Annotated in this window: 50 protein-coding genes, 2 tRNA genes and 1 other RNA gene (2 of these 53 running past the window's edge); 19 read left to right on the top strand and 34 right to left on the bottom strand. The window is 71.9% G+C overall.

The genetic code is table 11. The features are described 5' to 3' along the window. Positions 1–2398 carry the 5' portion of an AfsR/SARP family transcriptional regulator gene (locus ACYVHU_RS17645; protein ID WP_498949039.1) on the bottom strand. It extends 929 nt beyond the left edge of the window, so only the first 2398 of its 3327 coding nucleotides appear in the window; its start codon is at positions 2396–2398; the stop codon falls past the left edge of the window. 235 nt (positions 2399–2633) lie between these two features. Between ACYVHU_RS17645 and ACYVHU_RS17650 the strand changes: the two genes are divergently transcribed. Further along, entirely contained in the window at positions 2634–3221 is a 588-nt protein-coding gene (locus ACYVHU_RS17650) for a YbhB/YbcL family Raf kinase inhibitor-like protein (RefSeq protein WP_078762486.1), read from the top strand. 485 nt (positions 3222–3706) lie between these two features. Next, the gene (locus tag ACYVHU_RS17655) at positions 3707–6085 is read left to right on the top strand and encodes a hypothetical protein (RefSeq protein ID WP_498949041.1); all 2379 of its coding nucleotides are present in this window, start codon (positions 3707–3709) and stop codon (positions 6083–6085) included. Positions 6086–6229: 144 nt separating this feature from the next. Here ACYVHU_RS17655 and ACYVHU_RS17660 read toward each other — a convergent pair whose 3' ends face one another. The 6 genes from ACYVHU_RS17660 to ACYVHU_RS17685 form a co-directional block, all read right to left on the bottom strand. Beyond that, a complete protein-coding gene (locus ACYVHU_RS17660; RefSeq protein WP_200813675.1) occupies positions 6230–6382 on the bottom strand; it encodes a hypothetical protein in 153 nt (50 codons plus the stop codon). 983 nt (positions 6383–7365) lie between these two features. Beyond that, positions 7366–7794, bottom strand: coding sequence for a hypothetical protein (locus ACYVHU_RS17665; RefSeq protein WP_498949042.1), 429 nt, complete (start codon positions 7792–7794; stop codon positions 7366–7368). Between the two features lie 320 nt (positions 7795–8114). Then, an RNA gene (rnpB, locus tag ACYVHU_RS17670) (RNase P RNA component class A) lies at positions 8115–8495 on the bottom strand. A gap of 43 nt (positions 8496–8538) precedes the next feature. Then, positions 8539–9711 (bottom strand): bifunctional RNase H/acid phosphatase, encoded by a 1173-nt coding sequence (locus ACYVHU_RS17675; protein ID WP_432939748.1) that lies wholly within the window; start codon positions 9709–9711, stop codon positions 8539–8541. A 31-nt stretch (positions 9712–9742) separates the two neighbouring features. Beyond that, complete coding sequence (locus tag ACYVHU_RS17680; protein WP_078762484.1) at positions 9743–10486, bottom strand: zinc ribbon domain-containing protein; 744 nt, start codon at positions 10484–10486, stop codon at positions 9743–9745. Between the two features lie 75 nt (positions 10487–10561). After that, entirely contained in the window at positions 10562–11398 is an 837-nt protein-coding gene (locus ACYVHU_RS17685) for a Nif3-like dinuclear metal center hexameric protein (protein ID WP_078762483.1), read from the bottom strand. Positions 11399–11612: 214 nt separating this feature from the next. Here ACYVHU_RS17685 and ACYVHU_RS17690 point away from each other — a divergent pair, with 214 nt between their 5' ends. Together ACYVHU_RS17690 and ACYVHU_RS17695 are read left to right on the top strand one after the other, a co-directional pair. Next, the gene (locus ACYVHU_RS17690) at positions 11613–12575 is read left to right on the top strand and encodes a 2-dehydropantoate 2-reductase (RefSeq protein ID WP_078762482.1); all 963 of its coding nucleotides are present in this window, start codon (positions 11613–11615) and stop codon (positions 12573–12575) included. An 85-nt stretch (positions 12576–12660) separates the two neighbouring features. After that, positions 12661–13170 carry an LURP-one-related/scramblase family protein gene (locus tag ACYVHU_RS17695; RefSeq protein WP_078762481.1) on the top strand — a complete coding sequence of 170 codons (510 nt, stop codon included), beginning with the start codon at positions 12661–12663 and terminating at the stop codon, positions 13168–13170. A gap of 139 nt (positions 13171–13309) precedes the next feature. Here ACYVHU_RS17695 and ACYVHU_RS17700 read toward each other — a convergent pair whose 3' ends face one another. Further along, complete coding sequence (locus ACYVHU_RS17700) at positions 13310–13852, bottom strand: DapH/DapD/GlmU-related protein (RefSeq protein WP_078762480.1); 543 nt, start codon at positions 13850–13852, stop codon at positions 13310–13312. Positions 13853–14913: 1061 nt separating this feature from the next. Next, positions 14914–15318, bottom strand: coding sequence for a hypothetical protein (locus ACYVHU_RS17705; protein WP_432939737.1), 405 nt, complete (start codon positions 15316–15318; stop codon positions 14914–14916). 163 nt (positions 15319–15481) lie between these two features. Here ACYVHU_RS17705 and ACYVHU_RS17710 point away from each other — a divergent pair, with 163 nt between their 5' ends. After that, on the top strand, positions 15482–16381 hold the full coding sequence (locus ACYVHU_RS17710) for a deoxyribonuclease IV (protein WP_498949043.1): 900 nt from the start codon (positions 15482–15484) through the stop codon (positions 16379–16381). A gap of 453 nt (positions 16382–16834) precedes the next feature. Here the strand turns inward: ACYVHU_RS17710 and ACYVHU_RS17715 are convergent, their stop codons facing one another. The 3 genes from ACYVHU_RS17715 to ACYVHU_RS17725 all read right to left on the bottom strand — a co-directional run bounded on the left by ACYVHU_RS17715 (position 16835) and on the right by ACYVHU_RS17725 (position 21175). Then, positions 16835–18652, bottom strand: a complete 1818-nt coding sequence (locus ACYVHU_RS17715) for a phosphoenolpyruvate carboxykinase (GTP) (protein ID WP_432939731.1) — start codon at positions 18650–18652, stop codon at positions 16835–16837. Between the two features lie 824 nt (positions 18653–19476). After that, positions 19477–20679 carry a cytochrome P450 family protein gene (locus ACYVHU_RS17720; RefSeq protein WP_498949044.1) on the bottom strand — a complete coding sequence of 401 codons (1203 nt, stop codon included), beginning with the start codon at positions 20677–20679 and terminating at the stop codon, positions 19477–19479. A 413-nt stretch (positions 20680–21092) separates the two neighbouring features. Next, positions 21093–21175 (bottom strand) — tRNA-Tyr (locus ACYVHU_RS17725). 123 nt (positions 21176–21298) lie between these two features. On the opposite strand from ACYVHU_RS17725, the gene ACYVHU_RS17730 reads away from it, so the two are divergent. Next, positions 21299–22060: a class I SAM-dependent methyltransferase gene (locus ACYVHU_RS17730; protein ID WP_432939725.1), complete on the top strand. Its 762-nt coding sequence runs from the start codon at positions 21299–21301 to the stop codon at positions 22058–22060. Between the two features lie 78 nt (positions 22061–22138). On the opposite strand, the gene ACYVHU_RS17735 is transcribed toward ACYVHU_RS17730, so the two are convergent. After that, positions 22139–22630, bottom strand: a complete 492-nt coding sequence (locus tag ACYVHU_RS17735; RefSeq protein WP_498949045.1) for a helix-turn-helix domain-containing protein — start codon at positions 22628–22630, stop codon at positions 22139–22141. A gap of 120 nt (positions 22631–22750) precedes the next feature. On the opposite strand from ACYVHU_RS17735, the gene ACYVHU_RS17740 reads away from it, so the two are divergent. Then, positions 22751–23314 (top strand): class I SAM-dependent methyltransferase, encoded by a 564-nt coding sequence (locus ACYVHU_RS17740; RefSeq protein WP_078762591.1) that lies wholly within the window; start codon positions 22751–22753, stop codon positions 23312–23314. A 450-nt stretch (positions 23315–23764) separates the two neighbouring features. Here ACYVHU_RS17740 and ACYVHU_RS17745 read toward each other — a convergent pair. The 5 genes from ACYVHU_RS17745 to ACYVHU_RS17765 all read right to left on the bottom strand — a co-directional run bounded on the left by ACYVHU_RS17745 (position 23765) and on the right by ACYVHU_RS17765 (position 25869). Further along, positions 23765–23838 (bottom strand) — tRNA-Val (locus ACYVHU_RS17745). Between the two features lie 64 nt (positions 23839–23902). Then, positions 23903–24247, bottom strand: coding sequence for a hypothetical protein (locus tag ACYVHU_RS17750; protein ID WP_432939719.1), 345 nt, complete (start codon positions 24245–24247; stop codon positions 23903–23905). Between the two features lie 15 nt (positions 24248–24262). Continuing rightward, complete coding sequence (locus ACYVHU_RS17755; RefSeq protein ID WP_078762456.1) at positions 24263–24724, bottom strand: peroxiredoxin; 462 nt, start codon at positions 24722–24724, stop codon at positions 24263–24265. A 135-nt stretch (positions 24725–24859) separates the two neighbouring features. Beyond that, positions 24860–25288, bottom strand: coding sequence for a DUF3052 domain-containing protein (locus tag ACYVHU_RS17760; protein WP_078762455.1), 429 nt, complete (start codon positions 25286–25288; stop codon positions 24860–24862). A gap of 152 nt (positions 25289–25440) precedes the next feature. Next, the gene (locus ACYVHU_RS17765) at positions 25441–25869 is read right to left on the bottom strand and encodes a secondary thiamine-phosphate synthase enzyme YjbQ (protein WP_078762454.1); all 429 of its coding nucleotides are present in this window, start codon (positions 25867–25869) and stop codon (positions 25441–25443) included. Positions 25870–26058: 189 nt separating this feature from the next. On the opposite strand from ACYVHU_RS17765, the gene ACYVHU_RS17770 reads away from it, so the two are divergent. Further along, positions 26059–27819 (top strand): alkaline phosphatase D family protein, encoded by a 1761-nt coding sequence (locus tag ACYVHU_RS17770; protein ID WP_144390151.1) that lies wholly within the window; start codon positions 26059–26061, stop codon positions 27817–27819. 51 nt (positions 27820–27870) lie between these two features. Here ACYVHU_RS17770 and ACYVHU_RS17775 read toward each other — a convergent pair whose 3' ends face one another. From ACYVHU_RS17775 to ACYVHU_RS17795, 5 genes are all read right to left on the bottom strand, one after another. After that, on the bottom strand, positions 27871–28698 hold the full coding sequence (locus tag ACYVHU_RS17775; RefSeq protein WP_078762452.1) for a putative hydro-lyase: 828 nt from the start codon (positions 28696–28698) through the stop codon (positions 27871–27873). Between the two features lie 146 nt (positions 28699–28844). Next, complete coding sequence (locus ACYVHU_RS17780; RefSeq protein ID WP_432939711.1) at positions 28845–29699, bottom strand: 5-oxoprolinase subunit C family protein; 855 nt, start codon at positions 29697–29699, stop codon at positions 28845–28847. A 53-nt stretch (positions 29700–29752) separates the two neighbouring features. After that, positions 29753–30358, bottom strand: a complete 606-nt coding sequence (locus ACYVHU_RS17785; protein WP_498949049.1) for a 5-oxoprolinase subunit B family protein — start codon at positions 30356–30358, stop codon at positions 29753–29755. 57 nt (positions 30359–30415) lie between these two features. Continuing rightward, positions 30416–31177 carry a LamB/YcsF family protein gene (locus tag ACYVHU_RS17790; protein WP_078762449.1) on the bottom strand — a complete coding sequence of 254 codons (762 nt, stop codon included), beginning with the start codon at positions 31175–31177 and terminating at the stop codon, positions 30416–30418. A gap of 66 nt (positions 31178–31243) precedes the next feature. Next, positions 31244–32479, bottom strand: a complete 1236-nt coding sequence (locus ACYVHU_RS17795) for an NRAMP family divalent metal transporter (protein WP_078762448.1) — start codon at positions 32477–32479, stop codon at positions 31244–31246. 254 nt (positions 32480–32733) lie between these two features. On the opposite strand from ACYVHU_RS17795, the gene ACYVHU_RS17800 reads away from it, so the two are divergent. Further along, positions 32734–33459: a GntR family transcriptional regulator gene (locus ACYVHU_RS17800; protein ID WP_235001026.1), complete on the top strand. Its 726-nt coding sequence runs from the start codon at positions 32734–32736 to the stop codon at positions 33457–33459. An 83-nt stretch (positions 33460–33542) separates the two neighbouring features. Here the strand turns inward: ACYVHU_RS17800 and ACYVHU_RS17805 are convergent, their stop codons facing one another. Beyond that, entirely contained in the window at positions 33543–34379 is an 837-nt protein-coding gene (locus tag ACYVHU_RS17805) for a hypothetical protein (protein ID WP_498949050.1), read from the bottom strand. 343 nt (positions 34380–34722) lie between these two features. Next, positions 34723–35979: a PucR family transcriptional regulator gene (locus tag ACYVHU_RS17810; protein WP_235001025.1), complete on the bottom strand. Its 1257-nt coding sequence runs from the start codon at positions 35977–35979 to the stop codon at positions 34723–34725. A 200-nt stretch (positions 35980–36179) separates the two neighbouring features. Here ACYVHU_RS17810 and ACYVHU_RS17815 point away from each other — a divergent pair, with 200 nt between their 5' ends. From ACYVHU_RS17815 to ACYVHU_RS17840, 6 genes are all read left to right on the top strand, one after another. Continuing rightward, positions 36180–37139, top strand: a complete 960-nt coding sequence (locus ACYVHU_RS17815) for an ACP S-malonyltransferase (protein ID WP_078762445.1) — start codon at positions 36180–36182, stop codon at positions 37137–37139. Beyond that, positions 37139–38092, top strand: a complete 954-nt coding sequence (locus ACYVHU_RS17820; protein WP_078762444.1) for a beta-ketoacyl-ACP synthase III — start codon at positions 37139–37141, stop codon at positions 38090–38092. Before ACYVHU_RS17815 ends, ACYVHU_RS17820 begins: the two co-directional genes overlap by 1 nt. Positions 38093–38166: 74 nt before the next feature. Then, entirely contained in the window at positions 38167–38406 is a 240-nt protein-coding gene (locus ACYVHU_RS17825) for an acyl carrier protein (protein ID WP_078762443.1), read from the top strand. A 140-nt stretch (positions 38407–38546) separates the two neighbouring features. Then, positions 38547–39785, top strand: a complete 1239-nt coding sequence (fabF, locus tag ACYVHU_RS17830; protein WP_078762442.1) for a beta-ketoacyl-ACP synthase II — start codon at positions 38547–38549, stop codon at positions 39783–39785. 136 nt (positions 39786–39921) lie between these two features. Further along, positions 39922–41361: an acyl-CoA carboxylase subunit beta gene (locus tag ACYVHU_RS17835; RefSeq protein ID WP_078762441.1), complete on the top strand. Its 1440-nt coding sequence runs from the start codon at positions 39922–39924 to the stop codon at positions 41359–41361. Between the two features lie 150 nt (positions 41362–41511). Further along, complete coding sequence (locus ACYVHU_RS17840; RefSeq protein WP_235001024.1) at positions 41512–42678, top strand: EAL domain-containing protein; 1167 nt, start codon at positions 41512–41514, stop codon at positions 42676–42678. A gap of 25 nt (positions 42679–42703) precedes the next feature. On the opposite strand, the gene ACYVHU_RS17845 is transcribed toward ACYVHU_RS17840, so the two are convergent. Continuing rightward, the gene (locus ACYVHU_RS17845) at positions 42704–43561 is read right to left on the bottom strand and encodes an SGNH/GDSL hydrolase family protein (RefSeq protein ID WP_498949052.1); all 858 of its coding nucleotides are present in this window, start codon (positions 43559–43561) and stop codon (positions 42704–42706) included. Between the two features lie 238 nt (positions 43562–43799). On the opposite strand from ACYVHU_RS17845, the gene ACYVHU_RS17850 reads away from it, so the two are divergent. Next, on the top strand, positions 43800–44231 hold the full coding sequence (locus ACYVHU_RS17850; RefSeq protein WP_078762439.1) for an SseB family protein: 432 nt from the start codon (positions 43800–43802) through the stop codon (positions 44229–44231). A gap of 393 nt (positions 44232–44624) precedes the next feature. Then, positions 44625–46694, top strand: coding sequence for a hypothetical protein (locus ACYVHU_RS17855; RefSeq protein ID WP_498949053.1), 2070 nt, complete (start codon positions 44625–44627; stop codon positions 46692–46694). A 756-nt stretch (positions 46695–47450) separates the two neighbouring features. Here ACYVHU_RS17855 and ACYVHU_RS17860 read toward each other — a convergent pair. Genes ACYVHU_RS17860 through ACYVHU_RS17895 form a run of 8 tightly spaced genes read right to left on the bottom strand, consistent with a single transcriptional unit; the run spans position 47451 to position 54053 of the window. Further along, positions 47451–47804, bottom strand: a complete 354-nt coding sequence (locus ACYVHU_RS17860) for a metal-sulfur cluster assembly factor (protein WP_078762437.1) — start codon at positions 47802–47804, stop codon at positions 47451–47453. After that, positions 47801–48280, bottom strand: a complete 480-nt coding sequence (sufU, locus tag ACYVHU_RS17865; protein WP_078762436.1) for a Fe-S cluster assembly sulfur transfer protein SufU — start codon at positions 48278–48280, stop codon at positions 47801–47803. The genes ACYVHU_RS17860 and sufU overlap by 4 nt, the downstream gene beginning before the upstream one ends. Before the next feature lie 12 nt (positions 48281–48292). Then, the gene (locus ACYVHU_RS17870) at positions 48293–49579 is read right to left on the bottom strand and encodes a cysteine desulfurase (protein WP_078762435.1); all 1287 of its coding nucleotides are present in this window, start codon (positions 49577–49579) and stop codon (positions 48293–48295) included. A 2-nt stretch (positions 49580–49581) separates the two neighbouring features. Beyond that, positions 49582–50343, bottom strand: a complete 762-nt coding sequence (gene sufC, locus ACYVHU_RS17875) for a Fe-S cluster assembly ATPase SufC (protein WP_078762434.1) — start codon at positions 50341–50343, stop codon at positions 49582–49584. A 12-nt stretch (positions 50344–50355) separates the two neighbouring features. After that, positions 50356–50685: a non-heme iron oxygenase ferredoxin subunit gene (locus tag ACYVHU_RS17880; protein WP_078762433.1), complete on the bottom strand. Its 330-nt coding sequence runs from the start codon at positions 50683–50685 to the stop codon at positions 50356–50358. Further along, positions 50678–51838 carry a Fe-S cluster assembly protein SufD gene (gene sufD, locus ACYVHU_RS17885; protein ID WP_432939682.1) on the bottom strand — a complete coding sequence of 387 codons (1161 nt, stop codon included), beginning with the start codon at positions 51836–51838 and terminating at the stop codon, positions 50678–50680. The genes ACYVHU_RS17880 and sufD overlap by 8 nt, the downstream gene beginning before the upstream one ends. 2 nt (positions 51839–51840) lie before the next feature. Beyond that, entirely contained in the window at positions 51841–53253 is a 1413-nt protein-coding gene (gene sufB, locus ACYVHU_RS17890; RefSeq protein ID WP_078762431.1) for a Fe-S cluster assembly protein SufB, read from the bottom strand. Further along, entirely contained in the window at positions 53253–54053 is an 801-nt protein-coding gene (locus ACYVHU_RS17895) for a helix-turn-helix transcriptional regulator (protein ID WP_078762430.1), read from the bottom strand. The genes sufB and ACYVHU_RS17895 overlap by 1 nt, the downstream gene beginning before the upstream one ends. A gap of 342 nt (positions 54054–54395) precedes the next feature. Between ACYVHU_RS17895 and ACYVHU_RS17900 the strand changes: the two genes are divergently transcribed. After that, complete coding sequence (locus ACYVHU_RS17900) at positions 54396–55328, top strand: ABC transporter ATP-binding protein (RefSeq protein WP_078762429.1); 933 nt, start codon at positions 54396–54398, stop codon at positions 55326–55328. After that, positions 55325–56055 carry the 5' portion of an ABC transporter permease gene (locus tag ACYVHU_RS17905; protein WP_078762428.1) on the top strand. It continues 67 nt past the right edge of the window, so 731 of the gene's 798 nt are visible here — the first part of the coding sequence; its start codon is at positions 55325–55327; its stop codon lies beyond the right edge, outside the window. Before ACYVHU_RS17900 ends, ACYVHU_RS17905 begins: the two co-directional genes overlap by 4 nt.

The following is a 56055-nucleotide window of genomic DNA, read 5'->3' on the forward strand; positions in this document are numbered from 1 at the left end:
ACGCCATGATGCGTTCCAGCGCGGACTCCAACGTGGCCACGGTGCCCAGTCCGCTCACCGCCTCCGTTCCCGCGGCCAGCAGGGCGTGGTAGAGCGGCACGAAGACGAGGTTGGGGTGGTCCTGGAGCTCCTCACCGGCCTCCCCCATCAGTTCCTCGACGCGGGAGAGCAGCGCGTCGATCTCCCCCGGGTCCTCGCCGTCGACGGCCATGACGGTCAGGCATTCGGCGTAGGCGACCACGTGTCCCGCGGTCGGCCGCTCCCCGGCCAGCGCGACGAGCGTCGAGGACCATCGGGCCGCGTCCGACCACCTCCCGCTCGTCTGCCAGTACCACTGGGCCGCGTGGGCCAGGTCGAGTCCGAGCTCGACGTCGCGCCGGTCCGAGGCCCAGCGCAACGCGGCGGTGAGGTTGTCGCACTCGGCGTGCAGCCGCGCCATCCAGCGCAGCTGGTCGGGACCGCGCAGTCGTGGATCGGCCCGGGTCCACAACCTCAGCACCTCCCGGGCGTGGACCTCGCCCACCCTCTCCCGCTCTCCCTCCTCGGCCAGCCGCTCCAGTCCGTAGGCGCGCACCGTCTCCAGCATCCGGTAGCGGGGCGTCTGGGGAGTGTCACCCGGCCGTTCCTCGACGGTGACGAGGGACTTGTCGACGAGGGCGAACAGCGTCGACCAGACGTCGCGTCCGCCTACCAGCCCCGGGGCGCCGGGATCGGCGCAGACGCGCTCCACGGCCTCCAGCGTCGCGCCGTTGGCGAACACGGCCAGGCGCCGCAGCAGCGCCCGTTCCGCGTCGTCGAGCAGGTCCCAGCTCCAGTCGACGACCGCCTGGAGCGTCCGGTGCCGAGGCGACGCGAGGCGCTGCGCGCTGGAGAGCAGGCGGAAGCGGTCCGACAGCCGCGCGGCGAGCAGGGCCGGCGGCATGGCCCGCGCGCGGGCGGCCGCCAGCTCCAACGCCAGGGGGATGCCGTCCAGCTCGCGGCAGATCCGCACGACGTGGCCGACCGATTCGTCGTCGACGGCGAAGCCCGGTGACAGGGCCGCGGCGCGTTCGACGAACAACCGCACCGAGGGGGAGGCCAGCGCCTGGGCCGGGGTCGCGTCGGCCGGGGGCAGCGGAAGGGAGCCGACGGTGACCAGGTGCTCGCCCGCCACGCCGAGCGGTTCGCGGCTGGTGGCGAGCACCCGTACCTCCGGGCAGGCCGCCAGAAGGCGCGCGGTGAACTCCGCGACCTCCCGCACCAGGTGCTCGCAGTTGTCCAGCACCAGCAGGACGGGCCGGTCCGTCAGGGCCTCGCGCAGCCGCTCCAACGGGGTGGAGACGGCCATCGCCCCGCCGACGCCCAGTCCCACCACTGCGCGCTCCCGCAGGCCCAACGCCGCGAGGACCGTGTTGGCGACCGCCGCGCCGTCGGTGACCGGGGCCAGCTCGACGAACCACACCCCCACGGCCCGATGTCGACAGCGCCGCGCGTGACGGGCCGCGGCCTCGATGGACAGCCTGGTCTTCCCCGCCCCTCCGGGGCCGGTGAGCGTGACGAGCCGCTCCCGGGCCAGCAGCCCGATCACCGTCTCCACCTCGGTGTCGCGACCGACGAAGCTGGTCATCTGGTGGGGCAGGCAGACCGTTGCCGAGGACTCGGCAACGGGGGGCCGCCTTCCCCCCGCTTCGTCGCGCAACAGGCGTGTGTGCAGGTCGCGCAGGGGCCGGGACGGGTCGGCACCGAGCTCTTCGGCCAGGTCACGGCGTAGCCGCTCATAGGCCGTCAGCGCCTCGGCCTGCCGCCCGTCGCCGGCCAGTGCCCGCATGAGCAGGCCCACCGGCGGCTCGCTCAGGGGGTCGCGCGCGACCTCGGCCTCGATGTCGGGGAGGGCTTCGGCGTACCGACCCAGGTCCACGAGGGCCTCCAACCGTTCGACGACGGCCGCTCGGCGCAGCCGGGACAGCCGGATGGCGATCCCCTCGGCCGCGTCGACTCCGGCGACGTCGGCCAGCGCCGGTCCCCGCCACAGCGCGAGGGCCGCCGCGTACTCCCGCTCCGCGGCCAGCGGGTCACCGGCGTCGCGGGCCGCCCGGGCCCGTCGCACCGACTCCTCGAAACACCACAGATCGACCTGGTCGGCCTGGATCTCCAAACGGTACCCGCCGGCCTCGCCGCGCACCGGCGCCCGCCGGCCGAGGATCCGGCGCAGCCGCGACACGAGGGCCTGCAGCGCGTTGGCCGCACCCGCGGGCGGGGCGTCGGGCCAGATCCCGTCGACGAGCTGGTCGGCGCCGACCGCGCGACCGGGGTGCAGCAGTAACAGCACGAGCAACGCGCGCAACCTGGCGCCGGCGACGGGGACGTCGCGTCCCTCCACGTCGTGGACCGTCAACGGACCCAGGATCGAAAACCGCACGGTTCCATGGTCACCGATCGGATCGCGCGCCCGGTACCGCGCCGACATGGAGGTGACTCCTTGTCACGCCACGGTTGCACTGTGCGCATCCAGGGTCCGCGTGGGCGTAGACCGCAGTAAGGTTCGGAAGGAACTCCGCCGGGGAGCGGGCCGCCGCCCTTTCTGTCGGGCCGGCCGGCGCGCTCCGGCGGGTGTCCGTCCGTCCCGCCCGATCGCCGCGTTTCGCAGGAGCCCCATGATCCCGGTCGCACGTCTCTCTCCGGTCCCCTGGCGCACCCGAGGGCGCCGGCTGCCCGTCGTGACCGGAGGGGTCGCCGTCCTCCTGGCCGCGTCCACCGGCTGCGGCATCCTGACCGGCGGCGCCAACGGCGAAACGACCGACGACATCACCGTGACCAGCCCGATGATCCGAGAGGGCGAGACGATCCCGGCCCGCTACACCTGCGACGGTGACGGCGTCTCCCCACCGCTGCGCTGGTCCGGCCTGCCTTCGGGGACCGAGTCGATCGCGGTGGTGGTCGACGACCCCGAGGCCGACGCGGGGGCCACGGTGTACTGGGTGGTCTACGGCCTGGACCCGGAGAACCCCGAGCTTCCCGAAGGGGGTGTCCCCCAGCCCGGCCGTCAGGGAGTGAACAGCTCCGGCGCGACCGGCTATGAGCCCCCCTGTCCGTCGGACGGCGACGAGCACGAGTTCCGTTTCACCGTCTACGCGCTCGGTTCGGAGATCGACCTGCCCGAGAGCGCCCCACTGGACGAGGCGCTGGGCGCGATCGCGAGCAACACGCTGGCGCGGGGCCGGCTCAGCGCGACCGGTGGGTGATCCCGGTGGCCGCTCAGGGGACGTGGCGGTGAAATCCGCCACGGTCACCGGCTCCGCCTCGGCTCTCCGGCGCGGATTCACGACATCACGCCTCGGACGGTCACAGCACGCGTCTTCAGCCGCCCACTGCACGCACCACACATCTATGCATAAAGTGGGGCCGTGCCCCCCGTTGATTTTCTGATGACCGAATTCTTTCCGTGTACGCAGTCGCGCCGGAGCGGTCGAGCCTCAGAGCGGACCGCGCCCGGTCGGGCGCGCCTCGCCGGCCACGCCGGGGGGTCCATTTCCCAGCCCGCCGGATCCGGCGGGCACGTCCGGGGCTGCCCCGGCTTCCATCGCGTGCCAGAAGGACCGGTCCGGACGGCCGACCGTCCGGCCGCCCATGTCACGGGCGCGGTCCGTTACCGGCCAGTACCATCACCACCGCCGGTGGCACCTGTTGTCCTCTACAAGGCCATGGGGCCTAGGGTGGTGTGTTCACCATGATCATTGCGCTTGTTGCCATCGTCGTCATCATCGTCGTGCTCATCCTCGTCGTGTTGGGCATGCGCGCTCTGGGCCCCAACGCCGCCAGAGACGACGACTACGACGACGACTACGAGACCGAGGAGGGCGGCGAGGAGCCCGAGGAACGGCCGCGTCGTTCCCGCCGGGCCTCCGCCCGCGACGACGATCCCGACGACGAGCCGGCCCCGCGCCAACGCGCCAAACGCCGGTCGCGGGACGAGGACGAGGACGAGCCCCGTCCCGCCCGTCGCTCCCGTGGACGCCGCCCGCGCGACGACGACTGGGGCGACGACTCCGACGGCATGTCGGACAACGCCTTCTGGTCGAGCCTGGCCGACGAGGAGGACACCCCCTTCGGGGAGCGCGACGACCGCGACCGCGACGAACCCCGCGAGTCCGACCGTGCCGCCGGACGGCGCGACACGCGCAACGAGTCCACGCAGGCCATGGAGGCCGTACGGGACAAGGACTACGACGACCTCTACGAGGACGAGCCCGCCCCTCCGTCCCGTGGCCGTCGCTCCCGCGACGACGCGCCCCGTCCAGCGGAGGCGCCCGCCGACGGCGGGGCGACCATCGCGGACCCGAACCTGGCCATGCTCGCCAGCCTCGGCCACAGTGACGACGCTCCGCAGGCCTCTCCTCCCCCGCCGTCCTCGTCGTCCGCCTCCTCCGCCACGGACGCGACGGTCGTGTGGAACCCCCCGGCCGGCTCCTCCTCCCAGCAGCGGCAGTGGGAGGACGCTCCTGCCGAGCGGGACCCGCTCGCGGCCTCCTCGTCGCTGAACGCTCCCTCCTCGGACACGGGTTCCCACAGCCGGTCCGGCTACACCGATCCCCTCGGTGGACCGGCACCCACCTCCTACGACACCGGATCCCACAACCGAGCGGCCTCCGACACCGGATCCCACAACCGCCCCGGCTACGACACCGGATCGTTCACCAACGCGACCCCACGCCCACCCGCCAACGACCCCCTCAGCGGTCCGGCGCCCACCTCCTACGACACCGGATCCCACAACCGATCCGGCTACGACACCGGATCGCACAGCCGGTCCAGTTACGACACCGGGTCCCACAGCCGGTCCGGCTACACCGATCCCCTCGGTGGACCGGCACCCACCTCCTACGACACCGGATCCCACAACCGAGCGGCCTCCGACACCGGATCCCACAACCGCCCCGGCTACGACACCGGATCGTTCACCAACGCGACCCCACGCCCACCCGCCAACGACCCCCTCAGCGGTCCGGCGCCCACCTCCTACGACACCGGATCCCACAGCCGAGCGGCCTCCGACACCGGATCCCACAGCCGGTCCGGCTACACCGACCCCCTCGGCGGTCCGGCGCCCACCTCCTACGACACCGGGTCCCACAGCCGAGCGGCCTCCGACACCGGATCGCACAGCCGGTCCGGCTACACCGACCCCCTCGGTGGACCGGCACCCACCTCCTACGACACCGGATCCCACAACCGCCCCGGCTACGACACCGGATCGTTCACCAACGCGACCCCACGCCCACCCGCCAACGACCCCCTCGGCGGGGCACCGTTCGGCTCCCCGCAGGCGCCTGCCGCCGACACGCCCGCCCCGCTGTGGTCGGCCGGTGACACCGGGTCCCACCAACGCCCCGGTCCGTCCTCTCCCGCGGTTCCGCCGACGCCGGCGCACGGGAACTCCGACTTCGCGCCGCCGCAGCCCTACGACACGGGTTCCTACACCCGCGGATACGACAGCGGCCCCTACGACACCGGCTCCTACACCCGCAACGACCAGGTACCACCCGCCGCACCCACCGGCGAATACCCCAGCATGCGCGGAACCCTCCCGCCCGCCCCGGGCGGGCCCGGTTACGGCGAGGCGCCGGAGCCGTCCCCGGGGTACGGCGGCGGCTACCCCGTGGAGGGGGCGGGGCCGGGATGGCAGTCCCCGGTGACCGAGCCTCCCGCGGTTCCGCCGACGCCGGCGCACGGGAACTCCGACTTCGCGCCGCCGCAGCCCTACGACACGGGTTCCTACACCCGCGGATACGACAGCGGCCCCTACGACACCGGCTCCTACACCCGCAACGACCAGGTACCACCCGCCGCACCCACCGGCGAATACCCCGGCATGCGCGGAACCCTCCCGCCCTATGACTCCGCCTATCCCGACATGCTGGGCGACTACGGTCAGGGCCAGGGGGGAACGCCGGGACAGCCGTCCGGTGGCCACCAGGCCGGCTACGGCCATGACGGGCCGTCCGGCGGGTGGCCGTCACAGCAGAGCGGCCCGCACCCCGGCGGTCGCCACCAGGCCGACGACTACGACGCGGGGGCCTACCGCTACGACGACGGGCCGTTCCGGTAGGGAGCGGTGGTTCACGTGAGACGAGGGGCGGAGCGCCAGTGGCGCTCCGCCCCTCGTGTGGTCTCGGGACACCTGCCAGGGCGGCTCCCCGCTCCGGACACGCGGCCGGGCCGGACACGGGCCGCGCCGGCGGGGACCCTGGGGTCAGCTCGTCTCGTTCTGTTCGGGATCGTCGTCTTGCGGCTTCTCTCGTTCGTCGTTGAGCACCGGGGACGCCTGGTAACGCGCGAACCCGATGATCACGACGATCGCGACGAGGGGCACCCCGAACAACAGCACCCAGGTCAACGAGCTCATGACCACCGACCACCTAGTTGTGACGACGACGGCGACGCCTCCGGCCGTGGGGACCAGGACGGGGCGCCTTCTCCCAATCTAACGGCCTTCCCGCGTGTGTGACGGGTGCCGCACCGGGTCCACCGTACCGGCCGCTGACGATCAGGCGTAAGCCGACCGCCACAACAAACAGAAATACCAACCCATCGCCTGCGAAATTCGCTTTTCGGCTAACACAAAGGATTTAACGGGAAAACCGCTTTCTTTCCCCGTTCCCCACAGCACCGGCCCCGGGAGGGGTTCCCCTCTCGCCACCGCCCCGCCTACAGGGGTCCCGAGCGTGATCCCCTGCCCGGGAGGACTCCGGGCAGGCGCAGGCGCGCCGGCCGCTCCCCGCCCAGCGCGGAGCGCGTGCCCCTTCCCGTGTTCCTTCGAGGGGCGCGGCCGGGGAGGTGCATGCGCCCCGCCACCTCGGCCTGGACGAACCGGGCCGCGAGGTCGCGCGACCCGTCACCGGAGAGGTTCCCGACGACGGACGACCGCGCTCCCCACCGAGCCGGACGAGTCCCTGATCAAAGCGGCCCGACCGGCGCGGGGGTTCCCTGCACCTGACCGATCCTCTCCCGGGGAGACCGCGAGGTGGTGCGCGGCCTCGCTCCGCGTACCACCGTCCACCGGGGCCCCAGCGGGGCGCGGCCGACCGCCTTCGTCGGCCGGGACCTCGCCGCTCGGGGTTTCGGGCCCACGGCCTCGCCCACCTGTGCCGGCGGCGCCCGGCCCCGGAGCCGGCGGGAAGCGGAGCCCGCTCTCCCGACGGCCCCGGCGCCCCGGGGTGCGCCGGCGCGCCCCCTGGAGGCGGACACGCGGCGGCCCCGCCGGTTCCCTTACGCGGGGACGCGACGGGGCCGCGGTACGGAGGAGAGGCGTGTCACCGTAGGGGACGGGAGGGGGCGAATGGGCCCTCGCCCGGGTCCCGGTGCCGTTCCGCCTCACTCATCGGACCATCAGTCCTTGTCGTGGTCCTTCCCCTTGCCGTGTCCGTGTCCGTGTCCGTAGTCGCCGTGGCCCTTGCCGTGACCGTGACCGTAGCCGTAGTCGTAGTCGTGGCCATGGCCGTACCAACCGTGACCGAATCCCGGGCCGAACCAGCCGTGACCGAAGCCGGGGCCGAACCAGCCGTGACCGGGGCGGTACCAGTGACAGTGGTATCCGCGGTACTTGCCGTGCTTCTTGTAGTGGCACTTCTTGTGGCCGTGGCCGTACGGTTTGGCGCGATCGCGATCGTCATGGCGTGTCTGCACGCTGCTGGAGCTCGCCGAAGACGAGGTGGATTCGGCGCTGGGGGCGCTGGCCGACGCGACAGCCGAGCCTCCCAAAGCCAGGGAAGGGACCAGAATGGTCGCGAACGCGACTCGGCGCAGGGTGTTGTTCATACGAATCGCCGTCCTCCGTGAGGATGTGACCTGACGATCTGCCAGGACAGCTCCTTACGAGGGGTCTCCCGTCGCCCGCGTCTTCACCGACGGCAGAGGCCCCGGAGCTCTTCACAAGTTTTGTCGCGACCTCGCCAATTCCGAACAGCGCCGCGGTCATCGCTCCTCAAAATCCGGCGAAAGTGACATAACTACACGTAATGGCAGAGTCGCGGTACGCGCACACGATCACGACGGCGCGGAAAGACGGCAGAGGAGGACATGTGCGACGGGGACGGTGAACACCGTCCCCAGGCCGGCCCCCCGGACGGGGAGGCGAGGGGGAGAGTCGGCCGGTAAGCCGGATTCTGTCGGTCCGCCGGACCGGACGGCCATCCATCTGGGACCCCCGTTGCCGGTGGCCTCGGTGCGGTCTACCCGCGGACTCGGGCGGGCCGCCCTCGAACATCCGCGCGGGAGCCCAGGGGCTCCCTTTTTGACCTTGCTCCGGGTGGGGTTTACCTAGCCGACCGGATCACTCCGGCCGCTGGTGGTCTCTTACACCACCGTTTCACCCTTACCACCGCGAGCGGTGGCGGTCTGTTTTCTGTGGCACTGTCCCGCGGGTCACCCCGGGTCGGTGTTACCGACCACCCTGCCCTGTGGAGTCCGGACTTTCCTCGACCCCGCCGAAACGGAGCCGCGACCGTCTGGCCGGCTCTCCCCGTCCTGGAATTGTACGCGCCCGGTGGCGCGCCCCGCCCCTCAGCCCGCGGGCACGCCCCGTTCCAGGTGCGCCGTGTCGTTGAACGAGCGGACCACCATCGGACCGTCGGCGAAGCAGTGGACCTCCGACAGGCAGGCGACGTCCAGGTGCATCCGGTACAACGCCTGCGGGGGAGCGAGCATCGCCTGCTGGAGCAGCACCTTGATGGGCGTGACATGGCTGACGACGAGCACCGTGCGCCCGGCGTGGCGGGCCAGCAGACGGTCGCGGGCCGCGGCGACCCTGCGCGCCGCCGCGGCGAAGGACTCCCCGCCGGGCGGAGCGATCTCGGGGTCGGCCAGCCAGCGCGTGACCTCCTCGGGGAAGCGTTCCCGGGCCTCCGCGAACGTCAACCCCTCCCATTCGCCGAAGTCGACCTCGCGGAAACCGTCCTCCACCTCCACCGGCACCGCCGTCTCCTCGACGACGTGGGCGGCGGTGTCACGGCTGCGCCGCAGCGGCGAGGTGACGACGACGTCGATGCCACGCCCGGCCAGCCTGCGAGCCGCGGCACGGGCCTGCTCATGCCCCTCGGCGGTGAGCTCGACATCGCCGACCCCGGCGAAGCGGCGGTCGACCGACAAGGGGGTCTGCCCATGGCGCAGCAGGAGCAGGCGCGTGGGCCTCATATCGGGGGCGGCCCACCCGGGGACGGCGGAAGGCGCGCCCGCCTGTTCGGCGGCACGTTCCCCCGGCTCCTCCGAAAGGGTCAGTTGCCGCGGACGCTCCGCGGCGGCCTCACGGTGGATCGGCCGTCCCTTCGCCGCCGCGTCCATCGCCTCGTTGGCCAGCCGGTCGGCGTGCCCGTTCTCGGCCCGCGGCACCCAGGTGTAGCGGACCCCGCCGAACCCGGCCGCCACGTCCCTGGCCCGCCGCGCCAGCGGCTGCATGTCGGGGTGCTTGATCCGCCACCGGCCCGACATCTGCTCCACGACGAGCTTGGAGTCCATGCGGACCTCGACCTGGGCGTCGGGGGCGATCCGCGCCGCGGCCTCCAGGCCCGCGATGAGCCCCCGGTACTCGGCCACATTGTTGGTCGCCACACCGATCGACTCGGCCACCTCCGCGAGCAGCTCGCCGGTGCCGGCGTCCCGGACCAGCGCGCCGAACCCCGCCGGCCCGGGATTGCCCCGGGACCCCCCGTCGGCCTCGACGACGACACGACGGCTCACCGCGGCTCCTCCCGCCCGGTTTCCGGCGCGGTCACAGCCCGGAGTCCGTCGTACGGACGAGGATGCGGCGGCACTCCTCGCACCGCAGCACCTCGTCGGAGAGCGCCGCCCGGATCTCGTTGAGCTCGGCGGTGCTCAGGGCGAGCTTGCACCCCTCGCAGCGCCCGTAGCGCAACGCCGCCGCGCCGACGCCGTTGTGCTGTTCGCGCAGCCGGGTGTAGAGCGCGAGGAGGTCGTCGGGGATCTCGGCGGCGACCCGGGCACGCCGCTCGGCCGTGGCGGCCTCCTCGTCCCTGATGCCGCTCGCCGCCATGAAACGACGCTCCTCCGCGGCGGTGCGCTCCTCGGTCAGGGCCTCCAGACGGCCGCGCAGCTCCACGACGCGCGCCTGGGCGGTCTCGCGGCGCTCCATCACGTCCAAGACGATCTCCTCCAGCTCGCCCTGACGGCGTTGGAGGGAGGCGATCTCCGACTGCAACCGCTCCAGTTCCTTGGGGGAACCGACCCTTCCCGCGTTGAGCCGCTCGGTGTCGCGTTCGGCACGGACACGGACCTGGTCGACGTCGGCCTCGGCCTTGCGCTGCTCGCGGTCCAGGTCGCCCAGCGCGGTCTCCGCCGCGGCCAGGGCGTTGCGCAACTCGTCCAGTTCACCGTCCAGGCGCCGGATCTCGGCCACCTCGGGGATGTTGCGGGCGCGGTGGGCCAGGCGGTCCAGCTCGGTGTCGATCTCCTGCAGGTCGAGCAGGCGCTTCTGGTCGGAGGGTTCGGCTTTCACTTGTGTCCTCGGTTCCTTCGTGTACCGCGCGTCGTGTGCGCGCGGAGTGGGGTGGGCTGCCTGGGCCGGATGGGATCAGGAACGACCGGGGGCGCCGATCACCTCGGTCCAGGCGTCGGTGACGAGCGCGGACACGCGGGTCTCCACGTTAGTCGCTTCCCCGCCCAGCGCGCGCGTCAGACGAGCCGCCCCATCGGCCAGCCAGGGCCACTCCCCCGCCCAGTGCGCGACCTCCACCAGCGCCACGCCCCCCTCCTCGGCGAACTCCGAGGCCGGGTGGTGGCGCAGGTCGGAGGTGAGGAAGACGTCGGCCCCCGCCGCGCGGGCCGCGCCCAACAGCGAGTCGCCGGCGCCACCGGAGACGGCGACCGTGCGCACCGGCCGGTCGAGATCACCACAGACCCGCACCCCCGTGGCGGTGGCCGGCAGGCCCGCCGCGGCCTGCCGGGCGAACAGGCGCAGCGGCACCGGCCGGGCCAGTTCCCCGACACGCCCGATTCCACGCCGGCCCGCGGGATCGGTGGGGTCGGGGTCCAGGGGGCGCAGGGGGCCGGAGAGACCGACAGCGGCGGCCAGCGCGTCGGAGACACCCGGATCCGCGACATCGGCGTTGGTGTGCGCCGTGTACAGGGCGGTCCCCGAGGAGATGAGCCGGTGGACCAGGCGCCCCTTGGGCGTGGTCGCGGGCACACCGTGCACGCCGCGCAGCAACAACGGGTGGTGGGTGATCAGGAGGTCCGCGTTCCAGGCGACGGCCTCCTCCACGACCGCGGCGACCGGATCGACGGCGAACATGATCCGGCTCACCTCCTGCGCCGGATCTCCGCAGACCAGCCCCACCGCGTCCCACGAGGCGGCCCAGGCCGGGTCATAGATCGATTCGAACGCCGCGATGACGTCGTGCAAGGTCAAGGATGCAGGCGCAGTAGTCACGGACGGCAGGGTAACGCCTTCCCCGCCCGGCCACCCAGCCGAGCCGGCGACACCGCGACCCAGCGTGACGAAACCGCGCCGCCCGGGAGTTAACGCCGCTGTCCACGAGCGGTGACGGGCGCGCAACACGACCGGCCCACCATCGGGGCGTGGCCGGCGAGACCCGCCGGCCCGAGCACTCGTGGAGGGCGCGATGACGGAACCGAGGAGCGCCACGGACCCCGGGACGCTGGAGCGACCCCGGCGAACGGCCGTGGTCGGAGCCGGCGCGATCGGAGCGATCGTGGCGGAGGCCCTGTACTCCAGCGGCCACCAGGTCACCCTGTGCGTGCGCCGCCCCCTGGGGGCGCTGACGGTGGAACGGGACGGGCTGCGGCGGAGGTTCCAGGCGCCCACGGCCACCCGCCCCAGCGAGGTCAGCGCACCGGTGGACTGGCTGTTCCTGGCCACCAAGGCCCACGACACCCCCCACACCCTGCACTGGATCCGGCGGCTGGCCGGTCCCTCGACCCGCGTGGTGGCGCTCCAAAACGGTGTGGACCACCACGAGCGGATCGCCCCCATGCTGGCGATGGGCACCCTTCTTCCCGCCCTCGTCTACATCGCGGCCGAGCGGCTCTCCCGGGAGCACGTCACCCACCGTTGGGGGCGCCGCCTGGTCGTGCCCGCGGGCCCCTCCGGGGAGGACCTGGCCGACCTGCTGTCCGGTTCGCACCTGGAGGTGGTCCGGGAGCCCGACTTCACCACCGCGGCCTGGCGCAAGCTGATGACGAACCTGGCGGCGAACCCGCTGACCGCGCTGACACTGCGCCGCATCGGCGTCCTCCAGCAACCGGAACTGCGCGAGCTCGCCCGGGGACTGCTCACCGAGGCGGTGACGGTCGGCCGCGCCGAGGGGGCGCGCCTGGTGATGGCCGACGTGGACCAGACCCTGGACCTGTACAGCGCCATGCACCCGCACAGCGGCACCTCCATGCTCTACGACCGGTTGGCCGGACGCGCGGTGGAGCACGACCTGATCACCGGGGCGCTCGTGCGCGCCGCCGAACGACACGACCTGCCCGTCCCCCTCAACCGGGCGGTCCTGGCACTGCTGCGCGCGCTCGGCGAGGAGGGGACCGTCGGCATCCAGTCGCTGGCGAGCGTCGGCGGTTGATCCGGGCACGGGTGGGCCTGGCCTTCGCGGCGCCCGTCCCCTAGCGTCGTAGGGGTAGCGACGGGCGGACCGAGGAGAGGCACAGATGAAGTTCCTGGTGCGCGAACGCCTCTTCGACATCGGAGACGACTACTGGATCGAGGACGAGGAGGGCCGGCGGATCTTCCTGGTCGACGGCAAGGCGCTGCGCCTGCGCACGACCTTCGTGCTGAAGGACGCCGAGGGCGCCCAGGTCGCGGTGATCCGCGCCAAGGCGCTGGCGGTGCGCGACACCATGCGCGTCGAACGCGACGGCCACACCGTCGCGACGGTCCGCAAGAAGCTGTTCAGTCCCTTCCGCGACCGGCTCGTCGTGGAACTCGCCGAGGGCGGCGCCTGGGAGGTCACCGGGGACCTGCTCGGCAAGGAGTACGCGATCGGCGACGCCGCGGGCCCCGTCGCCCAGGTGTCACGCCGCTGGTTCCGGCTGCGTGACACCTACGCCGTGGACGTCAACACCTTCCGGACCGACGCCGGCGGCGACCCCGTCCTGGTCCTGTGCGTCGCGGTGTGCGTGGACGCGATGACCCGCGGGGACGACCGGGGCGACGACTAGACGGGCGCCTCCAAGGTGGAGGGGAGCCCGCGGAGGGTCTCCTCCACCTTCTGAAGCCGGTTGCTCCGGGGGAAGAGGACTCCGGGCCTCCGATGTGCTGCTGCCCGCAGCCGGAGCCGGCGTCGTCCCGAAGAGTTCGTCACCACGTTCGCCGCACGGTCGCCTTACCGCCGGTCACCAGGCTTGCCGGCGGAACGTCATCGGCCACGATCGCGCCGGCGGCGACCACGGCGTCGCGGCCGATGCTGACGCCGGGCAGGATCGTGGCACCGGCACCGATCCACACGTTCTCCGCCACGTCGATGGGCGCGCCGGTGAGGTACAGCCGCCGCTCCCCGGGATCGACCGGGTGGCCGCTGGTGATGAACGTGACCTTCGGTCCGATCATCACGCGCTCGCCGAGCCGGATGCCGGCATAGTCCAGGAACGTGCAGTTCTGGTTGATGAAGACGTTCTCGGCGAGCTCGAGGTTCAGGCCATGGTCCGTGTAGAAGGGCGGATAGATCGTGACTCTCGACGGCAGTGGCCTGCCGAGGATCTGCTGGAACAGTTCCGCCTTGCCCGCTTCGTCCGCGAAAGGCAGAACGTTCAGGCGGGAGGTGAGTTCGGTGACCTGGACGACCCTCTCGGCCATGGCCCGGAACTCGGTGCTGTGGATGCGCATGAGGCGCTCGCCGGACATGACGCGGTCCTTTCTGTACGGCGATGGCGGGACAGGACCCGCCGGAGACCAAGGTCGAGGAGAGCCGGCGGAGACGGGGACGAGGGTAGCCACGACCGTTGCGCGACGGACAACCCGGGCACCCTCGCGACAACCCTCCCTGTGAGGGGCGACGATCCGCTGAAAGCGTCCCCGCGTCCGGCGCCATGGCGTCCGCCCCTCGGAATCGCCCCGCAGCCCGCCGACGCCGGACTCGTCACCTGGCGGCGACGCGGGCCGTGCTCGGCTTCGCCTCCGAGGCCGGGCGGCTCCGCCAGGCCCGCGGTCACCCGCGGCGCCTCTTCCCGTCCCCGTCCCGGCACTCCGGCTGCGACAGGCGCCTGCGCAGGGCCGCCGCGCTGCCGCGGCGGATTCCCCGGCCGGCGACACCTCGATAGGCGGCGATGACGAGTGGATCGTGGACTCCACCCCGGTGGAACGCGGCGGCTCCCGCCAGACCGTCGAACGCTCCGCCCTGACGGATGGGCCGAGTAGCAGGTCCTGCACCGGTCACGGCCACTTCCCTCTGGGGCGTGCGGCCGCCCCCGGGGCGCCCCCTCCAGGGCACGCCCGCCGCGTTCGCCCTGACCGGCGCCACGGCCGACGGACGAAAAACCCCGCTGGACGTGCTCGCCGCCCGATTGGGCCTGACTTCCGCCCGCCCTGGACAGCCGCCGGTCGGCGACAAGGACCACTTCGGTCACCCCTTCGAGAGCGGCTCGCCGAACGGGACATCCGGCTGCCGAAGCCGGCCCGCGACAGCGAGCCGGAATGGCCCGGCGCCGCGCTGCCCGAACCAGCGCGACAGGTCGTCGAGCCGGTCGACGAGACCTTCACGGGCCACCTCGACCTCGGACCGCGCCCACACCAGGGGGCGTGATCGCCCGCCTCATGCGGCACATCCTCGCACCGACCGCCGCGATCCGGCACGACGACCAGGCGGCCCGTCCTACGCTCACCGACCGCCTACGGCCGCTGACGTGGAATGCCATCCGGGGCGCCGTCGTCGCGGCCGGCCACCGCCCTGGGCCTTCCCGGAGCGCTCAGCCGCGTCCCCGCCGCAGGAGAGCGGCGAGCTGCACCCCCACGGCGGCGAACAGGGCCGCGCCGAGGGCCCACACCACCATCCCCATCGGGGGCGCGGGGTCGTACAGGCCGGTGAACGGCGCCACGACGCCGGCCAGCGCCACCGTCCCGGCGGCCACCCCGGCCCCCGGGACGCCCAGCAGCCGCAGCGCGCCCCACGTCGCCACGGCGGTCCCCACGATCTGGATGAGCAGGGCGGCCATCCCCAGGCCGATGTTGGCGTCGGGGGTGGGGAAGAGAGCGGAGACCGCGAGGACCACCCCATAGGCGAGGAGACCGGCCAGCACCCCCGCACCGCCGCCCGCCACCGCGGCGAGCATCGTGGTACGCGGGCCCGGGGTGGAACGTCGTGTCATCGTCATGGCCCACTCCTTGTGGCGGGACGGCGTTTGCGCCCGTGTCGGGGGGCGGGGATCGCCCTACCGACGATGCTATCCCCGCCACGGCCGGACCGCTCCGGCCGGAACGGGGCCCACCGCGCCGGTGCGCGCCCCCGCCTGCGACGTCCTAGGCTTGTTCGCCGAGATGAGAAACCCGTCCCCCTCCCCCATCGGAGCCCACGTCCCGGTCTCCGGCGGTCTGGCCACCCGTGGCCTCGCCTACGCCGCCGAGATCGGCGCCGAAGCCGTCCAGGTCTTCGTCACCAACCCGCGCGGCTGGGCGACCTCGCCGGGCGTCGCCTCCGAGGACGCCCTGCTGCGCCGGCGCCACGACCTTCCCGTCTTCGTCCACGCCCCCTACCTGGTGAACCTCGGCTCCCCCGACCCCGCCGTGGCGGCGAAGTCCGTGGCGACCCTGGACCACGCGCTGCGCCGTGGCGGCGACATCGGGGCGCGCGGCGTGGTCGTGCACACCGGATCGGCGGTCCGGGACGGCCGCGAGGAGGGACTGGCGCGGATGCGCGCGCGCCTGCTGCCGATCCTGGAGGGCCTCGCCCCTGAGGCGCCCCGGGTCCTGCTGGAACCCATGGCCGGGCAGGGACGGGTACTGTGCGCGACCGTCGACGACCTCGGCCCCTACCTCGACGCGCTGGACCGCCACCCCAAGGCGGGGGTGTGCCTGGACACCGCGCACGTCTTCGCGGCCGGGCACGACATCTCCACCCGCGCGGGCATGGCCGCGATGCTGGACCGCTTCGCCCGGGTCGCCGGCACGGACCGGCTCGACCTGATCCACGCCAACGACTCCAAGGCGCCGTGCGGCAGCAACCGGGACCGGCACGAGAACATCGGAGCCGGCCACATCGGGGCCGAACCGTTCGGCGAGCTGTTCGTCCACCCGGTGAGCGCGGGGGTTCCCGTCGTCGTGGAGACCCCCGGGCCGGCCGGGCCCCACTCCGCCGACGTCGCGACCCTGCGCGCGCTGCGCGACGGCGCCCCGCCGCCGGCGCGTCCCACCACCCCGGCCGAGCGGCCGGTGACCTAGACGTACTGACCTGAGAGGTTGCGCGGGAGGCGGGAGGGCCGCCGAGTGCGGTGTGGAACCGGTGGTGGTCGCGGTGATGCAAGCGTCCCGGGAACACCTCCCGCCGTTCGGCCTGTGAGGTGCAGAGGCGGTCGTCGGCCCGCTCCTCGACCAGGATCCGGTTGAAGCGCGCCACCTCGCCGCTGGTCTGGGGCGGGTGCGCTTGTGCCGATTACCGAGCCCGGCTAAAGCATCGCGCCAGGCACGGGACGTGTGACAGGACCCGTTTCCGGTCAACACCCACTCCACCGCGATCCCGCGAAGTAGGCGTGAGCATGCTCCCCGAAGGGGACGGCGCTCCCCTTCGTCTCGTTCGTCTCGTCGGTCAGGATCTCTGAGCAGGCCCGCCGGGAACGGCGCCCAGAACGCGCGAGGCGCGGGGGCTGGACCGGCCCCCGCGCCCCACCGCGGCCGCTACTCCTCCAGCCGGGCGCGCAGCGCCTCGTACTCCTCCCACAGCCCTTCGGGGAGGTGGTCGCCGAAGGTCTTGAAGAACTCGGGGATCAGGGCCGCCTCCTGGCGCCAGATGTCGCGGTCGACCGTCAGCAGCAGGTCCAGGTCGGCCTCGTCGAGGTCCAGGCCGTCGGTGTCGAGCGAGCCGGGGGCCGGAAGGTTGCCGATGGGGCTCTCGACGGCCTCGGCGCGGCCGTCGATGCGCTCGACGATCCACTTCAGGACACGGCTGTTCTCACCGAAGCCCGGCCACACGAAGCGGCCCTGGTCGTCCTTGCGGAACCAGTTGACGTAGTACAGCCGCGGCAGCTTGGCGGGGTCGGTCGCCGCCCCGATCTTCAGCCAGTGCCCGAAGTAGTCGCCCATGTTGTAGCCGCAGAACGGCAGCATCGCGAAGGGGTCGCGGCGCAGCTCGCCGACCGTTCCCTCGGCCGCCGCGGTCTTCTCCGAGGCGACGTTGGCGCCGAGGAACACCCCGTGACGCCAGTCGAAGGACTCGGTGACCAGCGGGACGGCGGTGGCGCGGCGGCCACCGAACAGGATCGCCGAGATCGGCACCCCGGCCGGGTCCTCCCACTCGGGCGCCATCGTGGGCGCCTGGCCGGCCGGCGTGGTGAAGCGGGCGTTGGGGTGGGCGGCGGGTTCGGCGGAGCCGGGCGTCCAGTCGCGTCCCCTCCAGTCGGTCAGGTGCGCGGGCGGCTCCTCGGTCATGCCCTCCCACCACACGTCGCCGTCGTCGGTGAGCGCGACGTTGGTGAAGATGCTGTGGCCCCACAGCGTCTTCATCGCGTTGGCGTTGGTGGACTCGCCGGTGCCCGGGGCGACGCCGAAGAAACCGGCCTCGGGGTTGATGGCGTAGAGGCGGCCGTCCTCGCCGAAGCGCATCCAGGCGATGTCGTCGCCGATCGTCTCGACCTTCCAGCCGGGGACGGTGGGCTGGAGCATCGCCAGGTTGGTCTTGCCACAGGCGCTGGGGAAGGCCGCGGCGACGTAGCGGGGCTCGCCCTGCGGAGGGGTGACCTTGATGACGAGCATGTGCTCGGCCAGCCAGCCCTCGTCGCGGGCCATCACCGAGGCGATGCGCAGCGCGTAGCACTTCTTGCCCAGCAGGGCGTTGCCGCCGTAGCCGGAACCGTAGGACCAGATCTCGCGGGACTCGGGGAAGTGGGTGATGTACTTGGTGGAGTTGCACGGCCACGGCACGTCGGCCTGGCCGGGCTCCAGCGGGGCGCCGACGGAGTGGACGGCCTTGACGAAGGAGCCGCGCTCCTCGATCAGGCGCAGCGCGGGCTCGCCCATGCGGGTCATGATCCGCATGGACACCGCGACGTAGGCGGAGTCGGTGATCTCGACACCGAGCTGGGAGATCTCGCCGCCCAGCGGCCCCATGCAGAACGGGACGACGTACATGGTGCGGCCGCGCATGCAGCCGGCGAAGATCTCGCCGAGCGTCGAGCGCATCTCGGCGGGGGCGACCCAATTGTTGGTCGGGCCGGCGTCCTCCTCCTTCTCCGAGCAGATGAACGTCCGGTCCTCCACCCGCGCGACGTCGCTGGGGTCGGAACGGCAGTAGAAGCTGTCCGGCCGCAGCTCGGGGTTGAGGCGGATGAGGGTGCCCGCGTCGACCAACTCGTCGGTCAGCCGCTTCCACTCGGCCTCCGAACCGTCACACCAGACGATCCGATCCGGCTGGGTCAGGTCGGCTACCTCGCGTACCCAGTCAATCAACTCACGGTGGTCGGTCGGAGCGGGGTCGGCATCGAGGGCCAGGTCGGACACGGTAACTCCTTAGGTCTGGGTCAGGACCGCATCATGAACGACGGAGCCTTGGTAAGGCCAGTTGGCGTAGACCAGTGGTTTTCACATGGATTCACACACCAGCCCCTCTCTCGTCGACCCGAAAAGCATGATTGGGTGTGGCCGTAAATCGCTCTTCGGGGAGGTGCGGTACCGCTCCCATACCCCCTCCCCGACCTCCTTGTTTCCGCAGGTCGAGAACGGGTTTCCGCTATGGCTGGGCAACGCGGCGAGGTGACGCCGCCGCCCCGGCCATGGCCCCCGGCGCCCCTCGACAGCCGGTTCCGAAAAGCAGCCATCCTCTGCCCCAAACGTGACCGAAAACACCCCTCGACCTTTGGAAACGATCACCTGAGGCGACTAGACCTTTACGTTCGCGACCGGCCTTCGCCGGCGGCCCGTGATCGGGCCTCACCGCCGCGCAGGGGCGGCTCCTGGGGGACGGGCCGCCTTCCCGGCGCCCGGCGGCGCTCCTCCTGTTCGCCTCACCCCTGAACGGCCGACCCGGAGCGAGACTCCAGAGCCTCGACCGCGGCCTCGGCGGGCGCCTTCCGCGGCCACACCCACGGGCGGGCGCCATGTGGGAAACCGGGTCGCCGGGAACGGGGCCGCCGCCGCGGTGGCACTGGGAGGGAGCGCCCCAGGGACCGCCACCCGGAAGGTCCGGACGCGCCGACACACGGGGCGCGGCCCCCGAGGGATCGGCCCCGGCGCCGGACACGCGCCCTTTCGACGGCACCACGGAACGAGGGGCGGGCGGGCGCGGACGCCCCTCCACCACGGACCCGCCCGCGGGAACGCGGAACCTACCAGGTGACCGGCATCGCCCTGAGGCCGCGGACCAGCATCCCGCTCTTCCAGGACAGCTCCGGCTCCGGCACCGCGAAACGCAGATCCGGGAAACGGGCGAGCAGCGTCCGCAGCCCCACCTGCAACTCCGCCCGGGCCAGTTGCGCGCCCAGGCAGTGGTGCGGACCGTGCCCGAACCCGATATGGGGGTTGGACCCGCGCTCCAGCACGAGCTCCTCGGGATCGTCGAAGATCTCGGGGTCGCGGTTGGCCGCCGCCAGCGAGACGACCACCGGCTGGCCCGCGCGCACCACGCCCCCGCTCAGTTCGACGTCCTCCAGGGCGTAGCGGGGGAACGCCGAGGACGCTCCCAGCGGGATGTGGCGCATCAGCTCCTCGACGGCCGAGGGCACCAGCCCGGGGTCGTCCGCCAGCCGCTCCCACGCCCCCGGACGGGTCAGGAGCGTGTAGACGAAGTTGGGGATCTGTGAGGCGGTGGTCTCGTGGCCGGCGACGAGCAGGCCGATGGCCAGCTTGACCATCTCCTCCTCGCCGAGCCGGTCCTGGGCGTCCCCCGCCTCGACGAGCCCGGTGATCAGGTCGTCGGCGGGGTGGGTGCGCCGCAGCTCGACCAGCCCGTGCATGTAGTCGTATATCTCGGCGAAGGAGCGGTCGATCTCCTCGGCGCTCAGCGCGGTGGTGGAGAGGAAGGCCTCGCTCCAGCGCCGGAAGCGCTCGCGGTCGGCGTAGGGGACGCCGAGCAGCTCGCAGATGACGGTGACCGGCAACGGCAGCGCGAACGCCTCGACCAGGTCGACGGGCGGTCCCTGCTCCAGCATCTCCTCGGCGAGCCCCTCGGCGATCTCGGCCATGCGGGGGCGCAGCCGCTCGACGCGGCGCACGGTGAACGCCCGGGACACGAGCCGGCGCAGCCGGGTGTGGTCGGGCGGGTCCATGCCGAGGATGCCGCTGTCGTCGGAGCCGACCGGGCGGGTGCGCGGCTCGTCGCTGCGCGCGGCCAGGGCCCGGCTGAACCGGGGGTCGGCCAGCACGGTCCTGACGTCCTCGTAGCGGGTGACCAGCCACCCCTCGTCGCCGTAGGGCATGCGGATGCGGAGCAGCGGCTGCCGGGACCGGGCCTCGGCGTAACGCGGATCGAGGCGGAGGCGGTCGGCCTCGCCGAAGGGGTAGGGACACGCCTTGGGGCCGGTGTCGCTCATGGCGGCTCCTGAGCTCGAGGGTTCCGATTACGTGAGCGTTCGCTCACCCTCCGTATGCTAGGTGAGGGTTCTCCTCATTCCGAGCGTTTTCCACATCCCTGCTTTCTGCCGGCGAATACCGGCCGTTCCGAAGATGGGAAATATTTCCCCACCTCCTTTACGGTGTAGATCACATAGCACCACAGAACGGCAGGAATCCGCTTTTCACCCCCGCTTCCCGTCACCGCGACATCCACGGAGCACCGCACGCCGGGCGGTGGGCGACGGAGAGCGACGCTCCGCCGCGCCCGACCACGGTGGCGAGGGCCGCGCGTCAGCACTCCCCGCCGGCCTTCCCGACACCGGCGCGCCGGCCCGCCCGGAGAGGCCCCGGAGAGAAAAAGGAAACGGCCCCGGTGCCGGCCGGGGCCGGGTGGGAGCGGAGGGATTCGAACCCCCTGAACACGAGGCCCCCGGTTTACAGCCGGGTCCGGCTCTCCGGCTCCGGCGCGCTCCCCGCACCACGACGGCAACGGGACGGCCATCCCGGCGCCACGGGTCTCCCGGCGCCCTGGCCGGATGTCCACAGCCCACCGAATTCGCTGGCCGCCGCGCCGTCCCCCATGCCACCATCGCCACCATGACCCGCACTTTCGAGGAGCTCCTGACCGAGGCCTGTGCCGCCCCCGTGGACGGCTGGGACTTCTCCTGGCTCGAGGGCCGGGCCACCGAGGAACGCCCCTCGTGGGGCTACGCCCGCGCCATGGGCGAACGCATGGCCGGGGCCGAGGCCGCACTGGACATCCAGACCGGCGGCGGCGAGGTCCTGGCCGGCGTTCCCCGGCTTCCGAGGCTGACCGTCGCCACCGAGTCCTGGCCCCCCAATCTGGCCAGGGCCTCCGCCCTGCTGCGCCCACTGGGCGTGGCGGTCGTCGCCGACTCCGACGAGCCGCCGCTGCCCTTCGCCGACGAGGTGTTCGACCTCGTCGTCAGCCGGCACCCGGTGACCGTGTGGTGGGAGGAGATCGCCCGCGTCCTGCGACCGGGCGGCACCTACTTCTCCCAGCAGATCGGCCCGGGCAACGTGTTCGAACTGATCGAGCACTTCCTCGGGCCGCAGAGCGAGGAGGTGTGGCGCCGGCGCCACCCCGACGACGCCCTGCGGGACGCCCGGGCCGCGGGGCTGCGCGTCGTCGATCTGCGGCGGCAGAGGCTGCGCGTGGAGTTCTTCGACATCGGGGCGGTCGTCTACTTCCTGCGCAAGGTGATCTGGACGGTCCCCGACTTCACCGTCGACCGGTACCTGGACCGGCTGCGCGAACTCCACGAGCGGATCCGCGACGAGGGCTCCTTCGTCGCGCACTCGTCGCGCGTCCTCATCGAGGCGCGCAAACCCTCCTGACCCGTCCCTCCCCCGCACCCCGTCGTTCCCTGTTGCGGCCCGCTGCCCGGACCCGGCCGTGGACGGGGGCGCCGGCCCTCAAAGCGGAGCGGACGGGCCCGCCGCGCCGCAGGTGCCGACCACCGTGTCCGCCCCTGCCGGGAGGGAGGACGCGCACGAGGTCGGCGCACCCGACGCGACGAGCCCGTCGAGCAGTTCCCGCAGCCGTGGGCAGGTCAGGAAGTCCGGCGCGGGACACGACATCGTGTGCTCGACGATGTGGCGCGCCACGCGCAGCCGGGCGATCCTGGCGTCGATCCCCTCCAGGTGCCCGGCGAGCAGCGCGCGGCGGTCCGGACCGCCCGAGGCGTCGAAGAGCGCGCGTATCTGCTCCAGGCGAAGCCCCGCCTCCTTCCCCCGCTGGATCAGGACGACGCGGGCCACGTGGTCGGGGCCGTAACAACGGCGGCCGTTGGACCGCCGATCCGGCCGCAGCAGCCCGACCGACTCCCAGTGACGCAGCACGTGCGGGGCCAGACCGAACCGTTCGGCGAGTTCGCCGATGCTCATCTCCGCCGGGGTTGACTTCATGTCGACATTAACTTCCAGACTGGTTCCCGAGTCAACCCGACAGGGAACGAGGCCCCCGTGGAACAGATCAGGTCCGAACGAGACGACCAGACCGAGCGCGTTCGGCGGCGATGGGACCGCATGGCGGCCGGTTACGACCGGGGCGCGGGGCTGGAACGCCGGCTCCTCGGCGACAGCAGGGGGCTGCTGTGCGGCCTGGCTCGGGGGCGCACCCTTGAGATCGCCGTGGGGACGGGCCGCAACCTGGACCGCTACCCCGACGGCGTGCAGGTGACGGGGCTGGACCTGAGCCCCGGGATGCTGGCCCGGGCGGCCCGGGCCGCGGCCGGGGCGGGACGCCGTGTCGACCTGCGCGAGGGCGACGCCCGGCGGCTCCCGTTCCCCGACGCCTCCTTCGACAGCGTCGTGTGCACGCTGGCGTTGTGCGAGATCCCCGATCAGGCGACCGCCGTCGACGAGATGTACCGGGTGCTGCGGCCTGGTGGCGCGCTCCTGCTGCTGGACCACGTCGAATACGCGCGGATGCCGTTGCGCCTGTTCGAACGGCGCCGCGCGGCGCGGCGGGGCCGACCGCCACGACGGCGCCCGGTGGAGGTGGCCGTGGAACGGGGGTTCGCCGTGGAACGCCACGACCGTCTCGTCCTGGGCTTCTTCGACCGGGTGGTGGCCCGGCGTCCCGCCTGACCGGCCACCGCGCCGAAGAGGTGGAGAGGACGGCCGCCTTCGAGTCGGTCCGCCCGGTCGGCTCCGCGTCGTGTTCCACGTGAACCTGGGCCTCTACGACATCGCCGCGGTCGGTGAGGGTGGGATCCGCTCGAAGGGGGCCCCGCGCGAGCGAGGGCGGCGCCCCGTATCCCGTGAGAGCGCTGGTGAGACCGTCGACGGCTTCACCGATGCCGGGGACGAGCCGGACCCGTCCCCTTTCCAGCGCGCCAGGTGTGTCCGGCCGAACAGGGGATGAGAGACCTGGGTCCTCGGGATCCGGTGGAAGCGGGTCCTCTGCGCGTTCCAGCGTTCTGCGGGCGCCCGGTTCATCACCCGGATCCCCGCTCCACCACAGAGGGCCGCCAGCGCACGAGAACGCCCCCGGCCTGCGAAGACAGACCGAGGGCGTTCTCGCTGTTCTTGGAGATGTGGGCGCGAGAGGACTCGAACCTCCGACCACCCGCTTGTAAGGCGGGGGCTCTGACCAACTGAGCTACACGCCCTGGGCGAACGGGCCGTCGTCCGTGTTCGGAGACGGACGGCTGTGAAGATAGTACCGGTTCCGGGCTATCCGCGCGCACGTGGAGCCGACAGGCGCGACAGCCCGCTCAGGGCCCTGGAGAGGGCCTGCTCGACCTCGTTGGTCAGGGCCGCGTCGGGGCGCGCGGGGTCGAGGGCCGGCCTGGTCTGGGGGCGGACCTCGCCACAGCTGTGGCACTCGATCTCGCCGAGGCGCGACGACAGGAAGGTGGAACGGCACCGTCCGCACCGGTCGAGGTCGGCCTTCCAGTCGTGGACGAGTTGACAGTCCGGGCAGACGAGGACTTGACGTTCGTGGCGCACGCCGCGCTTCCACGGGGACACGCCACGGGTCGGGTCGCTCTGCCTCGCCCCGCACAGGAAGCAGGGCATGGGTCTCCTTCGGGATCAGCTCAGCTCGGCGAGCGCCTTGCGGTACTGTTCGGGGTCGCGCGCCTCGGAGATCGGGTTGACGACCTTCCAGCGGACGACGCCCTCTTTGTCGATCAGGAACGTGGCACGCACGGCGACGCCCTTGTCCTCGTCGAAGACACCGTACGCCGTGGCGACGGCGCCGTGCGGCCAGAAGTCCGACAGCAGTGGATAGTCGAGGTCCTCCTGCTCGGCCCAGACCCGATGGGAGAACATCGAGTCGACCGAGACGGTCAACAGCTGGACCTCGTCGTTTTGGAACGCGTCGATGTTGTCCCGGATCCCGCGGAGTTCGCCACCGCACACGCCGGAGAAGGCCAGAGGGTAGAACACCAGGAGGACGTTCTTACGCCCCTGGAAGTCCGCGAGCCGGACCGGCTGGCCGTGCTGGTCGGCGAGTTCGAAATCCGGGGCCCTGTGGCCGACCTCGATCGACATCCGTTTCCTCGTCCTCCGCGTGCTCGGCGCCTGGTGGTCGTCGTGCCGCCCGACCGGAGCGGTGGGCGGCACGCTGTCCGAGATCACCTTAGGGCAGGTGTCTGCGGCGGCACCGTCCGGGCACGCAGGATCGAATCAGTGACGTGTCTTCGCAACGAGGCGGGTGCCCGACCAGTTCTGGCCGGTGCTGATGGCGCTGGTCTGCGACAGCCCCGCGGTCGAGGCGGCTTCGGCGACGTCGCTCGGTGAGACGTGTCCCTCGCGTCCGGCCTTGGGTGTCAGCACCAGGATGATGCCGCCGTCCTCGATCGTGGAGATCATGTCCATCAACACGTCGGCGAGGTCGTCCTCCTCGTCGTCGCGCCACCACAGCAGCACGGCGTCGATGACGTCACCGTAGTCCTCGTCGACCAGCTCGTTGCCGGTCCGCTCGGCGATCGACGCGCGCAGCTGCTCGTCCACGTCGTCGTCGAACCCGATTTCCTGCACCACCTGACCCGGTTTGAACCCGAGTCGATCGGCCAGGCCACGTTCGCTCTGTGCCTGACCCGCGGTCGCGCTCACGAAAGTCCTCCTCCACATTCAATGTCGCCCGCGTTCTTGCGGGCCCGGCCGCGACAAGCCCCGTTTCACCGGGTCGATCCCGCCGTTGCTGGCTAAGTTCACACGCTGGAGGCGGTATCCGTCAACGCGGTCGCCTCCTTGTGCTCCTGCTTCTACCATCCTGCCCCGTCAGCAGGGCTCGTCAAGAACGACAGCCGCACCTGACGGCGCGGATTGTCCACGTTGACGTCCACGATGGCCACAGATTGCCACGTTCCAAGCGCGAGTTCCCCCGAAACCACGGGAATCGTCGCGTAGGGAGCGATCATCGCCGGCATGACGTGGGACCGTCCGTGTCCGGGGGAGCCGTGGCGGTGGCGCCACCGGTCGTCGGCGGGGAGGAGGTCGCGCAGCGCGGCGAGCAGGTCGTCGTCGGATCCGGAGCCGAGCTCCATGATCGCCACGCCCGCGGTCGCGTGCGGGACGAAGACGTTGAGCAGCCCGTCCCCTCCGGCCTCGGCGACGAAATCCGCGCACTGGCGGGTGATGTCGGTGACGCTCTCCTCACCGCCGGTGCGCAGATCGATAAGTTTTGTCCGCATGGGCGGACGGTTACCCACGCCGGGGCCTTCTCCAACCTCGCGGAGGGGTGGGACATGCCGCTTCTCGGGGAGGGGAGGTGGGAGAGGTCGCGGCGTTTTCGCTCAGCGCGGGCATTGGCGACATACTCGTCAACGGGTGCGGGCGTCACCCTCCGGCCCGCGCACACCGACCCTCTGCGGGAGAGACCTGTGACTGCTGGACTGCGGCTCGGCCCCATGCTGCGCCACGTAAGCGCGACCTCCGCGGCGATCTGGGTGGAGACCGACGCCCCGTGCCGCGTGACGGTGCTCGCCGGCGACACGTCGGCCACGGCCGACACCTTCACGGTGCACGGCCACCACTACGCGATCTGCGAGCTGACCGGTCTCACGCCGGGCTCCTCGACCCCCTACGAGGTCCGGTTGGACGGTGGCCGGGTCTGGCCCGAGCCTGATTCACCGCACCCTCCGAGCCTGGTGTGCACCCCCGCCCCGGACACTCCGGTGCGCATCCTGTTCGGGTCGTGCCGGACCCCGACCGACCATTCGACGTCGGCGGTGCTGCGCTACGGTGTCGACGTGGTCCGCGCCTACGGGCTGCGGCTGGCCGATCGGCGGCGGGCGGCGATGGAGGGCCACGAGGCGGAACGCACCGACGACCTGGGGGACGAGGCCGGACCGGCCGAACCGACCGTCCTGCTGATGATCGGCGACCAGGTCTACGCCGACGAGCTCCAGCAGCCCATGGTGGAGTTCCTGCGGCGGCGGCGCGAGGGCGGCCCGCGGGAGGCCGACGCGGCGCAGTCCCAACCCCCGCGCGATGAGGTCGTCTTCTACGACGAGTACGCCGAACTGTACCGGCAGGCCTGGTCGGACCCCGACGTCCGCTGGTTGCTGTCGACGGTGCCGACCCTGATGATGTTCGACGACCACGACATCCGTGACGACTGGAACACTTCGGGGACGTGGCGCCGCGAGATCGCGGAGAACCCGTGGTGGCGACCGAGGATCACCTCCGGGCTGGGCGCCTACTGGGTCTACCAGCACCTGGGCAACCTCTCCCCGGAGGAACGCGCGGCCGACCCGGTGTTCGCGGCGGTGCGCGCGTCCCGCGGGGACGCGGCGGAGGCGTTGGACGGGTTCGCCTGGCGCGCGCACGTGGAGCCGCACAGCTACCGTTGGAGCTACCGCCACGACATCGGGCGCACCCGGGTCCTCATGGTGGACACCCGTTGCGGGCGCTCGGTCGAGGACGACTCCCGGCGTTCCATCCTGGGTCCCGAAGGAACCGTCTGGCTGGACTCGCAGCTCACCGGTGACGTCGACCACCTGGTGGTGGCGAGCACGCTGCCGTTCCTGATGCCGGAGGGGGTGCACTACCTGGAGGCGTGGAACGAGGCGGTGTGCGCGGGCGCGTGGGGGCGGCGTCTGCGCGGGCCCGCGGAGCGGTTACGTCAGGAACTGGACCTGGAGCACTGGCCGGCCTTCCAGCGTTCGTTCCGGGCGGTGGAGGAGTCGGTGCTGAGCGTCGCGTCGGGGCGGCGGGGGGAGCCGCCGGCGAGCGTGCTGTTCCTCGGCGGTGACGTCCACTTCTCCTATCTCGCGGGGGCGCGTCCGCGTAAGGGCGCGTCGTCGGGCACCCGGATCGCGCAGTTGGTGTGCTCGCCGACGTGCAACTGGTTGCAGCCGATGATGCGCCGGATGATGTGGGTGTCGGTGCGCGCGCTGACCGGCCTGCTGTGCCGGTTGCTGGCGCGGATGGCGGGGGTGCGCGCCCCCGCCCTGGCCTGGCGGCTGGAGGCCGGTCCCTGGTACGACAACGCCCTGGCGACGCTGGTGCTGGACGGCCGCGGCTCCGAAGCGGTCTGGGAGCACTCCCCGGTGTCGACCCGCGCGGTGGAGGAGCTCTCGCCGGGGAGGACGGGGCGGCCGGGGATGCGCGAGCTGGTCCGCTACCGGCTCACCGGTTGAGCGTGGTGGGGCCGGGCCGCCGGGGAGACCCGGGCGCCCCGGCCGCGTGCCTCAGGGGACCTGGTAGGTGGTGTCGCGGACGTCGGTGATGGCCATGTGGCCGGGTGCGTGGCCGATGGCGAACTCCGGCGCGGAGGCCATGACGGCGGCCTGGGGGGTGACCCCGCAGGCCCAGAAGACCGGGATCTCCCCGGGGTGGATCTCGACGGGGTCACCGAAGTCGGGGCGGCCCAGGTCGGCGATGCCGAGCGCGGCGGGGTCGCCGATGTGGACCGGCGCGCCGTGGACGGCGGGGTAGCGGGAGGTGACGCGGACCGCGTCGGCGACCTGGGCGGCGGGGATGGGGCGCATCGACACGACGAGCGGTCCCGACAGTCGTCCCGCGGGCCGGCACTGGCGGTTGGTGCGGTACATCGCGACGTTGGTGCCGGTTTCGATGTGGCGGACGGGGATGCCGGCCTCCAGCATCGGCGTCTCGAAGGTGAAGCTGCACCCGATGAGGAAGGCGACGAGGTCGTCGCGCCAGGCCGCGGTGGCGTCGGTGGTCTCCTCGACCTGTTCGCCGTTGACGTAGATCCGGTAGGCGGGCAGGTCGGTGCGTATGTCACCGGCGAAGATCGACGCGGCGGTCTCGCCCGGTTCGGTGACGTCCAGGACGGGGCACGACTTGGGGTTGCGCTGGGCGAACAGGAGGAAGTCGAAGGCGAGGTCGCGGGGCAGCGCGATCAGGTTGGCCTGGGCGTATCCGGCGGCGTACCCCGAGGTGGGCACGCGCAGGCCGGCGCGGAAGAGGGCCCGGGCCTCCCCTGGGGACAGCCGGGCGGGGTCCTCGGGCGGGACGGGCGGGGTCGGAGAGGTCGGCGGAATGAGCTGGGACATGGGTCCTCCTCGGTTATCCACAGATTCGTCCGGGGGCTGGCCGGCGGGGACTTGACAGGTGCAGGATGTTGTTCACGCGGTTCCGCTGGTCGGGTGGCCTGCCCCCGGACGGGGTGGGGCGTGGGTGCGGGGGTCGTGTGCCGCGTTCACGTGTGGAACCTCAGTCGGGTGCCCGGGCGGGCCTGGGCGGCACGGGGCAGGTCTGCCGACACCACGACCGCGATGACGGGGTAGCCCCCCGTCACCGGGTGGTCGGCGAGGAACAGCACGGGGTCCCCGTCCGGGGGGATCTGGAGCGCCCCCGCGACAATGCCCTCGCTGGGCAGTTCGCCGGTGCGGGCGCGGCGCAGCGGCGGTCCCGACAGCCGGGCGCCGATCCGGTCGCTGCGTCCGGTCACCTCGTAGGGGCTGCTGAGCAGCGTGGTGACGGCCTCCGGCGTGAACCAGTCGTCGCGCGGCCCGGGCACGACGCGCAGGCCCACCTCCGTCTCCGGCAGGGGTGCGGTGGGGGCCAGGTCCACCACGGGGAAGGCCCTCGGCGCCGCTCCGATGGGCAGCAGCGTGCCGGGGCCGGGGACCTGCGGGCCGAGGCCGGCGAGGATGTCGGTGGAACGCGAGCCGAGGACCGGCTCGACGTCGATGCCGCCGCGTACCGCGACGTAGCTGCGCAGCCCGGTCCGGGGTGGTCCGAGCCGCAGCTCGGCCCCGTCGGGCAGGTACAGCACGCTGTCGGGCGCGGCTCCGCGTCCGTCCACCGTGACCGGGCAGGGGGCTCCGGTGACCGCGACGGTCAGATCGCCGTGGGCGCGGGCGCGCAGCCCGCCGAACGTCACCTCCAGCGCCGCGGCGCCGTCGTCGTTGGCGAGGAGGCGGTTGGCCAGGGCGTAGGCGTCACGGTCGGCGGCGCCCGAGGCTCCGACGCCCAGCGAGGCGTGGCCGAACCGCCCGGTGTCCTGCACGGTGGTGAGGATCCCGGTGTCCAGTACTTCGAGGGCTCGCATCCGCCCCGTCTTCTCCGTCCGTGTCGTCGTTCGGTGCTGGGGTGCGCCGCTGTTCATTCCTCGGTGAACCGCACGCGCACCCCGGGGCGCAGCAGCCCCGGCGGGTCGCGCTGCAGGTCCCACACGACCGTCTCGGTGTGTCCGATGAGCTGCCAGCCGCCGGGGGAGCTGCGCGGGTAGACGCCGCTGAACTCCCCGGCCAGGGCCACGGCGCCGGCCGGCACGCGGGTGCGCGACTCCTTGCGGCGTGGGACGTGCAGCCGTGGGTCGTCGCCGACGAGGTAGCCGAATCCCGGCGCGAAGCCGCAGAAGGTGACGGTCCAGGTCGCGGCGGTGTGCGCGGCGACGACGTCGCGTCGGGTCAGCCCGGTGAGGCGGGCGACGTCGGCGAGGTCGGCGCCGTCGTAGGTGACGGGGATGCGCACCTCTCCCAGGTCGGGGCGGCGGCCTCGTTGCGGCCGCAGGTCGCGCAGGGCCTCGGTGACCGCCGCGGTCTCGGTGCCGCCCGCCAGCCGCAGGAGGATGGTGCGGGCGGCCGGAACCGTTTCGACGACGCCGGGTGGCGGTGTCTCGGCGAGGGCCGCGTGCAGGGCCATCACCTCGTCGAGGTCGGCGACCTCGACGAGGATCGCGGAGTCACCACAGCTGCGGACGCGCACTTGGTCGCCTCCTCGTCTTCGGTGTCGGTGTTTTCGCCATGTCGCGGATCCACTCGCTCACCGCGTGGTGAAGGGGGCGAGTTCGACGCCGGCTTCGGCGAGGTGGGCGGCGACGGCGCGGGCGATGCGCACCGCGCCGGGGCTGTCGCCGTGGACGCAGATGGAGTCGGCGCGCAGCGGAACGACGGTGCCGTCGGTCGCGACGACCCCTTCGCCCTTGGCGATGCGCAGGCACCGTTCGGCGATGGCCTGTGGGGCGTGCAGGACGGCGCCGGGTTCGCGCCTGGACACGAGCGTCCCCTGGGGGGTGTAGGCGCGGTCGGCGAACGCCTCGTGGACGGTGCTCAGACCGGCCTCGGCTGCGCGGCGCAGCCAGGCCGATCCGGGCAGGCCGAGGACGGGGAGGCTCGGGTCGTAGAGGCGGACGGCCTCGACGACGGCGGCGGCCTGTTCCTCGTGGTGCACGATGGCGTTGTACAGGGCGCCGTGCGGCTTGACGTAGCGGACGCGGTCGCCGGCGATGCGGGCGAAGGCGTCGAGCGCGCCGATCTGGTAGATGACGTCGTCGGTGAGCTCGGCGGGTTCCATGTCGATGAAGCGCCGGCCGAACCCCGCCAGGTCCCGGTAGCCGACCTGGGCTCCGATGACGACCTTATTGGCGACGGCCTGCTCGCAGGTGCGGCGGAGCACGCCGGGGTCTCCGGCGTGGAACCCGCAGGCGACGTTGGCGCTGGTCACGATGGAGAGCAGGGCTTCGTCGTCGCCCAGTTCCCAGCGGCCGAAGCTCTCACCGAGGTCGGAGTTGAGGTCGATGCGCACGTTGGTCTCCCTGTCTGGTGGGTGGGACGTGCCCGGCCGCGGCGCCCGCGGCGGCCGGGCACGGGGTCACTGCCACAGAGCGGCGATGCCGCCGAGGGCCTGGACGGCGATGTAGATCGTCAGCAGCCAGGCCAGGACTCCGATGACGAGCAGCCAGCGTGGATAGCGGTAGCCGTGCAGCAGGTCGTGGGAGCGCCGGGCGGCCGCCCAGAGCAGGAGGCCCATGCCGACGGGCAGGATGATGCCGTTGAGGGCGCCGGCGAGGATCAGCAGGGTGGCGGGGGCCTGTCCGAGCAGGAGGTAGACGACGGTCGACAGGGCGATGAAGCCAGCGACGAGCCAGCTCCGGTTGCGGGCGAGTGCCGGGGAGAAGGACGAGACGAACGAGACCGAGGTGTAGGAGGCACCGATCACCGAGCTGATCGCGGCGGCCCACATGACGACGCCGAAGACGCGGAGCCCGACCTCTCCCGCGGCCTCGGCGAAGGCCGCGGCGGGCGGGTTGGGGGAGTCGAGGATGGCGGCGCCGCCGGCGACGACGCCGAGAACGGCGAGGAAGAGCACCACTCGCATGACACCGGTGACGAGGATCCCGGTGACCGATCCCCGGGTGATGGCCTGGACGTTGTCGGGGCCGCTGAGTCCGGCGTCGACGAGGCGGTGGGCTCCGGCGTAGGTGATGTACCCGCCCACGGTGCCGCCGATGATGGTGACGATCGCGGTGTAGCCGATCTCGTCGGGGAGCACGGACTGGCGCAGCGCCTCGCCGACCGGCGGGTCGGAGACGACGGCGACGTAGAGGGTCATCGCGATCATGACGAGGCCGAGGACGACGATGATGCGGTCCATGGCCAGGCCGGCGCGTTTGCTGAGGAAGATGCCGATCGCGATGAGGGCCGAGACGGCGCCGCCGATCTTGACGTCGAGTCCGAGGAGGGCGTCGAGGCCCAGCGCGGTCCCGGCGATGTTGCCGACGTTGAAGACCAGGCCGCCGAAGACGATGAGCGCGGCGAGGACGAAGCCGGCGCCGGGCAGCACCTTGTTGGCGATGTCTTGGGCGTAGGAGCCGGAGACGCCGATCACCCGCCACATGTTCAGTTGGACGGCGATGTCGATGAGGATCGAGACCAGGATCGCGAAGGCGAAGGCGGCGCCGAGCTGGGCGGTGAAGTTCGTGGTCTGGGTGATGAAGCCGGGGCCGATGGCGCTGGTGGCCATCAGGAACATGGCGCCGATGAGGACACCGCGCCGGGGCTTTCGGGTGTCGGCCGGCGGGGCGTCGGGGCGGCGGGGTGTGCTCATGGCGGTCCTCGCTTCGAGGAGTTTTCGGGAACCACGACGACACTGTCGAGGTAATTGTTGAACAATCCTTCAATACTTCAATTCACCAAGAAGTGACATAGTACAGACGGTTGAGTAAGGCGCGTCACACCCCTCGTTGATCCGGGGTCCTCTACCCGGGTCGCGACCCTCTCCCCCGGCCCACGACGGCCCGCGCCTCACGATCGGTCACAATGAGGAATCGCAACCCGACGGCCCCCAGGGACGGAGTGACGGTGACGGTGACGGGCGACTGGATCGACCGGCTCGCTGAGGCAAAGGGAACACTCGCGCGGTCGAGCACGGCAGAACGGGTCGCCGACGTGCTGCGCGGTCACATCATGGAGGGCGCGATGGCCCCGGGCGCGCGCCTGTCGGAGGAGGCCATCGGGGCGGCGCTGGGCGTCTCCCGCAACACACTGCGGGAGTCCTTCCGGCTGCTCGGGCACGAACGGCTGCTCGTGCACGAGTTCCACCGGGGGGTGTTCGTCGCCCGCCCGGGCGTCGAGGACGTGATCGACCTGTACCGAGTGCGCCGCGCGTTGGAGCTCTCGGCGTTACGCGGTGCCGAGCGGGCGCCGGTCGAGGCGGTCGAGCGGGTCGGGGCGGCGGTGCGCGAGGGCGAGGAGGCGCTGCGACGCTCTGACTGGTGGGGGGTGGGAACCGCGAACATGCACTTCCACCAGGCGATCGCCGGTCTCGGCGGCAGCCCGCGCATCGACGAGATCATGCGTCAGCTCCTGGCCGAGCTGCGACTGGTGTTCCACGTGATGGCCGCGCCCCGTGATTTCCACGCGCCCTACCTCGAGCACAACCGCGCGATCTATGAGCTGCTCCGTGACGGCGCGCCCGACGCGGCGGCCGACCGGCTCGCCGAATACCTGGACGTCGCCGAGCGTCAGCTCGTCGACGCCTTCGGGCGGCTCGACGGATCGTCCGCGCCGGGCGGCGAGCCGGAATAGTCCCGGCCCGAACGAGCGGGGCGGGGCGTCAATGACGCCCCGCCCCGGTGTCGTGGTACGTGGAACCCGGCCGTCCGGCCGCGCTAGCTCTTGGCCTTGCTCCGCTGCGCGGGACGGGTGGAACGCGTGGGCTTGGGTCGGCTGCTGCCGCGCGGCCGCAGCACCGGACGGGCCGACCGCTGCACGACCGTCGAGAAGGGGATGAGTCCCTCGGCGCGCTTGGGCGCCGCGATCTCGGTTTCGGGACGCGGATCCGCGGCCTCGGCCCGGTCCGACTCGCCACCGTCGAGCCGGTCGGCGCCGTCGTCGCCACCGGCCTGGGCCTCCTGCCGCTCGGCGGCCAGGCGCCGGCGCCGCGTGCGGTAGGCCTTCAGGATCGGGGTGATCACCGGCCACTCGACCCGGGCCGGCTGGGCGAGCCCGGCCCACAGGTAGGCCTTGGTCCCCCACGCCTCCATGCTGCGCCGGGCCCGCGAGATCACGAAGAAGCCGGGCAGGGCCAGCAGGAGCTGGGGCCAGGCCAGCGCGGCGGCCACGGCCAGCGGGAAGAGCCCTCCCCCGGCCAGCGCGGCGCCGGCACCGACCATGATGGGGGTAAGGGCCAGTCCGATGCGCAGCCAGGTGACCTGCTGGAAGCGGTACAGGGATCGGCGCACCGACGCCTCGGCCGACAGCCCCTCGGGCAGCGGAGTGGGCTGGACGACGAAGGCCAGCAGCAGGGAGGCGACCCCCACCGAGACCGCGAGCAGGATGGTCCATCCCTTGGCCGACCAGTCGCCGCCGACGATCAGCGCGACGAGGAGGAAGACCGGGATGGGCACGGGCACGAAGAAGAGCACCTGTCGTCGCAGTTGACCGGCCATCGTGGGTTGTTGGACCGCCCCCTTCAAAGTCGCGTACAGCTTGCGCACGCTGGTCACAGCCTTGCCACCCCCAACACCTCATGCTTGTGCACGGTTACGGGAGACATCTCCCCGAACGATTGGGCCAGTGCCCGAAAAGCAGGGACACGACGCCCGAATCGGCGACGTTTCGTGACCGACCGTTCACCGTTCACGTTATCCGTTTTCCCGCCGCTCCGTCTGCGTCGTCCCCTACCCGGCTAGACGTTCCTCATGAGCCCCTGGTTCACCCGTCTGCGTAGCAGGAGTGTGCAACCCGTCTCACATTTCGCCGCGGGCCCCGAGGGAACACGAGGGACGGTTCACCTCTTCCCGACGATCGGGGTGTCACCGAGGTTCCCCGCTCCGGGCGGGACCCTCGTCACCCCGTCAGGAGACCGTCGCGTTCGGCCAGCCGCCCCAGGGTGACCGCGACCCTCAGCACGAACGAGCCGCGCCCGTCGGTGGGGGTGAACCCGGTCAGCTCCGCGATGCGGCCGAGCCGGTAGCGCACGGTGTTGGGGTGGACGAACAGCATGCGCGCGGTGGACTCCAGGGACGAGGCGTGCTCAAGGTAGACCGAGAGGGTGTCCAGCAGAGGCGATCCGGCCCCGCGCAACGGCAGGTAGATCTCCCGGACCAGCTGCTCGCGCGCGGCGGCGTCGCCGTCCAGGGCGCGTTCGGGCAGCAGGTCCTCGGCGAGGACCGGTCGTGGGGCGTCAGGCCAGGCGGTGGCGGCGCGTAGCCCTCCCACCGCCGCGCGGACCGAGACCCCGGCCGCCTGGAGGTCGGTGACGGCCGGCCCGACCACGACCGGGCCGGGACCGAACATGCCGGCCAGGGGGCTCGCCGCGGTGATCGGATCGCGCGCGCCGGTCCGGTCGTTGACCCCGATGACCACGACCATCCGCTCGCCCTGGACTCCGGCGAGCACGTCGTGGCCGGAGCGGCGGGCGAGGGACCGGACATCGTCGAGGACCCCTTCGCCGTCCTGGTCGCCGAGGTGACCGGCGATGGCGATGACCGGCGTGCGCGACCAGCCCAGGGCCGAGCCCCACGTCTGCAGCCCCTCCTCGCGGTCCCCGTGCAGCAGAGCGTCGACGATGAGCGCTTCGAGACGCGCGTCCCAGGCCCCCCTCGCCTCCGCGGCGCGCGCGTAGATCTTGGCGGAGCTGAAGGCGACCTCGCGGGTGTAGCGCAGGATCGCCTCACGCAGTTGCTGCTCGCCCCCCGGCGCGGCGAGCTCCTGCACCTGGTTCTCCACCACGTCGATGACGACCCTGATCATCTCGACGGTCTGTTGCAGCGACACCGAGCGGGTCAGCTCGCGGGGAGCCGTGCCGAACACCTCCACGGTGATGGCGGGCCGGCCGCGGGCGGGGTTCTTGAACCAGTCGACGAAGGCCGCGACCCCGGACTGGGCGACCAGGCCGATCCAGGAGCGGTCCTCCGCGGTCATCCTCCCGAACCACGCCAGGCGGCTCTCCATCCGGGCCACCACGGCGGTTCCGAGCACTCCCATGGCGCGTTCCAGCCGGCGCACGGTCTCGGCGCGCACCTCGTCGCCCGCGCCCGGCTGTCCGGTCTCGTCGGGCCGTCGCCCGGAGCCGTCGTCCGGCGTCGTGGAATTCGTGGTCACGCACCTAGGTTGACATCCCGCCGGCGGCGGGGGCGACGCCGCCGGCGTCGAGGCGTCCATGTCCGGCCATATCGTGACGGACCTCACCCGCTACTCTGCGGTAGAACCCGGACTTTGTAGAGGTTCCACAAAGCGATGGTCCTAAACTTCGTGCCTGTCCCTATCAAGCTGGCGATGTTCTACAGGGCAAGGTGGTTGTCGTGCTTGTAATTGTCGCTCCCGGCCAAGGTGCCCAGGTCCCCGGTTTCCTCTCCCCATGGCTCGAACTCCCGGGCATGGCCGAACGGTTCGACCGCTGGTCGTCGGTCACCGGCCTCGACCTCGCGCACTTCGGAACCAAGGCCGACGCCGACGAGATCCGCGACACCGCGATCGCCCAGCCCCTGCTGGTCAGCGCCGGCCTGGCCGCGGCGAGCGCGCTCTTCGGCACCCTCGACGAGGCCCCCGCCTCGATCGACGCGGTCGCCGGGCACAGCGTCGGCGAGTTCACCGCGGCCGGCGTCGCCGGCGTGCTGTCCCCCGAGGACGCGCTCGCCCTGGTCGCCGAGCGGGGGCGCGGTATGGCCGAGGCCGCCGCCACGACCGCCACGGGCATGACCGCGGTCCTCGGCGGCGATCGCGCCGAGGTCCTCGCCGCGATCGAGGCCGCGGGGCTGACCCCGGCGAACGACAACGGCTCCGGACAGATCGTCGCCGCCGGCACCGTGGAGCAGCTCGAGGCGTTCGCCGCCGCGCCTCCGGCCAAGGCGCGGCTACGTCCGCTGTCCGTGGCCGGCGCGTTCCACACCCACCACATGGCCCCGGCCGTGGAGCGGGTGCGCGGCCGCGCCCAGGACATCACCGCGGCCGACCCCCGCACCCGTCTGCTGACCAACAGCGACGGCTCGGTGGTCACCTCCGGACGCGCCTACCTGGACCTCCTGGTCTCCCAGATCCAGTCCCCGGTCCGCTGGGACGCCTGCACCGCCACGTTCGCCGAGCTCGGCGTGACGGCCCTGATCGAGCTTCCTCCCGCGGGCACCCTCGTCGGCCTGGCCAAGCGCGCGCTGCGCGGTGTCGAACTGCTCGCCGTCAAGACCCCCGACGATCTCGACCGCGCCCGCGAGCTGGTCAAGGAGCACGCGGGCTCCCCCTCCGCCGACCCGGAAGGCCGTGACTGATGAACCCGTCCATCGGGGCGCCCGGCGCCCGCGTCCTCGCCTTCGGCGAATACCAGCCCGCCAACGTCGTCACCAACGACGACCTCGCCCAGCGGGTGGACACCTCTGACGAGTGGATCCGCAGCCGCGTCGGAATCCGGGAGCGCCGCATCGCCGACGCCGACGAGTCCGTCGTCGACATGGCGGTCGCCGCGGGCGGCAAGGCGCTCGCGGCCAGCGGCCTGTCGGCCGAGGACATCAACCTGGTCATCGTCGCGACGTGCACGCAACGCGACCAGATCCCCAACGCCGCGGCGAGCGTCGCCGCCCGCCTGGGCATTCCGGCCCCCGGCGCCTTCGACGTCAACGCGGCCTGTGCCGGTTTCTGCTACGCCCTGGGCCTGGCCTCCGACGCGGTGCGCGGCGGATCGGCGCGCAACGTGCTCGTGATCGGCGCGGAGAAGCTCTCGGACTGGGTCGACTGGAACGACCGTTCGACCTGCGTGATCTTCGCCGACGGCGCCGGCGCCGCCGTGGTCGGCCCCAGCCAGGAGACCGACATCGGGCCGGTGGTGTGGGGCAGCTCCGGCGAACGCGCCGACAAGATCTACCTGCGCGAGAACAAGTACCTGTACCAGGAGGGCCAGTCGGTCTTCCGGTGGACCACCACGGAGCTGTACCCGGTGGCCCTCCAGGCCCTGGAGCGCGCAGGTGTCGCCCCCAGCGAGCTGACCGCGTTCGTGCCGCACCAGGCCAACCTGCGCATCGTCGAGGCGATCGCCCGCAAGCTGGACGCTCCTCAGGCGATCATCGCGCGCGATATTGTCACGGCGGGCAACACCTCGTCCGCGTCCGTCCCCCTCGCGCTGTCGCGCATGATCGGGCGCGGTGAGCTGCCCTCGGGGAGCACCGTGCTCACCCTGGGATTCGGCGCCGGCCTCAGCTACGCGGCGCAGGTGCTGCGGATTCCCTGACACACTCGTGGCCCGGTGTGGCATGCCCACGGGGTCCACGGTGGACGAACGACCGATAGAAGGAGACAACCGACATGGCGCACAGCGAGCAGGAGATCCTCAAGGGGCTCGGCGAGATCATCGACGAGGTCGCCGGCGTTCCGGCCGCGGAGGTCACGCCGGAGAAGAGCTTCGTCGACGACCTCGACATCGACTCCCTGTCGATGGTGGAGATCGCCGTCGCCGCGCAGGACAAGTTCGGCGTCGAGATCCCCGACGACCAGCTCAAGGACCTCAAGACGGTCCAGGACGTCATCAACTTCATCCAGAAGTAGGACGGCACCGCCCGCCGGCACGACGCCGGCGGGCCCCGGGCGGATGCCGGGCGCATCCGCCCCCTCCACCTCTCCATTCCCTCCATCTCCGGCACCGAACGGTCGGGGAACGACCATGAGACGAGAAGGGCGATCGGGTCATGAGCACTACCGAAGTCGTCGTCACCGGCCTCGGTGCCACCACTCCCCTGGGGGGTGACGTCGCCAGCACCTGGTCCGCGCTCCTCGAGGGTCAGTCCGGTATCCGGACGATCGAGGAGGACTGGGTCAAGGACCTGCCGGTGCACTTCGCCGGCGCCGTCGCGGTGGAACCGTCGGAGAAACTGCCCCGGCACCGGATGCGCCGGCTCGACCGTACGCAGCAGTTCGCGCTGATCGCCGCCCAGGAGGCCTGGGAGGACGCCGGCGCCCCCGAGGTCGACCCGCTGCGTCTGGGAGCGGTGGTCTCCAGCGGGATCGGCGGCATCCTCACCATCTTGGAGCAGTACGACACCTTCCGCGAGAAGGGCTGGAAGCGCGTCTCGCCCTTCACCGTGCCGATGCTCATGCCCAACAGCCCGGCCGCGGCCGTGTCGCTGGAGTTCAGCGCCCGCGCCGGGGCCCACGCCCCGGTGAGCGCGTGCGCTTCCAGCGCCGAGGCGATCGCCGACGCGATCGCCATGATCCGCTCCGGCCGCGCCGACATCGTCATCGCCGGCGGGACCGAGGCCGCGTTGCACCCGCTCAACATCGCCTCGTTCGCGTCGATGCGCGCGCTGTCCACCCGCAACGACGACCCCCAGCGCGCCTCCCGGCCCTTCGACGTCAACCGTGACGGTTTCGTCATGAGCGAGGGCGCCGGCATCATCGTGCTGGAGTCCGCCGAGCACGCGCGCGCCCGGGGCGCCCGCGTCTACGCCGTCGCCGCCGGCGCCGGCTACTCCAACGACGCCCACGACATCGTGCAGCCCGATCCCGCCGGGACCGGCCAGGCCCGGGCCATCACCGCCGCGCTCGCCGACGCCGACCTCCAGCCCCACGACATCGCCCACGTCAACGCGCACGCCACCTCCACCCCGGCCGGCGACGTCGGCGAGACCGTGGCGATCCGCAGCGCGCTGGGCGACTCCGCGGCCGACCAGGTCGCGGTCACCTCGACCAAGTCCATGACCGGCCATCTGCTGGGCGGCGCGGGCGCGGTGGAGTCCATCGCGACGGTCCTGGCGCTGTACCACGGGCAGATTCCTCCGACCATCAACATCGACGAGCTCGACCCGGGCGTGGTGGTCGACATCGTGCGGGACAAGCCGCGCGACCTGTCGGCCGGTGCCGTGGCCGCCCTCAACGAATCCTTCGGTTTCGGCGGTCACAACGTCGCCGTGGCCTTCCGGCGGGTCTGACCCGCCGCGTTTCGCGCCTCCCCCCGGGGGATCGGGGGAGGCGCACTCCAGCCTCGTTCCACGGCTGTTCCAGCATCGGCGCGGAGGGTGTTCCCGTCCGCTCGTAACCGACCGCTTCGCAAAGGAGCTGGCTCACGTGACTGTGATCGACAACCTCTCAGTCGCCCCGGGGGCACCGTCCAGCGCGCCCGAGGACCATCGCGACCCTCGGGTCCGTCTCACCGCCTTCTTCGACGAGGGCTCGCTGCGCCTACTCACGGCCGAGGACGACAGTGGCGTGCTCGCCGGGGTCGGACGCATCGGTGGAATGCCGGCGGTCGCGTTCGCCAGTGACGCGCGTTTCCAGGGCGGTGCCATGGGGACGGCGGGCTGCGCGGCGATCGAGGTCGCCTACGAGCACGCCGTGCGCGAGCGGGTACCGGTCATCGGACTGTGGCACTCCGGTGGTGCGCGCCTGGCCGAGGGGGCCGAGAGCCTGCACGCGGTGGGCCGGGTGTTCGCCGCCATGACCCGGGCGTCGGGTGTCGTACCGCAGATCTCGGTGGTGCTCGGCCCGGCGGCCGGAGGCGCCGCCTATGGTCCGGCGCTCACCGACATCGTGGTGATGTCCCAGAAGGGCAAGGTGTTCGTCACCGGTCCCGACGTGGTGCGCAGCGTGACCGGCGAGCAGATCAGTGCCGAGGAGCTGGGCGGGGCCGACGCCCACGGCCGGCGCAGCGGCGTGGTGCACGTGACCGCGCCCGACGACACCGCCGCGATGGTGCAGGGCCGCCGGCTCGCGCTGCTGCTGGGCCACCAGGGGCAGCTGCGTCCGGCCACCGTCGAGGATGTCGATCTCGGGTTCGTCCTGCCGGAGTCCTCGCGGCGCGCCTATGACGTCAAGCCGTTGGTCAACGGTCTCCTCGACTCCCCGCTGGGCGAGGAGTCGGTGGAGTTGCAGGCCAAGTGGGCGCCCAACATCGTCACCGCGCTCGGTCGCTTCGGTGGGCGTACCGTCGGCGTGATCGCGAACAACCCCCTGCGGTTGGGGGGATGCCTGGAGTCGAAGTCGGCCGAGAAGGCGGCCCGCTTCGTCCGCATGTGCGACGCCTTCGGGGTGCCGTTGGTGGTGGTCGTCGACGTCCCCGGTTACCTGCCCGGAGTGGGCCAGGAGTGGGACGGCGTGGTGCGCCGCGGCGCGAAGCTGCTGCACGCCTTCGCCGAGGCGACCGTGCCGCGGGTGACCCTGGTGACCCGCAAGTCCTACGGCGGCGCCTACATCGCGATGAACTCCCGTTCGCTCGGCGCGACGCGCGTGTTCGCCTGGCCCACCGCCGAGATCGCGGTCATGGGCGCGGTGGCCGCGGTGCGGATCCTGCATCGCAAGAAGCTCGCCGCGGTTTCCGAGGAGGAACGTCCGGCCCTGGAGGCGAGCCTGGCGGCCGAGCACGAGAAGATCTCCGGGGGCCTGGAGCGCGCCCGGCAGATCGGGGTGATCGACGAGGTGATCGAGCCCGGGCGGACCCGCAGCGCGCTCGCCGAGGCGATCGCGACCGCGCCGTCGGCGCGCGGGGCACACGGCAACATTCCCCTCTGATCTCCTAGTCGACCAGGGCGGACGGTGTTTCCCACCGTCCGCCCTGTCGGTTTCGGGCAGGTGTTAACGAGATGCTGCGTGGTGGCGAAGTTCCGTTGAACTTCGCCACCACGTGCTGGCCAAGGCGCTGGTGAGCGGCAAGATGGTGAGGTGTCCGCTCACCGAAATCCCCTTCACGCCGACGCGGCACAAAGTGCGATCCCGGCCGGCGGGAACAGCGCGATCGGCGAATCCAACGAGTCCCCTCCCCTACGTCCGATCGTCGACCTGGACTCCGGCGCGGTCCTGGCCATCGACGTGATCCCCTTCCCCGACGGCGCCGCCGCCGGGGACGTCCCGGCCCAGGCCGAGCGGTTGGCGCGGTTGACCCGCAGGGTCGCGGCGCACGAGACGCTGCTCCCCCTGGTCCTTCCGGTCCCCGCGCTGCTGGTCGCCGCGGGACGCGAACCGTTCGCGCTGTTGGAGCACACCCTGCGCCGGGCCGGCCGTCGCCCGCGTGAGGTCACCTTGATGATCGGACCGGAACTGCGCGACCTGCCGCGCGATGTGCTTCTGCGGGGAACCGGCTACCTGCGCGAGATGGGGTTCCGCTGCGCGCTGGGAACCGCCCAGGTGGCTCCGGACCTGTTGTTGGAGGCCGCCCCGTTCCTGTTCCGCATCGATCCCGGTCTCGTGGCCGGGGTGCCCGGTGACGAGCGTCTGACAGCGGTGGTGGAGGGACTGGCCCGGATCGGCCGTGGTTCGGGGGTCTTTCCGCTGGCCGCCGAGGTCCGCACCGCCGCGCAGGCGGTGGCGCTGCGCCGGGCCGGGGTGCGCCTGGCGCAGGGACCGTTGTTCGCGGACGAGGGCTGGCGTCCCGGCGACCGGGTCACCCCCGTCCCCGAGGCGACGCTGGACGGCACCGCTCCCGGACTGGAGACGGGACCGCGCGTGGCGGAGTTCGTGGTGCCCGCGGTGACGCTGCCGGAGGAGGCGACGGCCGAGGAGGTCCTGGAGGCGTTCACCAACGACCCCGCGCTCAACAGCGTCATCCTGATCGACCACCGTGAACGTCCGGTGGCCTCGCTGGACCGGGCGCGCTTCCTGCTCGCGATCACCGGCCCCTACGGTCACGCGCTGCACGCCAAACGGCCGGCCCGCCGTCTCGCCGACACCCCGCGCACGGTGGCCCGGGGTCTGCCCGCCTTGGCGGCGCTGCGATCGGCCGGCGCCGACCGCGACCGCGTCTATGACGACGTGATCTCGGTCAACGAGTTCGGCCAGTGCATGGGGGTCGTGCACGTGAGCGATCTGATCCGCAGCCTGTCGGGCAACTGAACCGGCGGGGCCCACCCTTTCCGGGCTAACCCCCGTCGGTCGGGAGGGGGCCGTCGGTCTGGCCGGGAGCGAGTTCGGTCAGGTCGGGACGCTTGGGGAAGCGCCCGTCACCCGAGGAACGGCCGAGCGCGCGACGGCTGAGCCAGGGCACCAGGTGCTCGCGCGTCCACCGCAGGTTCTCGCGACGGCGCAGGATGCGGGGCAGACGTTCGGGCGGTGTCGACCACGGGCTCGCCCACGTCTCTCGCGGCCCGAAGGGGTGGCCGAGGATCTCGGCGATGCGCGCGGCCACGATCTGGTGTCCCGCCGCGTTGAAGTGCAGCCGGTCGACGCTCCAGGCCCGCGGGTCGTTGAGGGCGTCCAGCGCCCACAGGTCGACGATGTCGCAGCCGTTGCGCTCGGCGATGGCGCGCAGGTGCATGCTGAACACGGCGATGCGCCCGCGGTAGACCCGCAGGACCGGGACCCAACCGGTGTCGTGGCCCGAGAGGATGACGACCCGGATGCCGGCCTCGCACAGCCGGCGGATGCCCTGGTCGAGTTCGAGGGCGAGGCGGTCGAGGTCGGTGGTCGGACGCAGCACGTCGTTGCCGCCGGCGTGCACGGTGACGAGGTCGGGCGCCAGGCGGAGGGTGTGTTCGAGCTGCTCGCCGACGATGTGGTGCATGCGACGCCCCCGGACCGCCAGGTTGGCGTATCGGAAGCCGGGGGTGATCGAGCCGAGGTGTTCGGCGAGACGGTCGGCGAAACCGCGGTACCCCCCGCCGGGACGGGGGTCGTCCAGTCCTTCGGTCAGGCTGTCGCCGATCGCGACGTAGGAACGGATGACCGCTGGTCTGTCCGCCCGCGTGCTTCCAGGGGGATGTGGGTCCAGATCAGTCACTTACTACCAATCGTGCGGCTCGGCCACGTGCGCGCGCACGGCGCGGCCGGGCCCTGCGGCGTCTCGTGTGCCTTTCTGCATCGTGCGGGGTGTCGATCGGAAAGGCCGGGGTACGGCGAGCCTGACAAGCATACCGTCGCCATATGACACCCGCTTTCGCGAAGAAGGGCCCGTCCACGCCGGCCGGCGACCGGGCGACGGCCCTGTTCCAGGGGCTTCCGAGGAGGCGTACATCACCATGACGCGACCAGACGACATTATCGCGGCCGATCCGGAGGAGTTTCCCGTCAACGCGGTGGAACGCGCCCTGGAGGCGGCGCTGGCCACCTCCCCCGAACAGGACTCCCAGGAGGAGGCCGAGCCGATCACCCGTTTCCTCGACGCGCTGCGTGAGGGGGACCTGTGGATCCCCCTGCCCGAGGGGGCGGGTCAGCAGGGGGACGGGGCGGTCGCCCTGCCGACGCTGGAACTGGAGGGGGAGGTGTTCGTGCCGGTCTTCACCTCGGCCGAGCAGTTCCGGGTGCGCAGCGCCGACCTGGCCTACACCGTGATCCCGGCGCGGGAGCTGGCCGGGGCCCTGCCCGAGGGGATCGGGCTGGCACTGAACCCGGGCAACGCCTCGGGGGTGCCGCTCTACGCCGAGACGGTCGCCGAAATCGCCCGCGGTTGAGCCGCGTGGGGGCGCCCGCGTCGCGCCCCCACGCAAACCCGCCAGCGAATGTGACTTCCGTCACCGTTCGATTGAATCTTGAACGTTCGTTTCCGGTGCCCGCGGGCCGTCCCGCCCCCTCGCCGCCGCCACCTTCCCCTCTGCTTCCTGCCGGCCGGGTCTATTCAGAACGTGCCCGCGCACGTACGATCTGCCAGAGGATCCCCACCACGGCAGTCCCCGACGGCCCGGGACCACACGGTCCCGACCCTCTACCGTGGTGACGGTGACCCGTGGAACACCTGCTCGTCGTCCGTTTCCCCGCCGGGCGGCGTAATGTGTAGCGCACAGCCGAATGCCCGCGCCGCCGCACGTTCGGCGAGCCGTACGCCAGGAGGTCGAGGTCCCCAGCAGATGAACGCCGTCTCCCCGATCTGCCTTACCGACCTCGCCCCCGCCCTGAGGTGGGGCAAGCCCGACGACATCAGCGACATCCTCTGCCACGATCGCCTGGTCGACGGCTGGTGGCACTCGCTGCCGCTACCGCGTGTCCTCGACATCGCCGGGCCCACGTGGTTGTCGCACTGCCTGGCCCGCCTCTCCATCGAGCGCTGGGACCACCTGTCCCTCGGCGAGTTCATGCCGACCCTGCGGGAACTGGCGGTCGACATGGACGAGATCGCCGAACCCGTCCGGGGCACCGTTCTCGCGACGGCCGGCGGCTGGGACCAGCTCGTCGCCGCGACCCCGGCCGCCATGCGCGATTGGGGCTGTCCCGAGGGCTGCGGCGTGCTCGACGTGGTGAGCACGGCGATGTGGCGCGCGGTCCACCCGTTCACCCGCGACTCCGGCGGAGGCCCGGCCCCCTCCCCCGCGCTGATCGTCGAGGCGGTGCGGACCATCGCCAACTGGATGCCGGAGTCGGCGCCCGAACACGTGCACAACGCCCTCGCCTACCTCACCGAGGCGACGGGGGCCGACAAGACCGACGGTTACGAGGACCCTCCACAGAGCCCCGCCACGCGGGCCATCCGGACACTGCGGGCGTTGCGCGCCAACCGCGAGGAGGAGAACCCCACCGCCCCCTCCCCCGCCGCGCCCCCGGTGGAACTCCCCCAGCGCACCCGCAGCCCGTTGCTCGGCCCCGGGCGCACGCTGCGCCGACCGGCGTTCGGCCCGCCGAAGGCGCTGCGCGGCGAGATCGCCAACGAGGCCGCGGCCGAACGTCCTCCGCTGCGTCTGGGCGAGCACCCCCTGGTCGACCTGCTCGACCACTTCTTCCGCAGCTGGGAGGAGCTCGAACGCACCGTCGCCGCCGAGCGCCTGTTCGCCGCCGAGCCGATCAGCATCCGGGTCCTGTCCGAACAGGTCCAGGCCGATCTCTCCCAGATCCGCAACGCCCAGCGCAGCGTCGAGGAGCGGCTGCTGCACTGGTTGTCCTCGCCCCAGGGCGAGCCCATCACCAAGCACCTGGGGGACATCTCCGAACAGCTCGGCACGGCGACCACCATCGACCACCTGATCAGCGCCCACACCGACCACCCCGTGGAGATCCCCTCGCTGGGCACCCCGTTGTGGCGGGTCATCATCACGCTGTTCACCGACCGCCGGCTGCACAACGGCTGGCTGGTCGCCGGCGACCCGAACCGGTTGCGCTGGCAGACCCGCCAGCTCCTGTCCGGACAGCCCGACTTCACCGAGGCCGGGCTGCGCCTGGCCAAGCTCGGCATCCGCCCCCAGTCCCTGCGCGCGTGGTTGCTGAGCACGCCGGGGGTGAGCATCCGCGACGGTTACGTCATGGTCGACGAGTCGGTGACCCTGGCCGCGCCCATCCCCACGGCCGCGACCGCCGGCCACGCCTCCGCCCCGGTCCAGCCCCCCGTCGGCACGACGGCCGGCGGCCTGCCGATCCGACGCCGCACGACCGTCCCGGCCACCGTCGACTCCCAGCCGGGCGTGGCGTCCTCACCGCGCTGCTTCCGCGCTCCCGACGGCCGGTGGTGGCACCGGGTCGACGTCACCGCCGACCACCTCAACGGGGCCCCGGTCACGGTGCCACCGGGGTACGCCACCCACCTGGGCCTGCAGCCGGGCCGGTTGCTGTGCCTGACCGCGCCGGGCGCCGACCTACTGGTGCTGGTGTGGCGGGACCAGCCCGCGTTCGACTCGCTGCGTCCCCTGCTGCGCCGGCTGTCGGCGCATCCGGGCGACCGGGTGTTCATCACCGTCAACGGTGACCGTTTGGACGCCCGGAGGCTCGCGGCCACCGACCTGAGCGACCACGGGCCGACGAGCCGGGCGCTGCACCTGATCGGTTACACCGCGCCGGCCTCCACCGACGAGGCGCTGGAGATCATCGCGCGGCGCATCAGCGAGGACGAGACCGTCCAGACCAACCCGGCGCACCTGCTGGACCTCCTGGGCCAGCGGGGCGACGACGACATCGTCGCCGAACTGCGCCCCACCCTGTACGCGACGCACTGAGCGGCACCCCGTCCCGGGGAGGAGACCCGCGCGAAAGGCCGGGCGGGAGGCTCCTCGACGAGCGCGGACGGGGTGTGGCCCCTACGTCGAGGTCCGGCGGAACGGACCGTCGTGGGCCCGGAGCCTGGAGGTCACCGCGCCCATGACGGTCGACGCGGTGCCGCGACGGCCGTTCGACGCGGCGGGCCCCTGTGGGACACCGCCGGGGCGGTGGTCGCTCCCCGTGCCGCTCCTCTCCCGCGGCACGTCCGCTACAGGTGCCACGGCCGGCCTCACCCCCATCGGGCGGACGTTTCCGCGGGGGCTGCGGATCGGCGAAGCACACAGGGTCCCGGCGTCGTCCCCGCCTGGCGAAGCGGCGACGGGCCAGGCCGCCGACCGTCATCCGAGGGGCGATACCGGCGCGAGGGCTCGCGCCGCTGCCCGCGGGCGCCTGGGACCGGTACCGCTCGCCAGCGCGCTGACGACCGCACCCGCCGGCCGTTGTGAAGACGAGGGTCGGCCCGCGGCGGCGAGGCCGCTCCTGGACCGGTCACCTGTTGCGGCGCCCCGGCTCCACCGTCCCGGCGTGGCCGCTGCCGCGCCACGGCCGACGGCCCACCGGGTCACCGCGGGCCTCGCGCTACGCCGGTCGGAGCACGCGGGGTTCCGCGGCCCCTGCGCCCGGTCGATCGGCCCCGAACAACACGAAAGGCCCGCGCCCCTCCCCCGGAAGGGGAGGGACGCGGACCCCGGGTCGGACAGAGCGGAGGCGGCTCAGACGTTGAAGCCGAGCATCCGCAGCTGGTCGCGGCCGTCGTCGGTGATCTTGTCAGGACCCCACGGCGGCATCCAGACCCAGTTGATCTTGACGTCGTGGTCGAAGTCCGCCAGCGCGCCGGTGGCCTGTTCCTCGATGACGTCGGTCAACGGGCAGGCCGCGCTGGTGAGCGTCATGTCGAGGGTGATCGTCCCGCCGTCGACGTTGACGCCGTAGAGCAGGCCGAGGTCGACGACGTTGACGCCGAGTTCGGGGTCGATGACGTCCTTGAGCGACTCGGTGATGTCGTCGAGCAGCGCCTCGCCGGACTGCCCGGGAGCTGCCGCGGCCGTCTCGTTGTCGGCGCTCATGACGCCTCCTCCTCGTGTGTTGCCAGTGACTTGACGGTCGCGTCCTTCCACGCCATCCAGGCGAGCAGGGCGCACTTGATACGTGCAGGGTATTTCGACACCCCGGCGAACGCCACCGCGTCCTCCAGGACGTCCTCGTCGGGTTCCCCCTGCCCCTTGGAGTGCATGAGCTCGGTGAACTCCTCCAGCACCCGCATGCCCTCGTCCACGGTCTTGCCGATGAGCAGGTCGGTCATGATCGAGGCGCTGGCCTGACTGATGGAGCAGCCCATGCTGTCGTAGGAGACGTCGGCGACCGTGGCCGAGCCGTCGACCTCGCCCCCGGCCGCGGTGAGCGCGACCCGCAGGGTCACCTCGTCACCGCAGGTGGGGTTGATGTGGTGGGCCTCGGCGTCGTAGGGGTCCCGCAATCCCTTGTGGTGGGGGTTGCGGTAGTGGTCCAGGATGATCTCCTGGTACATCGCGTCCAGTCGCATCTACGCGCCCTTCTAGCTCCCGGCGGTGCCGAAGAACCGCTGCGCCGCGCGGATCCCCTCGACGAGGGCGTCGACGTCGGCGAGCGAGTTGTACAGGTAGAACGAGGCGCGGGTGGTCGCCACGGCGCGGTAGCGCCGGTGCAGCGGCCACGCGCAGTGGTGGCCGACGCGCACCGCGACTCCACGGTCGTCCAGGACCTGTCCCACGTCGTGGGGGTGGATCCCGTCCACGACGAAGGAGACCGCGCCACCGCGGGCCTCGGCCTCGGCCGGGCCGACGATCCGCACCCCCTCGATGGCGCCGACGTGCTTGAGCGCGTACTCGGTGAGCGCGTGCTCGTGGGCGAGGACGTTGTCCATGCCGATGGCGTCGAGGTAGTCGCAGGCCGCGGCCAGACCGACGGCCTGGGGTGCCATGGGGACGCCCGCCTCGAAGCGCTGCGGCGGGTCGGCCCAGGTGGACTCCTCCATGTGGACCACGCCGATCATGGAGCCGCCCGAGATGAACGGCGGCATGGCCGCCAGCAGCTCCGGCCGCGCCCACAGCACGCCGATGCCGTTGGGGCCGAGCATCTTGTGCCCGGAGAACACCATGAAGTCGGCGTCGAGGGCGCGCACGTCCACCGGCATGTGGGGCACCGACTGGGCCCCGTCGAGCAGGACCAGCGCGCCCACCTCGTGGGCGCGTGCCGCGATCGCCTCGACCGGGTTGACCGTGCCCAAGACGTTGGACTGGTGGGTGAGCGCCACGATCCGGGTGCGCTCGTTGACCAGGCCGTCGAGGTCGGACAGGTCGAGCCGGCCCTCGTCGGTCACACCGAACCAGCGCAGGGTCGCGCCGGTGCGCCGGCACAGCTCCTGCCAGGGCACCAGGTTGGCGTGGTGTTCCATCTCGGTGACGACCACCTCGTCGCCCGGCCCGACGCGGAAGCGGGAGGCGTAGTCCCCCGCGGTCGCGGCGTTGCTCATGGCGTAGGCGACGAGGTTGATCGCCTCGGTGGCGTTCTTGGTGAACACCACTTCGTCGGCCCGCGCGCTGATGAACGCGGCGATGGTCTCGCGCGCGCCCTCGTAGGCGTCGGTGGCCTCTTCCGCGAGCTGGTGCGCTCCCCGGTGCACCGCCGCGTTGTGGCGTTCGTAGAACTCCCGCTCGGCGTCCAGGACCTGCCGGGGCTTCTGCGATGTGGCTCCGGAGTCGAGATACACCAACGGACGACCGTCGCGGACGGTCCGGGCCAGGATGGGGAAATCGGCCCGGATCGCGTCCACGTCGAGCAGTCCGAGCTCGCGTGCCGTCACGGTTAAGCGCCTGCCTTCACGAAACGCTCGTAGCCCTCGGCCTCCAGCACCTCGGCCAGCTCCGGGCCGCCGGACTCGGCGACCTGGCCGTGCGCGAAGACGTGCACGAAGTCGGGCTTGACGTAGTTGAGGATGCGAGTGTAGTGCGTGATCAGCATGACGCCGATCTCGCCGGTGGCCCTGGCGCGGTTGATGCCCTCGGAGACGACCTTCAGGGCGTCGACGTCGAGGCCGGAGTCGGTCTCGTCGAGGATGGCGACCTTCGGCTTGAGCAGTTCGAGCTGAAGGATCTCGTGGCGCTTCTTCTCACCACCGGAGAAGCCCTCGTTGACACCGCGGGCGGCGAAGGAGGGGTCGATGGACAGGCCCTTCATCGCCTCCTGGAGCTCCTTGGAGAAGGCGCGCAGCTTCGGGGCCTCGCCGCGCACCGCGGTGACCGCGCTGCGCAGGAAGTTGGACATGGAGACGCCCGGGACCTCGACCGGGTACTGCATGGCGAGGAACAGGCCGGCGCGGGCCCGCTCGTCGACGCCCATCTCCAGGACGTTCTCGCCGTCGAGGAGGACCTCGCCGTCGGTGATCTCGTACTTGGGGTGGCCGGCGATGGCGTAGGCCAGCGTGGACTTGCCGGAGCCGTTGGGGCCCATGATGGCGTGGGTCTCACCGGAGTTGATGGTGAGGTCGACGCCCTTGAGGATCTCCTGGCGCTCCTCGGCGCCGATGAGGACGTCGGCGCGCAGACCGCGGATCTCAAACTTCGTCATGTGTGTTCAGCCTCAGGAATTCTTCTCAGCGAGCGAGACGAGCACGTCGTCGCCGTCGATCTTCACTGCGTAGGTGGGGACCGGTCGGGTGGCCGGGGGGTTGATCGGCTTGCCCGAGCGCAGGTCGAAGCAGGAGCCGTGCAGCCAGCACTCGATGGTGCCGTCCTCGACCTCGCCCTCGGACAGGTTCACCTCGGCGTGGGAGCAGATGTCGTTGATGGCGTACACCTGCCCCTCGCTGCGCACCAGCGCGACCGGGGTGTCGTCGACCTCCACGCCGAGCGCCCCCTCTTCGGGGATGTCCGCCAGCGCGCAGACCTTGACGAATCCGTCGTTACTCATGCAGCGCCAGCTTCTCCTCGACCTCGGTCATGATGCGCTCGCGCAGCTCGGGCACCTCGATGCGGTTGATCAGCTCGGCGAAGAAGCCGCGGATGACCAGCTTGCGGGCCTCGTCGGCGGGGATGCCGCGCGACTGGAGGTAGAACAGGTGGATGTCGTCGAGCCGGCCGCTGGCGCTGGCGTGGCCCGCGCCCTCGACCTCACCGGTGAAGATCTCCAGGTTGGGCACGGAGTCCACCCGGGTGCCGTCGGTGAGCACCAGGTTGCGGTTGTGCTCGTAGGAGTCGGTGCCCTCGGTGCCCTCGCCGATGATGACGTCACCGATCCAGACCGCGTGGGCCTCCTCGCCGCTGAGCGCGCCCTTGTACTCGACGCGGCTGCGGGTGTTGGAGACGTTGTGGTCGATCAGCGAGCGGTGCTCGTGGTGCTGGCCGGCACCGGTGAAGTACAGGCCGTACAGCTCGGCGTCGCCGCCGGGGGCGGTGTAGCCGACCTTGGGCGACAGGCGCACCAGGTCGCCGCCGAGGGTGACGACGAAGCTGCGGAACCGGGCGTCGCGGCCGACCTTGGTGTAGTGGTGCGAGACCTGGACGGCGTCGCGCTCCCAGTCCTGGAGGCTGACGACGGTGAGCTGGGCCCCGTCCTCGATCACGAACTCGACGTTGTCGGCGTGGACCGCGCTGCCCGCGTACTCCAGGACCACCGTGGCGGCGGAGTGGCGTTCGGCGCGCACCAGGATGTGACCGTAGGACTCGCCCTGGCCGGTGCCGGTGACCTTGATGCTCACCGGGGCCGACGCCTGCGTCTCCTTGGGCACGGTGACGACGGTGGCCTCGGTGAAGGAGGCGTAGGCCAGCGCGCTGACCCGGTCGGTGGGCAGGAACGAGGTGCCCAGCCGGGCGTCGTCACGGCCGACGGTCTCGACGGTGACCTCGGCCGGGGCGTCGGTCTCGACGGTGATCTTGCCGTCGGTGGCCTCGGTGTGCTGGTGCAGGCCGCGCAGGCGGCGCAGCGGGGTGAAGCGCCACTCTTCCTCACGGCCGTTGGGCACGGGGAAGTCGGCCACGTCGAACGAGCCGTGCACGTCGAGTTTGGAGACCGGGAGCTCCCCGCCGTGGGAGTGTTCCTTGATCTCGATGTTCGGGCTGGCCATGCTTAACCAACCGCTCCTTCCATCTGCAGCTCGATGAGCCGGTTCAGTTCCAGCGCGTACTCCATGGGCAGCTCACGCGCGATGGGCTCGACGAAGCCGCGCACGATCATGGCCATGGCCTCGTCCTCGTCCAGGCCGCGGCTCATCAGGTAGAAGAGCTGGTCCTCACTCACCTTGGAGACGGTGGCCTCGTGGCCCATCTCCACGTCGTCCTCGCGGACATCGACGTAGGGGTAGGTGTCGGAACGGCTGACCGTGTCGATGAGCAGCGCGTCGCACTTGACCGTGGACTTGGAGTGGCTGGCGCCCTCCTGGACCTGGACCAGGCCCCGGTAGGAGGCGCGGCCACCGCCGCGGGCCACCGACTTGGAGATGATCGTGGAGGAGGTGTTGGGCGCGCAGTGCACCATCTTGGAACCGGTGTCCTGGTGCTGGCCCTCGCCGGCGAAGGCGATCGACAGCGTCTCGCCCTTGGCGTGCTCGCCCATGAGGTAGACGGCCGGGTACTTCATCGTGACCTGGGAGCCGATGTTGCCGTCGATCCACTCCATGGTCGCGCCCTCGTAGGCCACGGCACGCTTGGTGACCAGGTTGAAGACGTTGTTGGACCAGTTCTGGATCGTGGTGTAGCGGCAGCGGGCGTTCTTCTTGACGATGATCTCGACGACCGCGGAGTGCAGCGAGTCGGTCTTGTAGATCGGCGCGGTGCAGCCCTCGACGTAGTGGACGTAGGCGCCCTCGTCGACGATGATCAGCGTCCGCTCGAACTGGCCCATGTTCTCGGTGTTGATCCGGAAGTAGGCCTGCAGCGGGATCTCCACGTGCACGTTCTTGGGCACGTAGATGAAGGAGCCGCCGCTCCACACCGCCGTGTTCAGCGCGGCGAACTTGTTGTCGCCGGCCGGGATGACCGTGCCGAAGTACTCCTGGAAGAGCTCGGGGTGCTCCTTGAGCGCGGTGTCGGTGTCGAGGAAGATGACGCCCTGCTGCTCCAGGTCCTCGCGGATCTGGTGGTAGACGACCTCGGACTCGTACTGCGCGGCGACACCGGCGACCAGCCGCTGCTTCTCGGCCTCGGGGATGCCGAGCCGGTCGTAGGTGTTCTTGATGTCCTCGGGCAGTTCCTCCCAGGAGGTGGCCTGCTTCTCCGTGGACCGCACGAAGTACTTGATGTTGTCGAAGTCGATGCCGGAGAGGTCGGCCCCCCAGGCGGGCATCGGCTTCTTGTCGAAGAGCTTGAGGGCCTTGAGACGGAGGTCCCGCATCCACTCGGGTTCGGCCTTCTTGGCCGAGATGTCGCGGACGACCTCCTCGTTCAGGCCGCGCCGCGCGGAGGCGCCGGCCTGGTCGGGGTCGGCCCAGCCGTACTCATAGGTGCCGAGCCCTTCGAGCTCGGGGTGCGCGATAGACGTCATTACGCGGATCCTCCTGGACGGGACGTCCTTGTGTGGCGTTGGCCGCCCTCGCTCGGGAAGGGGCGGGCCTTGGACTCTGGGGAGTTCAGGTCGCGGGGACTGACATGGGTGGTGCACACACCGTCGCCGTGGGCGATGGTGGCGAGCCGGCGGACGGGGGTGCCCAGCAGCCGGGCGAAGGCCTCGACCTCGGCCTCGCACAGTTCCGGGAACTCCGCCGCGACGTGCGCCACCGGGCAGTGGTGCTGGCACAGCTGCTCGCCGCCGCCCGGTGCCGGCGCGTCGCCCGCCGAGGCGGCGTAGCCGTCGGAGGACAGCGCCTCGGCGAGGAGCCGGACCCTCTGCTGCGGGGCGACCGCGGCGAGGATCGGGCGGTAGCGGCGTTCGAGGTCGGCCACCTGACGGCGGGCGAACTCGCTGATGGCCTCGGGGCCCGCCTTTTCCGCGAGGAAACGCAGGGCGCTGGAGGCGAGATCGTCGTATCCGTGCACGAACGCGTCGCGACCGGCCTCGGTGATGACGAAGACGCGGGCGGGACGCCCTCGCCCCCTGCGCCCGTGCGGGCGGGCGTCGCGGGCCTCGACCATGCCCTCGGCCATCAGGTTGTCGAGGTGACGACGGATGGCCGCCGGGGTCAGCCCGAGGTGTTCCCCCAGGGTGGACGCCGTGATCGGACCATGTTCGAGGATGAGCCGGGCCACCCGCGCGCGGGTGCCGGTCTCGGCTCCCGGATCGGGCGCAGCGGTCACCCGGGGCGCGCCCGAGGGGGCGGTCCCGTCTGCTCGCTGATGCCGGCTCACGTTTTTCACAACATCAGTGTGGCGTAAATAAGTCCCGACCGCCAAACGGTGATCCATGTCATAGATCACCCAGGCAAGCCTTGCCTAACAGGGCTTTCCACCCCGCGCCGGATCGCATCCCCGCCCCGAACGCGGATGTGCGGGCCCCGGGCGTCCACATGCGGAGACAGCCGGCCCATAGATCGAGACGATGCTTCCGGGACGCCTCCCCCGACGTGACCGAGACGACACGTTCGCCCCAAGGCCGCTGCCCGGGCGGGACGACCGCTCCCACGCGCTCTGGCGGGGGCCTCGAGCGCGGGTCGGTGCCCGACCCCCGAGAGGCCGCCCTACACTTTTCGCATGGACACAGCCGCGGTCGAGGTCACCGACTTGGTCAAAAGCTATGGCAGCACCACCGCCGTGGCCGGCCTGTCGTTCACCGCGCCGCGCGGCGCCGTCACCGCGCTCCTGGGCCCCAACGGGGCCGGCAAGACCTCGACCATCGAGATCTGCGAGGGGTTCCGCCAGGCCGACTCCGGCACGGTGCGCGTCCTGGGCCTCGACCCGATCACCGACGCCCGCGCCCTGAAGCCACGGGTCGGGGTCATGCTCCAGGCCGGTGGCGTGCCCACCGGCGCGCGGGCCGGCGAGTGGTTGCGCCTCATGGCCGCCTTCCACGCCGACCCCCTCCCTCCGCAGGAGCTGATGGAGCGGCTCGGCCTGGTCTCCGTCGCCCGCACCCCGTTCCGCCGCCTGTCCGGCGGCCAACAGCAGCGGCTGTCGCTGGCCGCCGCGGTCATCGGCCGTCCCGAACTGGTCTTCCTCGACGAGCCCACCGCCGGCCTGGACCCCCAGGCCCGCATGGCCACCTGGGAGCTCGTCACGGAGCTGCGCACGGCGGGCGTCGGTGTCGTGCTGACCACGCACTACATGGAGGAGGCCGAGCGGCTCGCCGACCGTGTCGTCATCATCGACCACGGCCGGGTCGTCGCCGACGGCGGCACCGACGAGCTGACAGGCGCCGACCAGGAGCTGCGCTTCCGCGCGGCCCCGGGCATCGACTCCGCGAGCCTGCTCTCCGCGCTTCCCGCGGGCTGCCGGGTGGAGGAGTTCCCCGGCGGCCACTACGTGGTCACCTGCGCCGACCCCCAGGCCCTCGGCCCGGGCCTCCTCGCCACCGTCACCACCTGGTGCGCGGCACAGGGCATCTTGCCCGAGGACCTGCGCGTACAGCGGCGCAGCCTCGAAGACGTCTTCCTCGAACTCACCGGTCGGGACCTCCGCGAATCATGATCGACCCCGCCTCGCGCACCTCCTCCGTCTCCTTCGCCCCCGCCCCCGGCGCGGCCCCGCTGCCGCGCATGGTCTTGGCCCAGGCCGGGATGGAGCTGCGCGTCCTGCTGCGCAACGGCGAACAGCTCCTGTTGACCATGGTCATCCCGGTGCTGCTGCTCGTGGGCTTCAGCATGACCTCGCTCATCGACATCGGGGGCGGCTCCCGGGTGGACTTCCTGGCCCCCGGCGTGATCGCGCTGGCCGTGATGTCCACCGCCTTCACCGGCCAGGCGATCGGCACCGGCTTCGAGCGGCGCTACGGCGTCCTCAAGCGGCTGGGCGCGACACCGCTGTCGCGGTTCGGGCTGTTGGGCGCGAAGACGCTGGCCGTGCTCGCGGTCCAGGTCGTCCAGATCACCCTGTTGTCGGCGGTGGCGCTGACGTTGGGCTGGTCACCGCGTGGCGGGCTGACCGGCGCGCTGGCGTGCGCGCTGGTGATCCTGTTGGCCACCGCCGCTTTCAGTTCCCTGGCGCTGCTGATGGCGGGGACGCTGCGTGCCGAGGCGACGCTGGCAGCGGCCAACCTGGTCTATGTGGTCCTGCTGGGGCTGGGCGGCGTGGTCTTCCCGATCGACCGCTACCCCGACGCGGTGCGTCCCTTCCTGGAGGCCCTGCCGATCACCGCGCTGGCCGACGGCCTGCGCTCGGTGCTGACGGAGGGGGCGGGGCTGCCGCTGGCGCCGCT

The sequence above is a fragment of the Marinactinospora endophytica genome (genome assembly GCF_054780875.1).

What these genes read in the sequence shown, in the direction of transcription:
- ACYVHU_RS17650 (WP_078762486.1), top strand. Translation starts at nt 2,634, where the DNA reads ATGATCCCGGTCGCACGTCTCTCTCCGGTCCCCTGGCGCACCCGAGGG.
- ACYVHU_RS17655 (WP_498949041.1), top strand. Translation starts at nt 3,707, where the DNA reads ATGATCATTGCGCTTGTTGCCATCGTCGTCATCATCGTCGTGCTCATC.
- ACYVHU_RS17660 (WP_200813675.1), bottom strand. Translation starts at nt 6,382, where the DNA reads ATGAGCTCGTTGACCTGGGTGCTGTTGTTCGGGGTGCCCCTCGTCGCG.
- ACYVHU_RS17665 (WP_498949042.1), bottom strand. Translation starts at nt 7,794, where the DNA reads ATGAACAACACCCTGCGCCGAGTCGCGTTCGCGACCATTCTGGTCCCT.
- ACYVHU_RS17690 (WP_078762482.1), top strand. Translation starts at nt 11,613, where the DNA reads ATGACGGAACCGAGGAGCGCCACGGACCCCGGGACGCTGGAGCGACCC.
- ACYVHU_RS17695 (WP_078762481.1), top strand. Translation starts at nt 12,661, where the DNA reads ATGAAGTTCCTGGTGCGCGAACGCCTCTTCGACATCGGAGACGACTAC.
- ACYVHU_RS17700 (WP_078762480.1), bottom strand. Translation starts at nt 13,852, where the DNA reads ATGTCCGGCGAGCGCCTCATGCGCATCCACAGCACCGAGTTCCGGGCC.
- ACYVHU_RS17705 (WP_432939737.1), bottom strand. Translation starts at nt 15,318, where the DNA reads ATGACGATGACACGACGTTCCACCCCGGGCCCGCGTACCACGATGCTC.
- ACYVHU_RS17710 (WP_498949043.1), top strand. Translation starts at nt 15,482, where the DNA reads ATGAGAAACCCGTCCCCCTCCCCCATCGGAGCCCACGTCCCGGTCTCC.
- ACYVHU_RS17720 (WP_498949044.1), bottom strand. Translation starts at nt 20,679, where the DNA reads ATGAGCGACACCGGCCCCAAGGCGTGTCCCTACCCCTTCGGCGAGGCC.
- ACYVHU_RS17730 (WP_432939725.1), top strand. Translation starts at nt 21,299, where the DNA reads ATGACCCGCACTTTCGAGGAGCTCCTGACCGAGGCCTGTGCCGCCCCC.
- ACYVHU_RS17735 (WP_498949045.1), bottom strand. Translation starts at nt 22,630, where the DNA reads ATGAAGTCAACCCCGGCGGAGATGAGCATCGGCGAACTCGCCGAACGG.
- ACYVHU_RS17740 (WP_078762591.1), top strand. Translation starts at nt 22,751, where the DNA reads ATGGCGGCCGGTTACGACCGGGGCGCGGGGCTGGAACGCCGGCTCCTC.
- ACYVHU_RS17750 (WP_432939719.1), bottom strand. Translation starts at nt 24,247, where the DNA reads ATGCCCTGCTTCCTGTGCGGGGCGAGGCAGAGCGACCCGACCCGTGGC.
- ACYVHU_RS17755 (WP_078762456.1), bottom strand. Translation starts at nt 24,724, where the DNA reads ATGTCGATCGAGGTCGGCCACAGGGCCCCGGATTTCGAACTCGCCGAC.
- ACYVHU_RS17765 (WP_078762454.1), bottom strand. Translation starts at nt 25,869, where the DNA reads ATGCGGACAAAACTTATCGATCTGCGCACCGGCGGTGAGGAGAGCGTC.
- ACYVHU_RS17775 (WP_078762452.1), bottom strand. Translation starts at nt 28,698, where the DNA reads ATGTCCCAGCTCATTCCGCCGACCTCTCCGACCCCGCCCGTCCCGCCC.
- ACYVHU_RS17780 (WP_432939711.1), bottom strand. Translation starts at nt 29,699, where the DNA reads ATGCGAGCCCTCGAAGTACTGGACACCGGGATCCTCACCACCGTGCAG.
- ACYVHU_RS17795 (WP_078762448.1), bottom strand. Translation starts at nt 32,479, where the DNA reads ATGAGCACACCCCGCCGCCCCGACGCCCCGCCGGCCGACACCCGAAAG.
- ACYVHU_RS17820 (WP_078762444.1), top strand. Translation starts at nt 37,139, where the DNA reads ATGAACCCGTCCATCGGGGCGCCCGGCGCCCGCGTCCTCGCCTTCGGC.
- ACYVHU_RS17825 (WP_078762443.1), top strand. Translation starts at nt 38,167, where the DNA reads ATGGCGCACAGCGAGCAGGAGATCCTCAAGGGGCTCGGCGAGATCATC.
- fabF (WP_078762442.1), top strand. Translation starts at nt 38,547, where the DNA reads ATGAGCACTACCGAAGTCGTCGTCACCGGCCTCGGTGCCACCACTCCC.
- ACYVHU_RS17850 (WP_078762439.1), top strand. Translation starts at nt 43,800, where the DNA reads ATGACGCGACCAGACGACATTATCGCGGCCGATCCGGAGGAGTTTCCC.
- ACYVHU_RS17855 (WP_498949053.1), top strand. Translation starts at nt 44,625, where the DNA reads ATGAACGCCGTCTCCCCGATCTGCCTTACCGACCTCGCCCCCGCCCTG.
- ACYVHU_RS17860 (WP_078762437.1), bottom strand. Translation starts at nt 47,804, where the DNA reads ATGAGCGCCGACAACGAGACGGCCGCGGCAGCTCCCGGGCAGTCCGGC.
- sufU (WP_078762436.1), bottom strand. Translation starts at nt 48,280, where the DNA reads ATGCGACTGGACGCGATGTACCAGGAGATCATCCTGGACCACTACCGC.
- sufC (WP_078762434.1), bottom strand. Translation starts at nt 50,343, where the DNA reads ATGACGAAGTTTGAGATCCGCGGTCTGCGCGCCGACGTCCTCATCGGC.
- ACYVHU_RS17880 (WP_078762433.1), bottom strand. Translation starts at nt 50,685, where the DNA reads ATGAGTAACGACGGATTCGTCAAGGTCTGCGCGCTGGCGGACATCCCC.
- sufD (WP_432939682.1), bottom strand. Translation starts at nt 51,838, where the DNA reads ATGGCCAGCCCGAACATCGAGATCAAGGAACACTCCCACGGCGGGGAG.
- sufB (WP_078762431.1), bottom strand. Translation starts at nt 53,253, where the DNA reads ATGACGTCTATCGCGCACCCCGAGCTCGAAGGGCTCGGCACCTATGAG.
- ACYVHU_RS17900 (WP_078762429.1), top strand. Translation starts at nt 54,396, where the DNA reads ATGGACACAGCCGCGGTCGAGGTCACCGACTTGGTCAAAAGCTATGGC.